The sequence below is a fragment of the Lactonifactor longoviformis DSM 17459 genome (assembly GCF_900129135.1).
GTDB classification, from domain to species: domain Bacteria; phylum Bacillota; class Clostridia; order Lachnospirales; family Lachnospiraceae; genus Lactonifactor; species Lactonifactor longoviformis.
This window is the reverse complement of the sequence record NZ_FQVI01000029.1, coordinates 1-55356: the sequence shown is the minus strand read 5'-3', so window position 1 is coordinate 55356 and position 55356 is coordinate 1. Positions and strand designations below refer to the sequence as shown.

Below are 55356 nucleotides of genomic sequence, written 5' to 3'. Positions count from 1 at the left end.
AGCAGATAAATTTTACCACAAAAAGAGGATTTTCAACCACTAAAGTGTATTGAAAATCCTCTTTTTTTATTCGGACTGTTTTTTCACAGCCTCCTTTTGCTTTTTTTGAAATAGGCGAAGTCCGACAAGAATGATGATCCCCCCTGCAATGGTACCCGCAGATGGTGATTCTCTCAAAACTACAAATCCCATTATGGTAGCCAGCAATGGAGTTACAAACATAAAATTGGTTACATCGCTTGTTTTTTTGGCAATTAATAAGGCTTTTCCCCAAGTGAACGCAGCTATGGCGTTGGGAAAGACTCCCAGGTATATGACCACCAGAATATGGGAAAGCGGAGCTCTGGACATTTCATGGATTCCGTTTGGCAAGAACGGAAGGAATAAGATTGCTCCTGCGGTGATACTGAATATGGTTATCTCTAAAGGGGTATATCCCTGGGAGAGCAGTTTTCTCTGGTATAGATTATACCCACAGAAGAGTATGGCAGTACTCAGGGTCCAGAGAATTCCGACATTTATGGAAAGTACTCCGTCCCACAAGGTGAGGACCAGAATACCGATGAATTCAATTCCAATGGAGATCCAGCCTATGGCCGGTATTTTTTCCCGGTAGATAAAGAGTGCGCCTACTGCGGTCATTACCGGTGTCATGGCCATGATGATACTTGAGGTTGCCGACGTTAAGGTTCGTATCCCTACGTTGAAGGTCAGCATATATAAGGTAAAACCAAGTGCACCTGAGAGGAAGAATTTGTAGATATCTTTTTTCCTGGGCAGATGCAGTCGGCTGAATATTCCCAGCAGAATAAGAAATATGGAAGCTGCGGTGATACGCAGACATCCTAAGGAATTAGGTGAAAAGTGCTCCATAGCAACTTTTGAAAATGGAAAAGCAGAGGCCCAGAGGATAACGGTGGCAATTGCTAATATATTGACTTTCGATTTAGCATTCATAGTAATCACTCTTTTCATATACAGAACTTTTTCTAATTAACACAATAGGAGAAATTTTTGTTACCTGTGAACTCTGCTTTTCCTGTAGTATTTAACTAATAAAAAAGAAGATAACTGGCGGGCGGCTGGTAATTATTTTGGAGAGTTTTCTGCCGGCCGCCCTGCGGCAGATATTATAACCGAATGCTTTTATGCACCGTATAATTCATCATTACAGGTTTTGTAAGCAGATTCGGTAGGAGTAATACCAAGCTCTTTGGCTTTGTTTAGGTTCTCCCAGGTATTTTTTGGAAGTACACGTTTGATATCTGCATAAGTACGCTCTAAGCTGGCATCCTTCTGATATTTGTACTCTTCATAGCCAAACATTACGCCGGCGGTATTGTGCCACCAGTCTGTCTGGAAGAGGATTCCTCTGTCAGCAATTACTTTTGCCAGACGGCATTCTTCCTCTACGCTGCTTGCCTTGATCTGGTTGTTGGCAGAACCCCAGATGATCTTGCAGTTAAGTTTAGGAATGCTCTCTTCGTTGAGCACAGCGCCCATAGCACATGGGGAAACTACGTCAACATCCAGATAGAGGATTTCATCGGTGGATGCAGGAGAAATATCGATTCCCTGTTCTTTATATTTAGCAACAATCTCATCTACACGCTGCTGGTTGATATCTGCAACGTAGATTTTAGGATTTTTCACAAACTTGGCAATGCATCCTACCATAGCTGCGCCTACTTCTCCAAGACCCTGAACGGCGAAGGACATTCCTGTCATATCTTCGCTGCCATTGAGGAAGCGTACGGCCTGCTCCAGAGAGATGAATACTCCGTAAGCTGTCGGCGGTCCTGAAGATCCCAGAGGACCCCGTGGTCCGCAGGTATACTGAACACTGAAGCCGTTTTCTTTCATAACATCAGTCATTGCAGGAGGGAATCCCATATCAGGTCCTGTGGAGCAGCGGATTTCATCCAGACAGAAGCCCAGGAAACCGCATACGTTCATATCTGTGAGATCCAGTTCATCCATAATAACGCAAGATTTGCATCCGCCTACAGGAAGCTCACCTGCAATATTTTTAAAGGACATTGCTCTTCCGAGGTTCAGGCCGTCAATGATGATATCCAGCTCGTTCTCGTCCTTTTCATGACGGCGGATACCGCCTTTCATAACACCGTGACGGGTATTATTGATCCCGCGTTTTCTGTTATGCATGTTGCCCAGATACTTAATGTCAAATCCTTTGTGATAGAAACAGTCAATACCGAAATGTTTTCCCTGTCTTAAAAGGTCGATAACCTCTTCCAGATAATCGGTTAAACCGTATTTCTCAAACATAGCTCTTGTCTCTACGTCATTTAAAAACTTTGCATTGTGTGTTTTAATGCTTTCTACGTAGAAATCGTGGTTGTACTTTGACCAGTCTAAATCAGGATCCCAGTCTTTAGATGCCTGAAGAAACACATTGCCGGTTTTCCAGTCATACTGAAGACGTAATGTTGTCAAATCTTCCTGTTCCAATGGATAGAATAAACTTCTTTTTTCCATTCAAAAATCCTCCTTTATTTGTTTTCCTACACACCCTTGTACTTTTATGGAATCATGCGCATGATTTCTCATTTTGTTAAAAAAAGGATGTATGTCCTGCTCTTTTTACGGAACAGACAACATCCTTTTCTTTAAAGTACCACAGCCCTTTTAAAATGTCAAAGAAATTTTTGCTTGCATTTTCACAAAAATATTTGACATACAATTTCAAAATAAAGGCTGTGTTATGCAAAATATTAGAAGTGATTTCCAATATTAGTGCAAAACTTATAAAATTTATCGAAGAAAAAGGATGTTTTATAATTAAAAATGGAACAATGTTCTATTTTTAATCTTCGTCATTTTTACTAATATGCCTTCTGCAGAGTTAGTTACACGGCGGCATATCCAGCCTTGAAAGCTTTCTTATTAGCTTCCTCAAATTTACTTTTTCCCTTTTTGGCAAACATTGCATTCATGGCAGCAATGGCTTCCTCTTTTGAGAAATCGCCCATAGCTTTTACAGCGGCGCCGGTCATGACAATGTTAGCACTTCTTGCATTTCCGAGTTCGTCTGCAATGGCAGAGCAGGGCACTTTTACAATGGTTACATCAGGGCGTACTGTGGTATCGCAGGTAACCATATCCCCAACCACTGCCATGCCATTTGGCGCGACAATCTTAATAAACATCTCAAAAGAAGGGTTGTTCATAACAATAAGAACGTCTGGCTCTTCCTGCTGCGGATTGTAGATTACATCTTTGCCGAATTTCACTGTACAATTGGCAGTTCCCCCCCGCATGGCAGAACCATAGGATGGACACCATGTGGCATTCTGTCCCTCTCTTACAGCAATATCTGACAGAATAAGCCCGCAGGTAAGTACGCCCTGTCCGCCGGACCCGGCACATACTACTTCTTTCATCTGGTTTCTCCTCCTTTTTCTGTAAATTCTCCCAGAGGATAGTAAGAGATCAGGTCATTATTGATCCGTTCCATAGCCTGAATAGGCTTCATTCCCCAGTTTACAGGACATGGAGACATGACTTCCACCATAGAGTATCCTTCCCTGTTTATCTGGGCCTGAAGTGCTTTCTTTATGTATCCCTTTGTCTTTTTAATATTAGCGGGGCTGCTGACAGAACCTCTGGCTACATAGGCAGGATGAAACTGGGAAGCAACCAGTTCAGGGAAACGGATAGGAAAGCCTGTGACAGAACAATCGCGTCCATGAACAGTCGTTGAAGTCTTTTGTCCCTCCATAGTAGTCAGGCTCATCTGCCCTCCGGTCATACCAAAATTGGTATTATTTACTGTTATTACTGTTATATTTTCGTTGCGGTAGGCCGCATTGGTTGTTTCTGCAATTCCTATACTGTAGGCATCCCCGTCTCCCTGATACGTGATTACAAGGTTATCGGGATTCACTCTTTTGATACCTGTGGCAACTGCTCCTGCTCTCCCGTGCAGACAGTGAAGCCGGTCTGCCACCAGTCCTCCTCCCAGATTGGAAGAACATCCTACCCCTATGGGAAAAATCACATTCTGATCCTGCCCCAGTTCTTCCAGACACTCGCAAATCAGGCGGATAATGATACCATGTCCGCAGCCTGGGCAAAAGCTCATGGGCCGGTCTATCATTTCCGGCACTTTTCTTTCTGCTGGCATATCAGTATACCTCCTTTATCTCATCGGCAAGAATCTGCCGGAATTTATTCTGGATCTCCTTCATGGGGGGCACACCATAGACAAATGGAAGTGCGTATACAGGTATATCGCTCTTTAGTATTTTTTTCGTGTAGAGAGCAACATCGTCCACCAGCTGTCCGGTTGCATTTGCCTCTACAGTGATCATTGCTTTTACCTTTGGATTCACCTCCCGGAATGCATTCTCAGGGAAGGGCCATGTGGTAATTGGCCGGATGAGACCCACTTTATACCCCTGATCTCTCAGGCTCCGGACCGCTCCCAATGTACTTCTGCCGGGAAGACCATATGCCACGAATACATAGTCGGCATCCTCCAACCCCTCGGATTCCCAACGCTGTTCTTTTTCTTTTATCTCTGCATATTTTTTGTTTAATTCTACAGCCTCTTTCATAGAGTCTCTGTCAAAGATACCTATTTTTTTATAAGAATATTTTCCGTCAAAACCCCAGTAATTCTTTTTGGGTTCCAGAAATTCGGGAAGTTCAACGGGTTCCATCATCTGTCCCAGAGCTCCTTCGGACATAAGTACCACTACCACCCGGTATTTTTCTCCCAGTTCATAGGCCGTGGGGATTAGATCCACTGCCTCCTGAATACTGGATGGGGATAGAACGATACAACGGTAATCGCCGTGTCCGCCTCCGTGAGTTTCCCGGTGATAATCGCACTGGGAGGAAAATAGGGTTCCCAGGCCGTTTCCGTAACGTACCATATTGATTACGAGTGCGGGAAGCTCCTCATCAGAGAGAGCAGAGATACCTTCCTGCTTCAGGCTGATACCCGGCCCTGATGAGGCAGTCATGGCCCTGACTCCGCAGCTGGAAGCACCAAAGACCATATTAATTCCTGCAAGCTCACTTTCCGCCTGGACAAACGATCCTCCCACTTCAGAGAGACGCCAGGATAAATACTCCATAATTTCACTGGATGGGGTAATGGGATAGCCTGCGTAGAACCGGACACCCGCACGGACAGCTGCTTCAGCGATAGCCACATTTCCCTTCATCATTTCTGCCATTTATAAAACCCCCCTTTCACTCTTTAAAACGTGAAAGACGCCATCCGGACATGTTATATAACAGGTTCCGCAGCCAATGCACTTTTCATCATCTACCATAACAGGATGGTAGCCTGAGGCATTGGTATCCTGGGAAAAGCTGATGGCTCCTTTCGGACAGAAGGAATAACAGAGTCCGCATTCCTTGCATCTGGCCGATTTCACTGTAACTTTCATTGAAATACCTCCTAAAAGTTTCCTTTGTTAGTTTCATAGCTTTGTTCCAAACACTAGAACTATGTTCCATAATCAACTGCATTATACCCACCACGACTTTATTTTGTCAATATCATTTTGTTAAAATTATGAAAAATGGATAATAATTAATTATTTTTATGTATAATGTGCACAAAAACGCAGGGATACCCATTGAAGGATAAAAACATAGATACAGAAAAAATAATTGAAATTTAAAATACTTTGTGGTAGTGTCAAAGATAAGTGACGAAAAAGCTGCAGGATGGAGGGAGGTGATTTTATGACAGATATAAATATCATAAATGCGGTGGATCGGGCGCTGGATATGCTGATTTATATGTATAATGCGGGCACTGAGGTGTCTATAACTAAAATCAGTGAAGATATGGGAGTCTATAAAAGTACTGTATTCAGAACTCTGGCAACATTAGAGGCAAAGGGCTTTGTGACAAAAAATCCAGAGACAGAAAAGTATTCTCTTGGAATCCGTCTGTACATTATGGGCACCAGCATTGGAGAAAAAATAGGAATTCAAAAGCTGGTTAAGCCGTATGCCAAAGCTCTTCATGATGAGTTTAATGAGGCGGTGAATGTCTCAATTCTTGAAAGAAACGAGAAGGACATTTATCGGAGTGTCATGATATACAAGGAGGAGAACAACCAGATTCTCAGGTTCAACTCCGAGGTAGGATCCCGCAATGACTGTCACTGTGCGGCAGTGGGCAAATGCCTTTTAGCATTCAGCGAGAACATTGATCTCTCGATCTATGATCAGCGGCCCATGATAAAGTATACAGAGCATACCATAATGACAAGGGAAGCACTGGAAAAGGAACTGGAGAAGGTGAGGCAGCAGGGGTTTGCAGTTGATGATGAAGAGCGGGAAATGGGACTTACCTGTATTGGAGCTCCGATTCTCAAAAATGGACAGTATGCAGTAGCTGCCATAAGCCTATCTGGTCCAACCAGCAGAATTAAGGATGAGACCTTTCAGAGAAAAATAGACAGGCTCTGCCAGGTTACCCGGGAGATTTCCAACAGTTTAAGGTAAAGAAGAATATAGCATGCCTTTGGTTTAATTACCAGAGAGCATGCTTTATTTTTGTGCAAAATCATGAAAGTCAGCAAAGGGGACAAAAAAGGAATTGACATCGGGAAAGAAGAGGTGCTACACTAAACAATAATAGAACTATGTTCCATTAGCTAGAACATCCATAATCAAAAGTATGTACTGAGAAGTGAGGATGGAACATGAAGATTTTAGTGATTAATCCCGGGGGTTCCTCTACTAAATTTTCTGTCTTTGAAGACAGACAGGAAATTCTGAAGAGGAACATAAAGCATACGGGAGAGGATTTACAGCCATTTCCTACAGTTTTTGATGAATATGAATACCGGACAGGTATCATTACAAAAATGCTGGAAGAAGCGGGTCATTCCTTAGATTCCTTTGCCTGTGTGGTGGGAAGAGGCGGTCTTATGCGTCCCGTTCCGGGGGGAACCTACCGGGTGAATGACCGTATGGTAGAGGACTTAAAGAACGCTGTAAACGGAGAGCACGCCTCGAATCTGGGGGCAGTAATTGCACGGAATATTGGGGATGCCATAGGCGCACCATCCTTTGTGGTAGATCCTGTAGCTGTGGATGAGATGCAGGATGTTGCAAGGATAACAGGGATATCAGATCTAGAGAAAAAAAGCTGGTTCCATGCCCTGAACCACAAAGCAGTGGCAAGAAAGACAGCAGAGAAAATGGGCGGGAGATATGAAGACTTTAACTTTATCGTGGCCCACCTGGGGTCAGGCATCTCTATTGTGGCTCATGAAAAAGGCAGGATGATAGACGGCAGCGGGGGACGCACTGACGGGCCTTTCTCACCGGAGCGCAGCGGCGGCCTTCTCACCTATCAGCTGATCGAGCTATGCTATTCCGGCAGATATTCACGGGAAGAGATGGTCCGGAAGGTTAGCTCCTGCGGAGGAATGTATGACTACCTGGGAACTAAGGATATGGTAGAGGTAGAGGAAATGGCAGAGAGCGGGGATGAAAAAGCCGGCCTTATTTTCCGGGCGTTTACCTATCAGGTGGCAAAGGAAATTGCACTCTATGGAGCAAGCCTGAGAGGAAAGGTTGACAGAATAATTTTTACAGGAGGAATTGCATATTCTCAGAAAGTCGTGTCAGAGGTTTCGGATAGAATCTCTTACCTGGCCCCCATTGAGGTGGTACCTGGGGAAATGGAGATGGAAGCGCTGGCGCTGGGAGCTCTAAGAGTACTGAATCATGAAGAAGAGGCGAAGGAGTATCTGTAGGGATGAGGAATGGAGGAGAGTATGCTTAAAAATTTTGATGACCTGCTGGATCAGGTGAAGCGGACAGAACCCAGAAAGGTATGTGTAGCAGTCGCAGAGGACCGGGCGGTTATGACAGCCGTCAGAGATGCGGCAGAGATGGGATTTATCAATCCTATTCTCGTGGGAAATGAAAAGAAAATAGCGGCAGTTGGAGAAGAAATCGGTTTTAAAAATTATGAGATTGTAGGGTGCAGCAGCGAGGAAGAATCTCTGGTGAAGGCCGTAACTATGGTACATAACCGGGAGGCGGATGTTCTTATGAAAGGGCTTGTGAATACCGCGGTTTATATGAGGGGAATTCTGAACAAGGAATATGGACTGCGGACCGGCCGGCTTTTAAGCCTTCTTGCAGTTTACCAGCTGCCACAGTATCACAAGCTTATCTATGCATCTGACAGCGGGATTAATGTGGCCCCGGATCTGGAACAAAAAAAGGTAATTATGACCAATGCGCTGGAAGCAATGAAGAAGTTTGGACTGGAGCGGCCTAAGACAGCCATCCTTACAGCCAATGAAATGCTGGATCCAAAAGTGATTTCCACAGTAGAGGCTGCAGCTTTAACAGAGATGGCTGCAAAGGGAGAGATTCCTCCCTGTATTCCGGAAGGTCCCATTTCATTTGATATTGCTTTTGATAAAGCTGCGGCAGAACACAAGGGTATTCAGAGTAAAATAGCGGGGGATGTAGATTTGCTGATCTTCCCTAATATAGAGGCGGGAAATATTATGGGGAAATCCTGGCTGCATTTTAATCAGGCAAAATGGGCGGGAATTGTATTAGGTGCTGCAGCCCCTGTGATTCTCGGATCCCGATCTGACACACCGGAAATTAAAATCAATTCTATTGCCTTGGCCTGTCTGGCAGCTGCCAAGTAGAAGAGGAGGAGCGAAAATTGGAAAAAAAGTTATCTTTTAAAGTACTTTTCACCCTGGTGGTGCTGGGGGCCTGCTGGTCAATTGTTTATATTGTGCCGTTTATACAGTATATCTGGTATAATCCATTTCAGGATTTTCTTGGGGCGACGAATGTACAGATGGGTCTGCTTCTGACCATCTATGGTTTCGGGAATATATTCGGCGCACCTATCGGCGGATGGGTAGCCGATCGATTCAATTATAAATATGTGTATGTTGCATCTGTGTTTTTAAATGGTGTGCTGTCATTAATCTTTGTAATCAGCCCGAACTATGTGATGGCAGTTATCTGCTGGATTGGATTCGCAGTATCCAGTCTGTTTATGAATTACCCCACTCACATAAAGATTGTGCGGGAGCTGGCCACGGATGAGAACCAGGGAAAGGTTTTCGGTATCAATGAATCTATGATCGGATTGTTTAATATAATCTTTAACGCTATTATGATGGCTGTATATGTTAAATTTTTGGAAGGCGTGGCAGGCATGAAGGCAGCTATTATTGGAATCGGACTTCTTTCCTTTGTCCTGACAGCTATTGTAGCCTTTGTTCTGGATAACCCGAAAAAGAAGAAAGTGTCTCAGGCAGAAGTATCCCCTGCAGAGGCTCCGAAAGGGAATCTGGGAAAAGATTTTCTTGTAATTATTAAGAATCCTGCCACATGGCTGGTTGGAATCAGTATCTTTGCAGTTTACTCATTTTTGACTACCATGTCATATTTTACCCCTTATTTTACTGATGTATTGGGGGTTACCGTAGTGTTTACCGGATGGGTAGCGATCCTGAGACAGCATGGCATGACACTTATTGGGGCGCCGGTGGGAGGATGGCTGACAGACAAAATCAAGTCCCCCTCAAAGGTACTCATAGGCGTGTATATTGTGGGAATCTTAGGGTTTGTCTATCTGCTGAATGCAAAGACGGGAGTAAATGCAGTGGTTCTTATTACCCTTACCATCGTACTTTCAGGGATTGTATATGTAGGAAGAGGTGCCTATTATGCTACGATTACGGAAGCAGGAGTTGCCAGGGAATACACTGCTTCTACCATTGGAATTGCAGCAGCGTTAGGCTTCTCCCCGGATTTGTTTCAGTTTACTTTGTTTGGGCATTGGCTGGATAACTATGGGAAGACTGCCTATACGTATATGTTTGTATTTCAGACTATAGTTCTGGTAATCGGAATTGGAGCGGCTTTTATGATTATCAGAATGTCCAAAAAGTGCAAAAAAGCAGAGGATGTAAAACTTGATATAGAAAGCGCTTAATATAGAAAGCCGGCCAGCATCTTTTAATCCGAAAAAAGGAGAAGGATCTATGAGAGAAACTAAATTGGAGAGTAATCCGGAGCATACGAAGGCTCAGTGGGGGAATAGTTTTGGCTATATTATGGTTGCGGCTGGCGCAGCCATAGGACTTGGGAATATATGGAGATTTCCTTATCTCGCCTATGCAGGAGGAGGGGGCGCCTTTCTGGTGGCGTATATTATCCTGTCGGTGGTGTTTGGATATCCTATAGTGAAGATGGAGAGTACTGTGGGCCGCTATGGAAAGTCCAACGCGGCCGCGGACTACGGAAGCGTAAATAAAAAATTCCGTTTTGTGGGTGCTGTCAATATACTCTGTGAATTTTTTGTGGGTGTATTTTATATTGTTGTCAGCGGATGGGTGCTTAAGTATCTTGTGGCATTTGCAACCGGGGTTGATTTTGGGACGGATCCCAGTACATTTTTTGACCGGCATATTGAAAAAGCCGTCTCACCTAATATTTATGCCGGGATTGTTATGGTTCTGGTTGTGTTTCTGTTATTCAGCGGAATTACAGAGCTGGTGGAAAAGGTTTCTAAAGTTATCATGCCTGCTTTGCTCTTTATTCTGCTTGCCTGTGCCGTCTGGGCATTGATTAAGATACCAGGGGCGGCTAAGGGATTGAGGTATTATCTGGTACCGGATTTTCATGACTTTACCTGGAAAGTTTTTGCTGATGTCTGCTCTCAGGTAATGTTTTCGGTGGGGATAGGGTGCGGGATCTATTCCACGCTGGGGGCCAGTATACCAGAGTCCCATAATATAAAGAAGGATTCTCTCATGGTGATTTTTTGTGATACCATGGTTGCCTTTGTGGCAGGGCTTCTGGTAATACCATCAGTGGTTGGCAGCGGTATGGAGATGACTTCAGGTAAAGCCTTGGTGTTCGAGGCAATGACTATGATATTCGGCAATCTTCCGGGGGGAAGGGCCGTGGGGACACTGTTTTTTGCAGCGCTGTTTTTTGCGGTGATTTCTACATACGTCACGGTTATAGAGATACCTACGGTATATGTACAGGAAATTTTGAAGACAACTCACAAAAAAGCGCTGGTCGTAACTTCTAGTGTAGTATATTTTTTGAGTATTTTTGTCTCTCTTGGATTCGGGGCATTAAAGAATGTAAAGCTGCCCTGGCCGTTTGCTACGGGGATTCAGATGTATGATTTTTATGACTGGCTGGACTGCTTTACCGGATACTTTTTAATGCCTTTGGGTTGTCTGCTTATCTGCTTTTTCACGGTAAAGGTTTGGGGGATGGATCGGTACGGGAAAGAGCTTCTGCAGGATGGAAGGGATGGTAAAATAACCTGGTATGATAAATTTTCTGCCTGTGTAATCTGTCCGGTGATATTAGTGATTGTGCTGCTGAATGTGTTTGGGTTTATAAAGTAGCATGTGTCAAATAGGAGAAGGTAAACTATAAAAAGGGGACAGGTCAGTCCGAAAAAGGGACACCCTGATCCTAATTTGGGACGTGTTCTTTCTAAAAGGAACACGTCCCAAATTACGTCCCAAATTATACTATAAGGCTGCAATTTCATGTCTCAGGTGCTCCAGGTAGGAGATGCCGGTCTGGCTTAAGGGATATTGCTTTTTTGTGATATATCCTGCATGAAGGAACCCAAGTGGTTCTTCCAAAGGGATTGGGATGATTTCCCCCAGACCTTTGTGAAATGCATCTGCATTGCTGTTTGTTAAATCGGATCCTATGCTGAAGCAGTCGGTATTCCGGATTAAGGCTATCTTTGTACAGCGATCGCTTACATGAATATTTCTACTGAGTATATTGTAGAATAGTATTTCTTCTGTTAAATGGGAGTGGCTGTTTTCCTGGTCATAGGTGACAAAGGGGAAGGATTCCATGTCTTTTAAGGAGAGATGTTTTTTGTGAGCCAGAGGATGTTTTGACCGAATAAATATGTAACAGGGAAGTACTGCAAGCTGGGTATAGTCCAGATCATAGGAAGAAAGATTCTTTCTCAGCGCTTCCAGGTGATCTTCTGTGGAGGAAAGAATACCAATCTCGCTTCTTGCCGATGCTACGTCGTGTATAACGGAAGCTGTATTGCATTCCCGTATGGCGAAATCAAAATTGGATAGTTCTAATTCATTCAGCATTTTATTAAAAGCTCTTACCGCAAATGGCAGGTGCTGACAGGAGACGGAAAAATGCATGAGCAGAAGATTTTTCGTCTGATATCGATTTTCCAAATACTCAGATTTTTCTACTATCTCTCGTGCATACCTGATAAAATCTTCTCCGTCAAAGGTAAGAGTTACTCCTCTGTTGCTCCGGTGAAAAAGGCGTATGCCCAGACTCTGTTCTACTTCCTGCACAGCGGTTGACAAGGTTGACTGAGATACATAAAGGTTTTTTGCCGCTCTGGAGAAGGAATTGCTGTCTGCTATTTCTATAATATATTTTAAGTTCTGCAAGGTCATTTTCATTATGATATGGTTCCCTCTTTGTTATTTTGAGTCTATACTATCAAAAAAATTGATAGCTGGCAATGAAAAATGCAGATAGGAACAATTCTTGATTCCCTATCCTTTGTGTGATACAATACAAGAAATTATAAGCAAAATATTTTATGGAAATCGGTGAAAAACCGATGCGGTGCCGCCACTGTAAGACGGAGTCGGATATAGCAGGACACTGGACATTACGTCCGGGAAGTCATATCCAGATGTTGAAGTCAAGCCAGGATACTTAAATATTTTGTTGGTAAACTCTATCCAACGGGTCATTGGATAAGGGTTTGACGATGTAGTTGTCGTTGTAACCTTTCCATGTTCCCGTGGAGAGGTTTTTTTATTGACAAAGGAAGGGAATGAAGACATGAAAAACAAGAAGTGGAAGACAAAACTGGCAGCTGCAATGATGTGCATTCTTATGGGAGCTGCCGTACTGGGCGGATGTGGTTCTGAGGGCAAGACACAGAAGGACAGTACAGAGGGGCAGGAGACACAGGGTAAGGAGAATGGGAAAGAAAAAGAAGTATCACAGGGAACGCGCACAGTAACAGATGCAGCGGGGAATGTGGTGGAGGTTCCGGAGGATCTCTCCAAGATTGCAGTGGTGCCTATTCCCTGGGCTTCGGTTATCTATGCCATAGACGGAAGTTCTGAACGGCTGACCGCCATACATCCCACCGCTATGAGCGCCTATACAGGGTGTTTTCTGGAAAAGCTGGATCCCCATTATGGTACCGCAGATACCAGCAGTATCGGCAAAGATTTTTCTATTAATATGGAAGAATGGGTAAATCTGGGGATTCAGGCTGCGGTTATCTGGGATTATGAGACCGATGAGGCCAGGCAGCTGAAGGAATTAGGCATTGCGCCCATTATGGTAAAAAACGAGACGGTTGAGGAACTGCAGGCAAGCCTTAAGGCTATGGGTCAGTTGTTGGGAAAGGAGGACCGTGCCCAGCAGTTTATGGATGCCTATACGGATACATATGAGAAAATAAAATCGTACAGCGATAAGGTAGAGCAGGCAGACAAGCCCAAGGTTCTCTATCTGCGGAATGCCCAGCTGGATCTCCAGGGGAATGACAATTTTATAAAAGAGGCTCTGGAGCTGGCAGGAGCGGATAATGTGGCCGGGGACAGCACACAGAAAACAATGGAAGAAATCCTGGAGATTAATCCGGATATTATCTTACTGAGCAACTTTGATACCTTCCTCCCTTCTGATCTGTATGAGAATAAGATAGACGGCCAGGACTGGAGCAGCGTTAATGCAGTGATAAACCGCCGGGTATACAAAGCACCTATGGGACTTTACCGCTGGGATGCTCCTGGGGTTGAAACACCTCTGATGATGGAGTGGCTTGCTGTGCTGATACAGCCGGAGATTTTCGGGGATATTCATATGGAAACAGAACTAGAGGAATACTTTAAAACCTACTTTAATTATGAACTCACAGAGGAAGATTTGGGGCAGATAATGCAGAGTGAAGCTAATGCCTCCAGTAAAAAACCATGAAAAGCAAAAAATCATTTAGGATGGTACTGACAGCAATGGCGGCAGGAACAGCACTTCTTGCAGTGACTGCCGCTGGGATGGGAAGATACCATATTGATCCGGTTACCGTTGTCAAAATACTGTTGTCAAAGGCGGTATCCCTGCCGGTATCCTGGGATGCGCAGGCTGAAAGTGTGGTGTGGACACTTCGGCTGCCCAGAATACTTACTGCCCTTATGGTGGGAGGGGCGCTCTCTCTTTCGGGAGCTGCTTATCAGGGAGTATTTAAAAATCCCCTGGTAGCTCCGGATATGCTGGGTGTCTCCTCCGGTGCGTGTGCAGGGGCCTCTTTGGCTATATTATTCGGCGGAAATTCTATAATTGTTCAAGTGGCTGCCTTTGCCGGGGGGATTCTGGCAGTAGGGATTGCTACACTGATTCCGAAGGTAGTGAAGAATTCTTCTATGATGACGCTGGTGCTGGCCGGCGTTATTATCAGTGGGTTTATGAATTCTATTCTGGGACTTTTGAAGTATCTTGCAGATCCGGAGACACAGCTGGCATCCATCACCCACTGGCAGCTGGGAAGTCTGGCTGATTCGGTGTGGAGGGATATTGTGTGGGTGGGTCCCCCGGTTGCAGCGGCAGCAGGCATACTGATTATTTTGAGATGGAGGGTAAATCTTCTATCCCTGGGCGAACAGGAAGCAAAGACGCTTGGGGTTTCTATTGGAAGAACCAGAGGGCTGATTATCATATGTGCGACGGTGCTTACTGCAAGTGCAGTATGTATCAGCGGAACTATCGGGTGGATTGGGCTTGTTATCCCCCACTTCAGCCGGATAATATCCGGAGCAGATAACTGCAGGGTAATCCCGGTATCAGGGGTGCTGGGGGCTGCTTTTTTGCTGCTGGTTGATACACTGGCCAGAATTCTGACAAGTGCGGAGCTTCCATTAAGTATATTAACCGGACTCATTGGGGCACCCTTTTATTTTTACCTGCTGATGAAACAAAGGATGGAGTTATCATGAAGTTAGAAATTAAGGACGTATCCTTTTCTTATGGAAAAGACAGAATTCTTTTTAAAAATGTATCTTTTACTCTGGACAAGGGAAGGATTTTTTCTGTCCTGGGGGCTAATGGAGCGGGAAAATCAACACTTTTAAAATGTATTGCCAATCTGCTCAGACCCTGCAGAGGAGAAATTTGTCTTGACGGTGTTTCTCTGCACAGGATGGAACAGAGAGAGGTTGCCAGAAAAATCGGATATGTACCTCAGACACACACAGCTGCATACGGTTATCTGGTCCGTGACTTTGTAGTTATGGGCCGGGCTCCTTATCTGAGAGCATTTGAAAAACCATCAGGAGAAGATTATCGCATGGCGGAGGAAGTGTTGGAGGAAATGGAGATCATCCATCTGGCAGATCGGCCTTACACGGAGCTGAGCGGCGGTGAGGCCCAGAAGGTAATGATTGCAAGAACCATCGTCCAGCAGCCGGATATTATTCTTATGGATGAACCTACCAACCATCTGGATTATGGGAACCAAATGCGTATGATGAAGATGATTATGAAGCTTGCCGGGAAAGGGTTCGGCATTTTGATGACAAGCCATATGCCTGATCATGTCCTGCTTCTTGAGGGAGAGGTTGGGATCCTTAACGATGAGGGAGAGTTTATAACAGGAAAGGCAGCCGATATAATGACAGAGGACAATCTGAGCCGGTTGTACAGGGCCAAACTGGACTTGGTCTTTATGGAAGAGTTAAACAGAAAAATTTGTATTTGTAAGGATGTCTGTGATGATTACAGGGAGATAGTATGAGTGAGAAAACAAAAAGAATTGCTTTCTATGGAAAGGGAGGCATCGGAAAATCTACAATAGCATCTAATCTTTCAGCTGTTCTGGCGTCGGAGGGCAGAAAGGTTCTTCATATTGGGTGCGACCCGAAGGCTGACTCAACACGTCTGCTGATGGGGCGGAGAATTCCAACAGTTCTGGAACAGCAGCTGGAGCATCAGGGGACTATAAGGCGGGAGGATATTTTGTTTCAATCATCATGCGGGGTATGGTGTATAGAGGCCGGGGGACCCAGAGCAGGGCGCGGATGCGCCGGTATCGGAATTACTACAATGGCGGATACCCTGGACTGTCTGGAAATTCTAAAGGAGGATTGGGATGTGATTCTGTATGATGTGCTTGGTGACGTGGTTTGCGGGGGATTCGCAATGCCTATGCGCAAGCACTTTGTGGATAAGGTATATATCGTTACTTCGCCTGACTTTATGTCACTATATGCGGCAAACAATATCATGAGAGGAGTTGCTTCCTATGCATACGGGGGTGTCAGAATGGGCGGCCTGGTTCTGAATCACTTGAAAGGTGTCTCAGAGGAAGAACCTGTAAGAAGGTTTTCAGAACTCACAGGGGCTGAAATCTGTGCCCGCCTGGAGGAATCTGTTCAGATCAAGGCGGCGGATTACCGGCAGGAGCTACTGCAGGAACGGTACCCTAAGACACCTGTGTGCCGGGTTCTGGAAGATCTGGCGGCACATATCATAGCAGGGAGAAGCATGGATGCTGTCAGGCCCCTGAGCGAGCTGGAAATGGATGAATTCCGGCAGGAAATCAGCAAAATAGGAGTAGAATTATGGGAGAGATTATAGAAATACTTAAAATGGAAGGGGAAAATGCGGAGGGCAGATGTTCTGCAGCCAGGCGTATTCTCCAGACAGACGGAGTGGCACTAGTCGCATCAGGGACTTACGGATGCATCTGGAGCCTTTATACAATTGCCAGGGAACTGAACCGGCTGGAACAGTTCTTTTTTTGTTATATCACTCCATGGGAATATGGAGGAGGGCAGCAGGACAGTAAGATTAGAGCGTGTGTCCAGAAAGCACTTCTTACGGAGGGGATTCGGGCGGTTATTCTCTATCCCTCCTGTATGGAGGTATTGACCGGGTGGACACAGGATGGGCTGGAAGGGGAACTGGAGAACCCCCAGGGGATCCCTGTGTATACTCTGTTCCGGGGACCTATGGTGAAACGGCGGATCTCCGTTATGGAGGAATTGGAGAAGATACTTAAACAGATTCCTTCCGAATGGGAAGGACAGAAATTATGCTCCGGCCGCATGGAGTTTGTGCCGCAGAGGCCAGACTACAGCGGTATTCTGGACATACTTTCTTACTACGACTGCCAGGCATATCTGCTGACCCCCGGGGGATGTGCTTCCTGTACAGACAGCGTACTTTACACCCGTATCTGCGATGTACAGCTAAATGGACATTTGGAATATGATATAAGCAGAGCCATAGGAGAGACTGCCCAAAACAATAAATTGTGCTGTATCCTGGGAACTCCCCCTTTGTATATGGCAGGTGTTGACTTTGAGGAAATAGTTTCTTTGCTGGGGGATATGGGAATACAAGGGATATATCTGGGCAATACAGGATTTGCGCCTGCTGTTGAGGGTGCGTCCAAGGCTATGCTGAAGCTGGGACAGATGTTTGCGGAAAAATATTCACGGGGTTTGGGAAACTTAAAATCCGAGAGAGTTAACCTTCTGGAGCATGATTCTGCTTTACGGGAAAGGAATTAGAGAAAAAAATCTGCCGGAGGAGGAGTATATCTGGATTGCGGGAGAAGGCGGAGGTCTGCCAGAAGGAACTTTCCGGGTACAGAGGGATTGCCGTTGCATCAGAGCATAAAAATTGCTTATAATAAGTAAAGGTACTCGGCAGATTTAAAATAAATGGAGGAACCTTTTATGTGCGGCAGATATTACATTGATGAAGATATGGTTGAAGAGATTCTGAAAGTGGTCAGGTATGCAGACCGCAAGCTTAGAGAGTGGAAGGGAGCCAGGGATGTGTATCCCAATCAGGCGGCTCCGGTAGTGACAGGGAGGGAAGAGGAACTGTGCGGGGAGATATTTGTCTGGGGATTCCCGGGATATCAGGGAAAAGGAGTGATTTTTAATGCACGTCAGGAGTCTGCGTATGAAAAGAGGATGTTCCGGGGAAGTATGGAACAGCGGCGCTGCGTAATTCCGGTCAGCAGCTTCTATGAGTGGGACAGGCACAAAAATAAATTCACTTTTACAAGGGATGGGGACAGAGTCATGTACCTGGCGGGGTGTTATAACTCGTTCCAGGGAGAGGAAAGATTTGTAATTCTGACAGATGAGGCCAATGCATGTATGAAGCCCGTACATGACAGAATGCCTCTGGTTCTGGAGCGGGAGGAAATTAGGGACTGGGTTTTTTCCAGGGAAAAGGCCGCTGTAATACAGAAGAGAAAATCACTGGATTTGCAGAGGGTGAGCGGGTATTATCAGGAGCGGCTCCCTCTGGATGTGAGATAAGATTGTAGGGAAAGGGAGATTCATATGTTACACGAACGAATGGAAATTAAAGTGCCGGATGCATCGGATACGGCTGTACTTTATACTTATCTGTGGAGCAACTCCGAAGAATTGTATAATGGGCTGACACGCCCGGTGATACTTATATGCCCCGGCGGTGCTTACGCTATGACTTCAGATCGGGAGGCAGAGGGGATCGCCCTAAAGTTTATGGCCATGGGATTCCATGCCGCTGTCCTCCGTTATTCTGTGGCACCGGCAGTATATCCCACAGCACTTCTGCAGGCCGCCGCCGCAGTACAGATCCTCAGGGAGAGGGCAAAAGAATGGTATATTGATCCGGATAAAATTATTGTTCAGGGTTCTTCGGCCGGGGGGCATCTGGCGGCCAGTCTCGGAGTATTCTGGAAAAAGAAAGAATTGTGGAAATTGCTGGGTACAGATGCCTGGCTGACAAAACCTAATGGCCTGATTCTCAGCTATCCTGTTATAACCTCCGGCGTTTACGGGCACAGGGAGAGTTTCCGCAATCTTTTGGGCGGCTCCGGTAATGAACTGGAACGGGAGATGTCACTGGAACTGCAGGTGGATCGGGATACTCCGAAAACCTTTATCTGGCACACCTTTGAAGATCAGACGGTACCCGTTGAGAATTCTCTGCTTTTTGTAGAGGCATTAAGAAGAAATGGAATACCAACAGAGTTTCACCTCTTCCCCAGGGGGATTCATGGACTGGGAACTGCAGGAAGACTGTCAATGAGCATGGATGGGAGAGGGATCCAAAAAGAATGTGAAATTTGGATGCAGCTGGCGGGAGCCTGGGTAGATACTATGATACCCTAGGCACATACAATGGCTAATGCATGATATATGTGCCCAGGGTCTGTAGTTTTTGCAGTACGCAGGTTATTATTTATATTATAGAAGAACTTCTATTCACCTTCCATTGTCTGCGTTACGATACTTTCCATAATATCTGCAGTGATGGCACCGCTCACATACCCGTATACGTTCCCCTCTTTATCTATCATAAAGGTGGTTGGGAAGGAGCTGATCCCGTAAGCACTGAAAACATCCCCCGTAGTATCCATGGCAACAGGATAGGTATATCCGTTTTCACTCAAAAACCCGGCCACCTTCTCCTGGGTTTCATCCTGGTTGTTGGGGTGATCGTCAGTCTTGGGATTAGCTACTCCAAGTACAATAAGATCTTCTTTATTTTCTCCGTATGTTTCATAGAGAGCCTGAATGTCCGGCATCTCCTGGCGGCAGGGAGGACACCAGGTCGCCCAAAAATTCAAAAATACAGTTTTTCCTTTATAATCAGAAAGCTTGTGTGTTTCTCCGTTTTGATCCACCAGTGTGAAGTCAGGTGCTGGCGTTGCAGTGTCAGAAGTATCGCTGTCAGAGGTTTCTGAGTCAGATACAGAATGGTTATCTTTTTTATCCTTGGAGGAATCTTCTTTCTCTGCAGCCGGCTGCTCTGTCTGTGTCTGAGCAGAATTTCCCTGAGAGGACAGGTAGCTGGTAATGCCATTCATCATTCCAGTGAGAGTCATAATACCCATGAATACCAAAAGAATTCCGCCTACTTTAACCGTATACTGAACTACTCTCTGATATTTGCGGAAGAATCCCAGGACTGCTCCTGTAAACAGACCCACTGCTAAGAAGGGGATAACAAACCCCAGGGTATAAACACCGATGAGAAGCATACCTGTCTGTGAAGAGCCTGAAGAGGAAGCCATTAAGAGTACACTGCCCAGAGTAGGGCCTACACATGGTGTCCACGCGAAGCTGAAGGTAAACCCCAGAATTAAAGCTGTTACAGGGTTCATGCTCCAGCGGTCCAGCTGGAAGGGAAGTCTGTGTTCGCGGTCCAGCTTTTTGGATCTTCCGAAGAGACCCAGCTGGTAAAGACCAAAAAATATCATAACAATTCCGCTGATTCTGGCAAACCAGATGCGGTTATCACTGAAGAATCTTCCCAGTGAGGTAACGCCCATACCCAGCAAAAAGAAAGTAAAGCTGATGCCAATCACAAAGAAGAGAGTGTTCAACATTACCTTTTTCCTGGGATAAAAAATGCGTCCCTGCTCATCTACTCTCTTTGCCCCGCCGGCCAGGTAGCTGATATACAGCGGAACCAGCGGGAGAACACAGGGCGAAAAAAAGCTTAAAAGACCCTGTAAAAATACGGTCAGTACAGGAATACTGGTTTCAACTGAAAAGCCCATAGTTACCTCCTAAATAATTTTGTATGCAGGAATCTCAGATGCCTGCCAATAAGTCATTGATAGCCTCACTCATGGTTGGGTGGGTATAAATACTGTCCCTCAGCACGGTATAGGGGAGATTTGCATCTATGGCCAGTTTGAAAAGCTGAATCATCTCATGTGACTCCGCACAGAATAAGTGAGCACCCAGTATAAGGCCGGATTGGGCGTCTACAATTACTTTCAAAAGCCCTGTCTGCTTATTCAGAATCTGCGCCTTCGGTACAGCGGCGGCGGGCAATTTGGCAACCAGGATTTCACGGCCCTGCTCTCTTGCTTCCTGCTCCGTAAGTCCCACTCTGGAAAAAGGAGGATCCAGGAAGACAGAATAAGGTATCTCACCCCGGTTTTCTGTGGTTCTTTCTCCATTGCCTAATAGCTGTGACTTTACGATGCGGGAATCATCTAAAGAAATATAAGTAAACTGAAGCCCTCCGGCAACATCTCCCATGGCCCAGATATTGGGATTGGTGGTTCTCAGCTTGTTATCGGTGAGAACAGCGCCTCTGGGAGTAAGTTCTACCCCTGCTTTTTCAGGCAGAAGTCCCTGAATATTGGGACGGCGTCCGGTGGCAACCAGCACGGCCTGGGCGGTGAGCTTTTGCGTGCCTTCTTTTGTCTTAACAGATACAACAGCATGATCCTTACCTGCATCCACAGAGGTTACAGAGGCATTGGGCAGCAGAAGGATTCCCCGCTCTTCAAAGCTTTTCAAAACAGCATCTGCCATTTCGGCATCTTCTCTCGGCATAAAACGATCTTTATCCTGGATCACAGTTACTTTTGTACCGAAATTAGCGTAGTAGGAAGCAAATTCCAATCCAATATACCCTGCCCCGATAATGACAAGATGACCGGGAAGGGTATCAAGCTCCATTAATGTTTCACTTGTATATACATAGGGGTTTCCTTCTATGCCGGGGAGCGGGGGAATAAACGGGCGTGCGCCGGTATTTATAAAGAACCTTCCCCCCTGGATTAATTCAGTTGTACCATCCGGTTTTGTCACAGTAATATGTTCCTTATCCTGGAAGCTGGCATTTCCCAAAATCACATCCACCCCAGCCCCCACTGCCTTCTGGTAGTTCTTTTCCCGGAGCATGGAGGTTAATTTCCGTTTTTTCTCCACGGCTATGGCATAACGCTCTGCTTTTTCCTCAAAGGTTCCTCCCTGAGCCGCTGACAACCTGGCGCTGTGCTCCAAAGACTTTGTGGGAATACATGCTACATTAATGCAGGTTCCTCCGTACATTTTATCTGACTGCTCGATGATTGCAGCGGACTGTCCGCCGGCGGCCAGCGCTCCTGCCAAGGTTTTTCCGCCTTTTCCAAAGCCTATTATAATATTGTCATATTGTTTCATAAATACACCCCTTTTCTTATTCGTTATCTGTTTGCTGAGAGTTTTTCCGGCAATTAAAGATTCTGGAATCCAGATCCTGAATGGTTATCCTGCTGAGCCTCTCCAGACAATCCTGGTTCAGATTCTGGAATATCTCATCCATAAGGTCGCCCATCCCGGAAGCTACCAGGCAGTCCATATCTATACTGCCGCTTCTCCATGAGGTTTCCACAAATTTCAGGTCAAGGGCTTCCGCGATATCTGCCAATGAGACACAGGCTGGATTCCCCTGAAAGGAATATCCGCCCACAGTTCCCTCTTTTGTCTGTACCAGATTCTTTTTCTTTAGCTTTGCCATTACCTTTCTTACCCGTGCAGGGTTCGTGCAGATATTGTCTGCCAGCTCATCGCTGGACAGCTGACACTTCTTATGGTTCAGATAGACCATCCCGTGTACGGCAACACAAAAGTCACTATTCATTTTTCGTTCTCCTAACTGTAATAATAATAATTACATTTAATACTGTAACTATATCATATACAGTTAGAGATGTCAACATAGAATTTGGCACTGATTTTGAAAGCTGGCAGCAGATGGGGGAATCCGTGGCATTTTACTATTATATAATGGAAAATAAGGGGATTTTATGCAGGCTGACGAAGAGGAAGTAAAGAAAACCTAAAAATTTTTGTATTTTATAAGAAAAAATACAAAAATATTTGTAGTATTGTATAAAATGTGATACAATGTTAATAAACGTAACTGCTAATGGGTTGTTTAGGGTAATCGAAAAATGTATTGGGGGATTTCTATCATGGAGAAAGCAAGGATAGGACAAGGAAGCATTTTTGAACTGGACGGTGTGCCCAGTTTAAAACAGGCAGTGCCGCTGGCGCTGCAGCATGTTGTAGCAATGATCGTGGGGTGTGTGACCCCGGCTCTTATTGTATCGGGAGCGGTAAGCGGGGGCGGACTGAACAGTGCGGATAAGGTAATATTGGTTCAGGCAGCTCTGTTTGTGTCAGCTATCTCTACTCTGCTGCAGCTCTTCCCTATCGGGAAACGCAAGAAGTTTGCCATTGGCGCAGGGCTGCCTGTGATTATGGGAGTGAGCTTTGCATATGTGCCGAGTATGCAGGCAATTGCCGAGGGGTTCGGGGTGGCCACCATCCTGGGTGCGCAGATTGTAGGCGGTGTAGTGGCTATTGTGGTAGGGGTTCTGGTAAAGAAAATCCGACGTTTTTTTCCTCCTCTTATCACTGGTACGGTGGTATTTACCATTGGGCTTTCTCTGTATCCCACAGCCATCAATTACATGGCCGGCGGAGCAAACAGTGAAAATTATGGTTCCTGGCAGAACTGGCTGGTTGCTATCATCACCCTTATAGTGGTAACGGTACTGAACCATTTCGGCAAGGGAATTTTTAAGCTGTCATCTATACTTATCGGCATTATTGTCGGTTATATTGTATCCGCGTTTTTCGGCATGGTAAGCTTTGCCAGTGTGGCAGAGGCGGGAATTGTCCAGATGCCCAAACTGATGCATTTCGGGATAAACTTTGAGATTTCTTCCTGTGTAGCCATCGGGCTTCTTTTTGGGATTAACTCCATTCAGGCCATCGGAGATTTTTCTGCTACCACGATTGGCGGTATGGACCGGGAGCCTCATGACAATGAACTGCAGAACGGAATTGTGGGGTATGGTGTTATGAATATTATCGGAGCGGTATTCGGAGGACTCCCCACAGCTACATACAGTCAGAACGTTGGCATCGTCACAACTACAAAGGTAATTAACCGCTGTGTGCTTGGGCTTGCAGCTGTGATCCTCGGGGTGGCAGGGCTGATACCAAAGTTTTCTGCACTTCTTACAACGATTCCGCAGTGTGTCCTCGGCGGGGCCACTGTATCTGTATTTGCTTCTATTGCCATGACGGGAATGAAGCTTGTGACCTCTGAGAAGATGACTTACCGGAATACTTCAATTGTAGGTTTGGCTGCGGCCCTTGGTATGGGGATTGCACAGGCATCTGCCGCTTTATCCTCTTTTCCGGCATGGGTGACAACGATATTTGGCAAGTCTCCGGTAGTTATTGCTACTCTGGTTGCAGTCCTTTTGAACATTATTCTGCCAAAAGATAAAGAGGAGCAGCAAGCAGCAAATTGACTTTAGCTATGTATTCTGATAAAATCGAAAGCAGTTCACGATAACAGTGTTCCATTGGGGACGGGGGAAACCGGTTTTCCCCCGTCCCCAATGGGCATTATCAGAAAATAGCAGGTAGCATATGGATTATATTGTTTTCGATTTGGAATGGAATCAGTGCCCCAATGGAAAGGATAAAGAGAATAAGCATCTTCCTTTTGAGATTATTGAGATAGGGGCTGTCAAATTAAATGAAAACCGGGAGACGTCCCAAAGATTTCACCGGGTAATCAAGCCTGTGGTATATGAACAGATGCACTTTAGAACGCAGGAGATTATCAGGATAGATAAGGAAAGTCTGAACCAGGGGGTGTCCTTTCCCTCGGCTCTCAGAGATTTTTTGGAGTGGTGCGGTCCGGATGCCTGTTTCTGTACCTGGGGGGCAATGGATCTCACGGAGCTTCAGCGGAATATGAAATTTTACGGCCAGCTGGAACTGCTGGAGGGGCCAGTGCGTTTTTTTGATGTGCAGAAGCTGTTCAGTATTTCTTACGAGGATGGGAAAAGCCGGAAATCCCTGGAGTATGCAACAGATTATCTTGAGATCCCAAAGGGAGAGGACTTTCACAGAGCTCTGGCAGATGCTTTTTATACATCGGAGATATTAAAGCGCATCTCAGTGGACTGTATGTGGGCTAATTTTTCACTGGATACGTATCAGAATCCTAAGAAGAAGTCAGAGGAGATTCATATTGTCTATGAAAAATATGAGAAGTATGTGTCCAGAGAATTCCGAACCAAAGAAGATGCCATGAAGGACCGTGAGGTAGTGAGTACCAGATGTTTTCTGTGCGGAAAATCGGCGAAGAAAAAGATCCGATGGTTTTCCATGAATACGAAGAACCATTTTTGTCTGGCGGTATGCCCTGAACATGGATATCTGAAAGGGAAGATCCGTATGAAGAAAACGGATGACGGGATGACTTATGTAGTAAAGACACTAAAGCTTACCGATGAGGATGAGGCGAAGATGATTCGGGAAAAAAGGGAGCTGCTTCGCAGGAAGAGGAAGGTAAAAAGACATCAGGGGAAATAATCCCCTGATGCAGCTGCGGCTCTTTATTTTTTTCTTTTCCTTCGTCTCTTTTTTCTTCTTTTTATTCTAAGAATCAGCAAGATAATATAAAAGACAAGTATAAAACCCAGGATCCCCAGTACCGGATATTTCCAGGAGGGGAGCGCCTTGAACTTGGTAATGATATTGCCGTCGGAATGATCTGTAAGGGTGTCTGTCAGGAGATTCACAGCATTCTCGGGGCTTCCGGACGTAAGGACTGACGACAGGGTCAGAAGGCGCCTGGTGATTAGTTTGGAATTAAAATAGTACTCTGTCTCTTCCAGATTCTCTTTTATGGAAACCTGCTTGGTGAGGTTTTCCATCTGAATATCGCTGGGAATAACAGCGTAAGCGTCATTTTGATATTCGCCAATGGTGCCGGAGGCATGTTCCGGATAAAACTGGCGGTCGAAGGGCAGGAGGGTCACAGAGATCTGCTGTTTCTTCTGACACAGGGCGATTTTCTGGAAATTGTTGAAACCATAGTCCAGGAGCAGAGCCGTGTCGGTGTAGACCGCATTGGCGTTCGTTTTTAGAGTAACGCAGATAAGCTCCATATCATTTCTGTCTGCTACGGTTACCAGAGTGTTGCCGGCATCTGTTGTATATCCTGTCTTTCCCCCGATGCATCCATCATAGTGAAACTTTGTCTCACGGAGCATTTTATGGTGATTGTTGAGCCATCTTTCCTCGTTAGTGATATTAGTTGTGGGGATAATAAAGTGATCCGTGCTCATAATCGACCGAAACGTTGGATTTTTCAGCGCGGCCTGAGTTATGAGAGCCATATCGTAGGCGGTTGTATAGTGCTCATCATTATGGAGTCCGTTGGCATTGGAAAAGTGTGTGTTTTTACACCCGATTTCCTGGGCTTTTTCATTCATCATGTCCACAAACTCTTCTATGCTTCCGCCCACATGCTCAGCGACACCGTTAGAGACTTCATTGGCCGATGCAAGGAGGACGCCATAGAGGCACTGTTCCATAGTGAGAACTTCTCCTTCTTTAATTCCTATGTGTGTGCTTCCCTGTTCTATGCTAAAGACTGCATTGTGGGAAAAGGTCACCTGTTCGTCCATCCGGCTGTGTTCCAGAGCTACAAGAGCGGTCATGATTTTTGTGATGCTGGCTGGTTCCCTCCTTTCGTCGATCCCTTTGGCATACAGTATGCAGCCCGAATCTGCTTCCATAACAATTGCAGTTTCTGCCTGCACCTGCGGACCCTGGGGCCATCCTTCCGTCTCATTGGACTGTATGGGCCAGTTATAGCTCTCCGGAAGGGCTGGCTGGGCGGTTGTATTCTCTGCGGTTCCGTCCTCTTGATTCACCGCAGCATCTGTCTGGGCATCTGTCGGTGTCGCCAGCACATGGGATGCCGGGAATCCTGCGGTCAGGACAGTAGTAATCAGGGCACAGCATAATAACGGCCATATCTTTTTCTTCATGGTATATCCTCGCTTTTGTAAAAATCTAAACCCATTATAGATGATTTTGTATTATATAGCAAATTTATTTCTATCATACCTTGACAACTCATTCCTCAAGTAAGTATAATATATCGGAGAATATAGAAAAAACAATGACGGAGACAGTAGGTGGTTGCAAAAAGCCAAAGCGAGTCAGGGACGGTGAGAGCCTGATGCATAGTAACAGTCACTGAATATCACTCCAGAGTTTCCAGCGGAAATGGCAGAAGTAAGAACTGGCAGAGTATGCGAAGACGGCTTTCCCCCGTTATCCGGAACGCGTATGTTAGTATGTGTAACAGGTGGTTAACGAAACCAATGGCTTTCGTCCTATTACGGGACGGGAGCTTTTTTTGTTAATTAGGGACAGGGCAGAGTGAAATGGGGACACCCCAATCTGATTTTGGGACGTGTTCTTTCTAGAAAGAACACGTCCCCTTTTAAGAAAAGGAGGAATATGTATCATGTATCAAAAGGTTTCTACGGATTTGAATTTTGTAGACAGAGAGAAGCAGACGGAAAAGTTTTGGGAAGAGAACCATATTTTTGAAAAGAGTATGAATACTAAGAAGGACGGCCCTACGTATACCTTTTACGACGGCCCTCCTACAGCCAATGGCAAGCCGCACATTGGTCATGTGCTGACACGTGTGATTAAGGATATGATACCAAGATACCGTACCATGAAGGGATATATGGTTCCCAGAAAGGCAGGGTGGGATACTCACGGTCTTCCGGTGGAGCTGGAAGTGGAGAAGATGCTGGGCCTGGATGGCAAGGAACAGATTGAGGAGTACGGTCTGGAGCCGTTTATCAAGCACTGCAAGGAGAGTGTGTGGAAATACAAAGGAATGTGGGAGGACTTTTCTTCTACGGTGGGTTTCTGGGCTGATATGGACGATCCGTATGTGACCTATCACGACTCTTTTATTGAATCTGAGTGGTGGGCTCTGAAGCAGATCTGGGAAAAGGGGCTGTTATACAAAGGCTATAAGATTGTGCCTTATTGTCCGCGCTGCGGTACGCCTCTCTCCAGCCATGAGGTGGCGCAGGGGTATAAGGATGTAAAAGAGCGTTCGGCTATTGTACGTTTTCAGGTGAAGGGTGAGGATGCCTACTTCTTGGCATGGACCACGACTCCGTGGACGCTCCCCTCTAATGTGGCTCTCTGTGTGAACCCTGAAGAGACCTATGTGAAGGTTGAAGCGGATAACCGTACGTATTATATGGCAGAAGCCCTGGTGGGAAAGGTACTGGGGGAAGATGCAAAAATCATAGAGACATATAAAGGCAGGGAGCTGGAATATAAAGAGTATGAGCCTTTATTCCCGTTTGTTAATCTGGAGAAAAAGGCATATTATATTACTTGCGATACGTATGTAACCCTTACTGATGGTACGGGCGTGGTACACATTGCCCCTGCATTTGGTGAGGATGACGCCAATGTGGGCAGGAAATATGATCTTCCTTTTGTACAGCTGGTGGACGAGAAGGGGGAGATGACGAAAGAGACCCCCTGGGAAGGAACTTTCTGCAAACAGGCAGATCCTATGGTGTTGCAAGATCTGGAAGATAGAGGACTCCTTTTTGAAGCCCCTCTTTTTGAACACAGTTACCCCCACTGCTGGCGCTGTGACACTCCGCTGATCTATTATGCCAGAGAGTCCTGGTTCATCAAGATGACAGCAGTAAAGGAGGACTTGATCCGCAACAATAATACAATTAATTGGATTCCCGAGAGCATAGGAAAGGGGCGTTTTGGGGACTGGCTGGAGAATGTGCAGGATTGGGGCATCAGCCGTAACCGTTATTGGGGCACACCGCTGAATATCTGGGAGTGTGAGTGCGGCCATATGCATTCCATCGGCAGTGTGGAAGAGTTAAAATCCATGTCAGACAACTGTCCGGACGAGATTGAACTGCACCGTCCGTATATTGACGCTGTGACGATCCGCTGCCCGAAGTGCGGCAAAGAGATGCACAGGGTTCCGGAAGTTATTGACTGCTGGTTTGACTCAGGGGCAATGCCATTTGCACAGCACCACTATCCATTTGAAAATAAAGAGCTTTTTGAGGCTCAGTTCCCTGCGGATTTCATCTCAGAGGCTGTGGATCAGACAAGAGGATGGTTCTACTCACTGCTTGCTATCTCCACACTGATCTTTAATAAGGCACCATATAAAAATGTAATCGTACTGGGGCATGTCCAGGACGAAAAAGGACAGAAAATGAGCAAATCCAAGGGGAATGCAGTCGATCCCTTTAAGGCCCTGGAGCTGTATGGGGCAGATGCTATCCGCTGGTATTTTTATGTTAACAGCGCTCCCTGGCTGCCGAACCGTTTCCACGGAAAAGCCGTGCAGGAGGGACAGCGTAAATTTATGGGTACTCTCTGGAACACCTATGCATTCTTTGTCCTGTATGCAAATATTGATGAATTTGATGCTACAAAATACAGCCTGGAATACGATAAGCTCTCAGTAATGGATAAATGGCTTCTCTCCAAGCTGAATACACTGATCCAGACAGTAGATGACAATCTTGCAAACTACAGAATCCCGGAAAGTGCCAGGGCTCTGCAGGATTTTGTGGATGATATGAGTAACTGGTATGTTCGCCGCAGCAGAGAGCGCTTCTGGGCAAAGGGAATGGAGCAGGATAAAATCAATGCGTATATGACACTGTATACAGCCCTTGTAACGGTCTCCAAAGTGGCGGCCCCCATGATTCCATTTATGACAGAAGAGATTTATAGGAATCTGGTCTGCAGCATTGACAGCACAGCTCCTGAGAGCATCCACCTGTGCGACTTCCCTGTGGCTAACGGAGACTGGATTGACAAAGAATTAGAAAATAATATGGAAAATCTTCTGGACGTTGTAGTGCTGGGAAGAGCATGCCGCAATACAGCCAATATCAAGAACCGGCAGCCAATTGGAAAGATGTTTGTAAAAGCAGGATTTGCCCTGCCGGAATTTTATCAGAATATTATAACCGATGAGCTGAATGTAAAGGAGATTGTGTTTACGCAGGATGTAAGAGACTTTACCTCTTATACCTTTAAGCCCCAGCTGAAAACAGTGGGACCAAAATACGGTAAATTGCTGAACGGAATCCGCAAAGCCCTCACAGAGCTGGACGGAAATAAGGCAATGGATGAACTAAAAGCCGAAGGTGTCCTGAGACTGGATATTGATGGTAATAAGGCAGAGCTTTCTGAGGAAGATCTGTTAATCGACACAGCCCAGACAGAAGGCTATGTATCAGAGTCTGATAATGAGGTAACAGTAGTTCTGGATACAAACCTGACGCCGGAACTCATTGAGGAAGGCTTTGTACGGGAGATTATCAGCAAAATCCAGACCATGAGAAAAGAAGCAGGATTCGAAGTAATGGATCGAATTAACGTTTATATTTCCGACAATCTTGTGTTAGAAGGAATCATCCGCTGCCATGAGAGTGAGATTAAAGATGAGGTTCTGGCTGATCGGATTGTGTTAAATGAAATCAAAGGTTACGAAAAAGAGTGGAAAATCAATTCAGAAGATGTTAGAATGGGCGTTGAAAGAGTGTAATGGATGAAATGACCCCGGAGGGTTTCCCTTCGGGGAATAGATTACCGAAGATGACATGGGTATCATACTCATGTCATTCTTGATAATGGAACCACACAGGACAGAGTATCACCTGTCCCGTATCAGAAGCATCTGATAGAAAGAGGAGGCGAAATAATGATTAGCAAACAGTTTGACAAAGAAACTTTTAAAGAAAGCGTAAAGAGCAATGTGAGATCTCTGTATAGAAAGACCATCGATGAGGCAACGCCCCAGCAGATTTTCCAGGCAGTATCCTATGCAGTGAAAGATGTAATTATTGACAACTGGCTGAAATCCCAGAAACAGTTTGACAAAGAGGATCCCAAGATTGTATATTACCTGTCCATGGAATTTTTGATGGGAAGGGCATTGGGCAATAATCTGTTAAACCTTACCGCGTATGGCGAGGTGAAGGAAGCTTTAGAGGAGCTGGGATTTGATCTGAATGCCATAGAGGATGAGGAACCGGATCCTGCATTGGGAAATGGAGGACTGGGCCGTCTGGCGGCCTGTTTCCTGGACTCTCTGGCTACCCTGGGATATTGTGCTTACGGATGCGGGATCCGCTACCACTACGGCATGTTCAAACAGGAAATTAAAGATGGATATCAGATAGAGGTACCGGATGCCTGGCTCAAAGACGGCTATCCCTTTGAACTGCGCCGGCCCGAATATGCAAAGGAAGTAAAGTTTGGCGGTCATGTGAGAGTTGTTTATGATCCTTCAACCGGACGCAATGAGTTTGTACAGGAGGATTACCAGTCTGTGCGGGCGATTCCTTACGATCTTCCAATTGTAGGTTATAATAATCAGATTGTAAATACCCTGCGCATCTGGGATTCAGAGGCGATCAATGATTTCCAGCTGGATTCCTTTGATAAGGGGGACTACAGGAAAGCAGTAGAGCAGGAGAATCTGGCGCGCAATATAGTGGAGGTTCTCTATCCCAACGATAACCATTACGCAGGAAAAGAACTGAGACTGAAACAGCAGTACTTCTTTATCTCAGCAAGCATTCAGGCGGCAGTAGAAAAATTCAAGAAAAAACACGGAGATATTCACGAGCTTCCCAGCAAGGTAACCTTCCAGTTAAACGACACACATCCCACAGTAACCGTAGCGGAACTGATGCGCATTCTTGTGGATGAGGAAAAATTGTCCTGGGAGGATGCCTGGGATATCACCACTAGGACCTGTGCCTACACAAACCATACAATTATGGCGGAAGCCCTGGAAAAATGGCCCATTGAACTCTTCTCAAGGCTTCTCCCCAGAATCTACCAGATTGTGGAAGAAATCAACCGCCGTTTTCTCATCCAGATTCAGCAGATGTATCCGGGCAACCAGGAAAAGATAAAGAAAATGGCTATCATTTACGACGGCCAGGTAAAAATGGCTCATCTTGCCATAGCTGGAAGTTATTCCGTAAACGGTGTGGCAAGACTGCATACAGAAATCTTAAAGAACAAGGAATTAAAGGATTTCTATGAAATGATGCCCCAGAAATTCAACAATAAGACAAACGGGATTACCCAGAGGCGTTTTCTGCTTCACGGCAATCCTCTGCTGGCGGACTGGGTGACAAAGCATATCGGGAGGGACTGGATTACAGATCTCAGCCAGATCTCCAAGCTAAAGATTTATGCAGACGATGAAAAAGCACAGCAGGAATTTATGAATATTAAGTACCAGAATAAGCTGCGCCTCGCGAAATACATTCAGGAGCACAACGGCATTGAAGTGGATCCCAGGTCAATCTTTGACGTTCAGGTCAAGAGGCTGCACGAATACAAACGTCAGCTGCTGAATATCCTGCACGTGATGTATCTGTATAATAAGATGAAAGAGCATCCGGAGCTGGATTTCTACCCGAGGACATTTATATTTGGGGCCAAGGCAAGCGCCGGGTATCACCGTGCAAAGCTAATCATCAAACTCATTAATTCTGTAGCGGATGTGGTAAATAACGATGCTTCCATCAAAGGGAAACTAAAGGTAGTATTCATAGAAAACTATCGGGTATCCAACGCGGAAATCATTTTTGCAGCTGCTGATGTCTCCGAACAGATATCCACGGCCAGCAAAGAGGCTTCCGGAACCGGCAATATGAAGTTCATGCTTAACGGTGCGCTGACCATCGGCACTATGGATGGGGCGAACGTAGAGATCGTGGAGGAAGTAGGGGCGGATAATGCATTTATCTTCGGTCTGAGCTCTGATGAGGTAATCAACTTCGAACAAAACGGAGGCTATGACCCTAATTTTTACTTTAATACAGATCCCGATATCCGTAATGTACTCATGCAGCTCATCAATGGAACCTTCTCCCCGAAGGATCCTGAGCGTTTCCGTGATCTATATAATTCACTGCTCAATACTAAAAGCAGCGATAAACCGGATACGTATTTTACTCTGGCTGACTTCAAATCTTATGCCAAAGCCCAGGAACAGGTGGAGGCTGCTTACAGAGACCAGAGGGGCTGGGCTAAAAGTGCAATTCTGAATACAGCCTCAAGCGGAAAGTTCTCTTCAGACCGGACCATCCAGGAATATGTGGATGAAATTTGGCATCTGGATAAAGTAGTGGTAGAGGACTAAAAGGGAACGGTATGAACTGAACCTGTATATTTAAATAGAAGAAACTCGAATGCAAAGAATAAAAATGAGAAGCCCCCGGTGCAAGGCTTCTCATTTTGTGTAAAAGAATATAAAATCCAATTTATAGAAATTTAATATTCTATTAGAGCCTTTTGAAAGCCCTTAGTTCCGCCATGGAAACACAATTTTCCACCCATTTACTTTGACAACATATTTCCATTATGATAAACTTGAGACAACTATGGGATATCAGGTACTTTTACAATAAGTGACGGTAAATACGAGTTAGAGGTGAATACATTGGATAAATATGAATATCGGGTTAAATTAGATCAAATCAATGACCTGGTTGATAATCAGGATTATGAGGGGGCACTGAAAATCTGCGAGACGATAGACTGGCGGCGGGTGAAAAGTGCTCGTACTTTGTGTATGGTAGGGGAGATTTATGAAGCCAATCACAAGTATGATGACAGCAGGGAGATTTTACTTCTGGCATATGAACGGGCACCTATTGGAAAATCTGTACTGTATCGTTTGGTAGAACTGGCTCTGAAGCTGAAGGATTTTGACGAGGCCGCGGGCTATTATGATGAGTTTGTAAAGCGGGCGCCCAATGATAATACAAAGTATATATTAAAATATAAGATTTACAAGGCAAGACGCGCTCCGATTGAAGATCAGATAGCGATTTTGGAAGAATATAAAAGCCGTGAATATACCGAGAGATGGGCGTATGAGCTTGCAAGGCTGTATGCAAAGGCTGGTATGCGGGAAAAATGTATTGAGGAATGTGATGACCTGATCCTGTGGTTCAGCGAAGGCCGCTTCGTAACGAAGGCCATGGAGCTGAAGATGAATTACGCACCTCTTACAAGGGACCAGCAGCAAAAGTATGATAACCGTTTCAAGACAAGAACGTACCTGGAAGAAAAGGCGGCGATGGAGGCTAAGGCTCAGAAAAGAAAAGAGCCTGAGAAGAAAGAGCCTGCAGTGGAAGCAGCAGAGGCAGTGAAACCAGAGAAGAAAGAAACTTCCGTGGAGGAACCCTCCCTATTTGCCCCAGTCCGTGAGAATGCTGGGATTTTTCAGGAAAAGATTGCACAGGGGATCAGAGATGTGTTCGGGGGCGGACAAAAAGAGGAACCCCAGATTCAGGAAACTTCTGAAGAGGTTAAGCCGGAAGAAGAAGAGACAGAGCCCGACATTGCGCAATACACTCCCTTTGAAGATACCAGAGATTATGTGGTAAAAGAACTGGAGCCGGAAGACTTCAGCGGATCACAGCCTGTGAGCGCAATTAACCTTTCTAATGCCATTAAGAAAGCGGCAGTAGCAGCCGAGACAGTTTCCCATGTAAAACCTGCAGTGTCAAAGCCTTTTGATGTGCCGGAATCCTTATCCGAGGAAGAAAAGACCAGGGGAGAGCTGGATTACAAAAACTATGACGTGGATATTGATGCCATACTCGCTGAGACGGCCAATAATCTGGCTCAGGAGATATCCTCCGGGGCTCTGGAGGAAGAGAGTCCGAAAGAGGAAAAGGAACAGATTGATTTTGGGGAAACCAGGGCAGTTGTGATTCCTGCAGTAGAAGAAACACCTGATACGATTCCGGTATCGGATGAGAGCATAGAGGAACCTGAGAGTATAGAAGAACCTGAGGAAGCAGAAGCCCGGGATTCTGCGGCGGAGGATATCCCCGAGGAAGAAGCTTCCGGGGAAGAATCGGCAGAAATAATCGACGAGGTTGAAGAGGCTGCGGAACCGCCGGAGGAGCCTGGCAGCCCAGGGGAAACCGTGGAGAGTACTGCGGAGGAGATACAGGAGCAGGAAGAGCCGGAGGAAAAAATCCGGAAAGTACCTGCAGAGCAGCCGGGTACCTGGGCGGAAATAGATACTCCAAAGTCTGAGGTGATAGTTCCCCTTGAGGTATCTGCCGGGGACAGCGATGAGGAGGAGCTTTTCCGGCTGCCCGAAGACTTGCTGTCAGATACGGTCCCCGTATTCTCAGGACCTGAAGAGGATAATGGGGAGGATCTTGGGATTACCATTAATCTTGAGGAAGAGCTTCAGAAAGAGCCTGAGGAAAGCGAACAGGAAGAGCAGGAATCCTTTGATTTTACAGATGTAGATAAAGAAGACTTTGTATTTCCTGAGGATATTGAGAAGGATAGGGACGAAGAGGGAGATCTGCTTCGCCACCATCTTACGAAGGAAGAAGAAAAACGGATTTTCACATATTTTCAGCAGATTCCCGGAATTAAGGAACAGATAAAAGAGGCTCTGGACGCGGCTCAGGAGGCAGCGTGGGACAAAACCTCCAAGACAGGAAATCTTATTATTGTGGGAAGACCGGGTGCTGGAAAGACCAGATTATGCCAGAGTATTGTAAAAGCTATCTGTAAAGAGCGCAGGATGGAGGCAGCGAAAACTGCCAACATAGAAGGTGCCAAATTAAATGAAAAAGATCCGGTAAGCATTGTATCTAAGCTGTCCGGAGGGTTCTTGATTATAGAAAACGCCAGTGAGATGAATCAGGATACAGTAACTAAGCTGTCCAAGGCAATGGACTTCCGGACAGACGGACTTACTGTGATTCTGGAGGGGCAGAAAAAACCTATGAAAGAATTTCTGGAACAGTATCCTGCATTTGCTGAGAAATTCGGAGCCACTGTTACAATTCCTGTCTTTACAAACGATGAGCTTGTCTCTTTTGCCAGAACCTATGCAAAGGAATTGGGATATAAGATGGATGAAATGGGTGTTTTGGCACTCTATACCATGATTGGAGACAATCAGGATGAAGACGAGCCGATCACTGTATCTCAGGTAAAAGATATGGTTGACGGAGCAATCTACCATGCGGAGCGGGGAACGAGAAGACTGGGACGAAAGATTTCCAAACGCCATGTAGATGAGGACAACAGAATTATTCTCTATGAAAAAGATTTTGATATTTAAGGAGCATGCCATATGATTGAACCCTATCTGGGAGAGCCAAAACGGACCATAGAAGTCCTGCAGAAATATGATTTTGTCTTTCAGAAAAAGTTTGGACAAAATTTCCTTATTGACACACATGTGCTGGACAAGATAGTTAAGGCCTCCCAGGTTTCGAAGGATGATTTTGTCCTTGAGATTGGGCCGGGAATCGGTACCATGACTCAGTACCTTGCCGCTGCGGCCAGGGAAGTGGTCGCGGTGGAGATAGACAAGGCACTCATCCCTATCTTGGAAGACACGTTACAGGATTTTGAGAACGTATCCGTAATCCATGATGATATATTAAAGGTAGATATCCAGAGACTTGCCGAGGAGCGAAATGGAGGAAGGCCCATTAAAGTAGTGGCCAATCTGCCTTACTACATTACAACACCAATTATTATGGGACTTTTTGAGAACCATGTCCCAATAGATTCCATTACAGTTATGGTGCAGAAAGAAGTGGCAGACAGGATGCAGGTGGGTCCCGGGTCTAAAGATTACGGGGCCCTGTCTCTGGCAGTACAGTATTACGCAGAGCCGTATATTGTAGCCAATGTTCCCGCAAACTGTTTTATGCCCAGGCCTAAGGTGGGAAGCGCGGTCATACGCCTCACCCGCCATAAAGTTCCTCCTATAGAGGTGAAGGATGAGAAACTGCTGTTCCGTCTGATACGCGCTTCTTTTAATCAAAGGCGGAAAACACTGGCCAATGGTCTTAATAATGATTCCGGGCTGTCCTTTACCAAGGAAGAGATACAGCAGGCCATTGCCAACTGCGGCTATCCTGCGGGAATCCGGGGAGAGGCTCTGTCTCTGGAGGAATTCGGAAGGTTGAGCAATGAATTAAGTAAATAAAGGAAACAAAAAATGGAACGCTATCGCTAGCGTTCCATTTATATTAAAGGAAGGAGAGTCGACATTTGTCGACATATGAAAAAGAAAATTATAAAAATAATCTTGTTCCTGTATTATTTTTATGTTTATAGTATATCGGCTAAATATGATGAATTCATGTTAAACTTGTGAAGAAATCATGAATAAAGATCGAAAGATTTATGAATGTTAAAAAAATATCTATCTGGTGCCGAGCGTTGCCGCATCTATCTTCAGATGTTCAATTTCCAGGAAATTTTCCACACTGATTCGAACCCCTCCTATCAGCCCTGAGATATCCTGGAGCTGGGATAAGATAACCCGGCAGTCCCGGTTCTGCATGGTTCCTAAGGAATTCTGTATTCTCTGGAGCAGATCCGGAATATAATTGGTAAAGGCGCTGTTGAGCACAATTAGGTCTGCATTAAAGGTATTCTGTACATTGTTGATAGCAATGGACATATACTGAACAAAGAGGTCCATCATATCCATGGCTACCGGTTCATTGGAGCGATAGGCATAGAGAAAATCGTCCAGTGTAATAGACGGCAGATATCTCCTGCGGGCATATTCCTTCAAAATGGCTGTCTCGGAGGCATATTGTTCAATGCACCCCCTGTTTCCGCAGGGACAGAGCTTTCCGTTAGGATAAAGGATAGTGTGTCCAAATTCTCCGGCATAACCGTTGTGACCGGTATAGAGATGTCCTTCGATTAAGATCCCCATACCAATACCGTCGTGGACATTAATCATTATCATATCCTGATAATTAAAGTGGAAGGCGGATTCACCCAGAACAGAAAGGTTAGCTTCGTTCTCGGCTTTTACAGGTATACGGAATTCTTCTTCCAGCAGGCTGCAAAGGTCGGGCTGGGGCATCTTATAGTAAGGCGTAAAAAGTAACGTATTCTCGTACACGACTCCGTAAATTGCAATACTGATTCCCACTACCCCATGAGTTGTGGCCGGCAGACTGTCGATGGTACTGTGAAGAATCCTGATTAGGTATTTCAGGAGCGGTTCTCTTTGAGGGAAGGGATATTCCCTGACCGCACAATTCTGTCCCTTAAGATCAGAAGTGAGCAGGGTAATCTGCTCTACACCGATATTTACAGCCAGGGCATGTCCGCTGTCCTGTGGAAAGGCCAGCATGATTGGTTTCCTTCCCATAGCAGTATCTCCGCTTCCGATCTCGGTGACCAGTTTTTGATCTAAAAGTTCCTGCACAATATTTGATATTGTGGCCTTGGTTAAGTGCAGGACCTTTGCAAGGGCGGCCCTGGAGATGGGCCCGTTATTCACTATATTTTCTAAAACAAGTCGTCTGTTAATGTCTCGGATCATTTCCTGGCTGCCGGATATCATGGTTATCACCTCTGTAAAATATTACTTTTATTTTAGCATAATTGTATGGAAAAGCCAAAATAAATTAGAAAATCTTAATTCTTATTTAAGTGTAATGAAAAATGTTCTGTGATATAATGGGTGGGAAGTAATGGCAGTGCCATTGGGGAGTAAATAAGGAAATAAGAGAGGAGCAAGTAAAATGAAGAAAAGAGGATTGGCGGTTCTCCTGGCAGCTATCATGACAGTTATGACACCTATGGCTGTTATGGCAGACAGAGAGGATGCGAAGCTTGAAACACCATATATTTCCCTGGGAGCAGATCTAAAGCAGGACGAGCGTGCAAAGGTCCTGGAGTTACTGGGGGTTACGGAAGATGAATTAAAAAACTATACGGTCGCGGAAGTGACCAATAAGGATGAACATAAATATCTGGATGGTTATCTGGATGCCAGCGTGATTGGTTCAAGAGCGCTTTCCTCTGTTCTTGTAGTGGGAAAAGAAAGCGGTTATGGCATCAAGGTGAAGACCCAGAATATTTCTTACTGCACTGTGGGGATGTACCAGAATGCACTGGCAACGGCTGGTATCCAGGACGCGGATATTAAAGTGGCGGGTCCCTTCAAGATTTCCGGTACGGCAGCTCTGGTTGGAGCGATTAAATCTTATGAGAACATGACAGGAGAAACCGTCTCTGCTGAAAGCGTGGATACGGCAACGAATGAGCTGGTGGTTACCAGCCAGCTGGGGGAGGATATTGGCGATTCAGAAAAAGCGGAGCAGTTAATCGGTGCTGTGAAGGAAAAAGTGGTAGAGGCAGAGAATGCGGATCCCAAGGAGGTAGAAAAGATTGTCACCCAGGCTGCCGAAGAGCTGGAGATCAATCTCTCAGAGGCGGACAGGCAGAAAATTGTTGACTTAATGTCCAAGATTGACGGATTGAATCTGAATATTGACGATCTGAAATCCCAGGCAAAGGATCTGTACGATAAGCTCAGTAAGATGGATTTGAACTTAAGTGATGCGGATAAAGAGAAGGTGGGTAACTTTTTCCAGAGACTTTGGGACGGAATTGTGAACTTTTTCGACAATTTTTTCAATTAAAGCGGTAAAATGATGCGTACTGTACATAGTAAGCACATGTGGAATTTAATGGATTGTGCAAATAGAACATTTTTCTTTTTGTACATGGGAAAAATATGGGCAGATTTATTATATTTTACAATTTGTTCATGAATTATTCATATTATGTTCAAATGACGTTGGTATTATATAGAAAGTTCAAAGAACTACTTTGACAAGTATATTGGTAATGTTTTCATTACACATATAAAATTTTTTCATAATAATTGCCCAGGTACCCGGTACCTGGGCACTCCTCATTTTATCAGAAAATATGCGGTTTTGGAGCATTTTTTGTCTCTCTGATATGCCGTGCTCAGTTTGTCCTGAAGTGAGTACTACACAACTTCTACACAAGCTCATTATTATTCTATCTAAATCAAGGATTGTTGAGAATAAAAAGGCCCCCTCTACTGGTAGGTAATGGGGGCCTTGTCTATGTTGTTCACTATCTATTGCCTAAGTATTCTTTAAATTCTTTGATAATATCTTCTGAGGGGGAAGCAGCATATCGTGCAGCAGTTTCTTCACGCTTTTTAGACGCTTCCTCAGTCCAGAGTCGAAAATCTTCGTTTGATAATTTTTTATTAGTAACCCTAGCATAATAACGTTTGTACGCTTTTTCATATTCTCTAATAACAGGGTTACTCTTAACTTTCTTTTTACGAGCCTGAATGGCAGCAAATTTTTTACAGGTATATTTCTGTCCGTCAATAATTCTGTCGCAATAGTCTGTTGCATAATCACCTTTAAGTATGAAATATTTACCACAATTACTGCATTTTTTTATACGTATATTTAGCTTGATTAGCAAAAATAGTCCTTCCATAAGGTATCTTTCTATTGCGCTATATTCATAACGAAATATAGGTGTAACTCTTGTATTATGGAACATACTCAAAAACTTAGAAGGAATTTCTGGAAGTTCCGTGACAGGTTCAAATTCATCTTGTATAAGTCCAAATTTATCAGTTTTCTTCTCCATGTTTGGTAACATATTCAATAAATCAGTTTGTGACGCTTCCATAAATAGGTATCTATGCTGTTGATAATGCCTATCAATAGTATTGATGTTATCTATATAAATTTTACTATATAAGTAATATCTCTCCATTGATGATAAGTGATTGAATTGAGGAACAAAGTTGTCATTACAACAGAAATTAAGCGCAAAGTCAAATTCTTTTACAAGACGGTCTAAACGGCTTGTGTATTGATTGCCTAAATGCTCTCTATTAAATGAATAAAATAATAGATACAAATAAACGCAATCAAGTTCGGCTAAAAAAGCTTCCGTATCATCCTGCTCGTGGTGTTCATCCCATCTTGGATTAGATATAACAATTTTTTGAATGCGGTTGATATTAGTGATACTCAGATTTAAAAAGCTGAATAGATTCTCCCCCAAAGTAAAATGTTCGATATCTTTTGGAACATAAGTTCTCATATCACCAGTAAAGTTTCCATCTTCAATACATAATGAAACTCTCATTAAATCTTCATTAAACATAATATAGGCAGTTTACAAGTCTGCAGCAGGACAATATCTATATTCAAAGGTAAGATTTGAAGGCAAAGAAATACGATATATAACTGTAGATAAGAAGGGTGACACCTATAAGTATTGCAAAAAAAGCAATCTGGCCACTCTGTATCATTTACCGGAACTGATACGCGCTGTCCAGTGTGGATATCCCGTTTATATAGTAGAAGGAGAAAAGGATGCCGATACTCTTAAAAAGCTGGGGTATACTGCAACAACGGCAGGCGGGGCGAATGACTGGAATAAGAAATTTGCCTCTTATTTTACCGGGGCCAAAGTAGTGATATTGTCGGACAATGACGAGTCAGGCTTGAAATTGAAAGACCAGATTATGAAAGACTTAAAGCATTATGCACATTCTATACGTTGGACAATCACATCAGAAGCAAACAAAGGAGATGTGACCGACTACCTGGAAAAAGAAGGGCATACAAAAGAGGATTTGCAGCAGTTAATTTCAGAAGCGGAGAATGTCGGTGCTCCGTGGCTGATGGTGGAAGGGGATGGGAAGAAAGCAAAGATTAAAATTAATGGAGATATTTTAGCAGATAGCATCAGTCGTGGGCTTTCTTACCTTATAGTGAGGAGACCAGACGAGGAAAAGGACGATTTTTATATTTATGAACACGGCGTATATGTAAAAAGTAATCGTAACAAGGTGAAATCCATCATTAGAAAATATGTTCCTGTAGGGTTTGCCAGTGATTACATGATTAATAATGTGTACAACCTTCTTCTCTGTAAAGAAAACAATATCTGTACCTTTCGTGAGTTAGATATAAATGAGCAGTATATAAACTTGCGGAATGGGTTATATAATCTTAAAACAAGGGAGCTGGAGCCACATAGCCCAAAGGTATACAGCACAGTCCAGCTTGATTGCGAATATCATCCAGAGGACAATAGCCGACCCGTATTTGAGCGCTATATTAACGATTTATGTAGTGATCATGATGGTAACGTGGATGGGGAAAAGAAAGCAGTCATTCAAGAATATCTTGGTTTAATCCTTTCCAATGTAAAGGTATTTCGTGCAAAGCTGTGTTTAGTCCTGTGGTCTGCACTGGGAAACTCAGGTAAGACACAGATTCTCAATCTTGTAGGGGAACTACTGGGATCAGATAAGATAGCAAATATTCCTATCCAACACATGAATGAAAATTCGAAGTTTGCTTTAGGGAGCATTGTAGGAAAGAGGCTAATCAGCATTGGGGATCAAACAGGAAGCGAAATCAAGGACAGTGCCATTTTCAAACAGTTGACAGGCGGCGATCCGGTGAAGGTAGAGCCAAAGAATAAGCAGCCATTTTATTATATCTTTCCCGGTGGTATTGCAATAGCCTGTAATAACCTTCCGAGCTTTCAAGACGATAAAGGAGGTCATGTATTCGAGAGACTTTGTATTATACCATGCATAAACACAATTGAACAAGAGCGCCGGGACGGGGCCATTTTAGACAAAATGCTTACGGAGCGTAATGCAATTATGAATTGGTTTTTGGAAGGGCTACATAGGCTGATAGATAATAAGTTTAAGGTAACGAAGTCTGTTGCTTGCGAAATAGCCGTGAAGGATTACAGGGAGAAAATGGACACGGTATTCCGTTACCTTTCGGAATTCTATACAGTTACGGGAGACAGAGCAGACATGGTATTAAAAGCTGATTTTGATGGGGCTTATATTACATGGTGCATAATGAATGAATATACACATGTAAATAAACAAAACATCAAGGACAGGATGGAGGCCAACGGATGTCCGGCAGATAAAGGCAATATTGATGGGAAAAGGGGTGTGATGGTATACCGGAATCTCAAATTGAAAAACAGTGGTTTCCAGAATGTTACACAGGAAGAGTATGAGCAGGAACAGTTTCCATTCAAAAGCGGAGGGGTGGCGGAGGAAAAGCGGAGGTTTTAAAGACCAAAGCGGAGCAGAAAACCCTTTAAAATCAATAGAAGCGGAAAAGCGGAGATTATTTTAACGGTAAAAATGAAAAATAATGATATTCAAGTGATTTTGGCTATATACGATAAGAAGTTGAAAAAAAACTCCGCCGGGGGTATTAGGACGCCTAAACCCGCATAAATACAGGCTTTTTCAGTGTAACGTTGCCTCCGCTTTTCCTCCGCCGGAATCTCCGCACGTAAAGAAAATGAGGTGAACCAGAATGAACAAAAGAAAAACAGGCACTGAGAATCAGTTCAGAGTGATTCAGGAGCCAGGGGAGGTGGAGATTCCCAGGCAGAAGGCAAAGATGTATCAATTCATGAAATCCAAAAAGAAAGGCAGGAGAAAATAATGTATCAGATATCGCAGAAGCACAAGGATCAGATCTTCCGAAACTGGATAGCAGAGCAGAACCACAAAATCGAAATTCTGGCTGAATACGGATTTACAAAAGAACAAGCCATTGAGATGCTGAAAGTTCAGGGGCTGCAGATGATTGCGGACAGAGACTAAAAATCAGCCCTATAGGAAGCACCACCTTCCCACAGGGCTACAGTACAGGGCCGAGGCCATGCACCACACACTTAAATAATAGCATGATTCGGTCCGGAAAGGAACGGATATTTATATGATTGTAGAATTATTACCCACAGGCAAAGAGAACGCTATTCCATCAGAGGAGCTAGTAAACCTGGCAAAATGTAACAGTACAAGGGAGCTGCAGCAGGTGATAGCTTCTGAACGGGCAGCAGGAGCCGTAATACTAAGCAGTACTACGGGAGGCTATTATTTACCAGCGAATAAGCAGGAAATAAAGGAGTTTTGCGTTACCCTAAAGAATCGTGCCAGCAACACGTTAGCAGCCCTGGAAAGTGCTAAGAGAGCCTTAGAAGAGGAATAAAAAACAGGCCTGTGTATTTAGACAAGCCCTCTCTCCTGAACCCTTTAAATATATCTTACAGGAGGGCAGGGCTTATGCCAAATGATATCAAGGCTGTGAGGATTCGAAAGGAAATTTACGAAGCAAGAGCGAAGCATGAGAAATTAAGTAATGAACAACTTGTGATCCATATACAGGCCGGAATTGATACCACAGAAAATAGGTACAGCTCTGGCAGCAGAACCAGGGCATAATCTGAAAACTGGCCGGGAAGAGGATTTACGGTAGGAAGTATACAAAGAGTATTAATAGAGAACTGCAAAAAAGAATATCAAAATAGAAAAGCTATTAAAAGTCTTGAATGTGCCTATTGATAGATTCAAACAAAGTGTAATGTGCTAAGCTATGGGGTGCTTTTCTGTCATATCTGACTCCTAAAAAGTAATGTCTTCTTAAAGGGGATGTTAATACGTCTGCAGTTATAACGTTTACAAAACGAAACGAATAAATGACGGGTCTAAATGCTAAGAAACACTAAGGTTCATTTTCTAATTCCCGATGTTTACATAGAGGCTGTAGCTGCCAGGATGTTATGAAATGTTAAGGTTTAAACTGGGGAAAATACAATCGAACAACGAAGGAACTACGGGAAAACGATATCAGAGGCCCCCCCGGTGCCTGTGTAGTGGTTTTAAGAGATACCGTACACCGACGTACTACCTTAAAACACACAAAACCCTAGAAATGAGAATTTCGCTCTAGACAAGAATGGAACCCTCTCGTGAAAGTCGCCATTCCTCCAGAGTCGAGGCTACATCCCCGTTCTTCCTCATAGATAAAAGCGCAGAGAAGAGGATGGGGGCAAAAGAAAACCGCCCATGCTTTAAAACATCGGGCGGAAATCCGTTAAATATTGAGTTGTGAGAAGTCTATGGAAAAGTCATTGTAAATACCGGCTTTAATGGAATCAGAAAAGGTATATTCCCCGGTATCCTCAGACTCAAAGTTCCATATCATAATTCTGTTTTTATCCGGGTCCACAATCCAGTATTCCCGCACCCCGGCAGTACGATATTTGAACAATTTAGTATAATAGTCCATTCTCCTGCTGCCAGGGGAAGCAATTTCTATAATCCAGTCGGGAGCACCTTTACATCCTTTATCATCTAATTTCTTTTTATCACAGATAACGGAGATATCCGGCTCTACGTAGGTATTAGTGTTTTCATCCAGATAAACAGCAAAAGGAGCGGGATATACTTCACAAGCTCCATGATTAATATCAATGTAGTTGGCAATGACTTGATTTAATTTGCTGATGATCTTCTGGTGCGTTCTGCTGGGAGGTGACATATAGAAAATCTCACCGTCAATCAGCTCTGCCCTGGTGCCCTCCGGCAGTGCATAGATATCCTCAATAGTATACATCTTTTCTTGTGGCAATGGCATAGTAACACGTCCTTTCCTAGTTAGAGTGTTGACAGATAGTAATCGGTTATTCTATAAAAGCTATTCAGAATCTTCTTGTGAGTGATCAGGGACGTATTCTATCAGGTCCCCCGGCTGGCAGTTTAACTCCTCACATAGTACAGCTATGGAATCCGTTGTAATGCTCTTTTCCTTATTCTATCACAATTATATACGGTTTAAAATGCTAATCCATATATTATTGGAGATGCCTATCTCGATTGATATCCCGGTAAGATGTAAGGTCAGAGACCAAATACAGCGACTTATATTAGAATTGTCTACTGTTCTTAGATATTTAGAATTTAGCCGCGGTAACACCAGCTATATAATAAGACAAGACAAAGGAATCACAGGGATTTATCTTTCGCGCTGCCCCGGGCAGCGGGGAGGAGGCCCTTTTTGAGGCTGTCCGGTATAGACCGCAGATTGTAATAATAGATGTATATCTGCCGTTTATTGACGGACTGGTACTATGCCAGAGAGGCATTATCTATCGGCCTATCCGATTATCTGGAAAAACCAATTAATACGAATGGGATTTTAGAAGCTGTACTGCGTGTGTCCGGACAGATAGAACTGATAAAACAAAGCGGATCCCATAGGCTGCACGTATGCAGAAAGGACAGGGGAAATGGTTAGACGAAACCTGTCCGGCATACTTAATATTTTACTAGATCTATGGTATGATAGCTGTGGCTCTAAAATTTCCCAAAAGGGAGAGCGTTATGAAGACAATAAAAAAAATATATAAAAACAGCAAATTCCAGTCAAAGCTTATGATGATATTCGTTCTCACAGCTTTGCTGCCCATTGCCCTTATTCTGACGGTGTCTTTTGTTCTGAATGCGAAAAATATGACAGATAAAGTTGACCAGCTGATGATAAATAATCTTATCAGGATAGCAGACAGGACAAATCTCAATTTGCAGATTTATACCAATTCTCTCTATCAGATGTATCAGGATGAGATCATTACTGAAAATATTAAGATACTGATGGATGACAGCAGTTCTGAGGCTGTGGCATACAATAAAATTAATAATCGTCTGAAGCAGTATAATACAGCCGAGTCTGGGATCCGGTGCATCAGTGTGATCTGCAGCGACGGAAATGCTGTGGTATATGATTTTGAGACGGATTCCTATATGAACAATCTGTGGAAGGATTATAAAGACCTGCGGAAGATACCGCCTTATAAGGACGCCATCCACGGCACGGGCTCCACGATTACCCCGACTATGACCTTTCAGGAGAGAGGGGAGAAGAAGCATTATTTTCACATTTCCAAAAAGGTATTTGATGCTGACAGGCTGGAACAGGGAAGTATAGCAACCATTGTTATGACCATAGAAGAGCAGGTGCTCAACAGCATCTGCAATACCCCTGAGCAGGAGGAGGGGATGGGGATCAATTTTACTATGACAGAAGAGGATGTCATAGTTACATATCCGGATGCGGCATTTTCAGGTATTATAAAAGATCCAAAGATGCCTATAGAAGACTTTGTAGAGGACACCGGGGTTATGAAAAACAGGAATTTGGCTGTGAATTCCTATGAAGATCCGGTAACCGGATGGACCTTTTACAATGCATATAACAAGGATTTTATGCTGAAGGATGTTGTGAGGGCACAGCTGCTTTATATTATGATAGGGGTGGCTGCAATTGTCGGGTCCTCTGCTGCTATCTTCTGTCTGGTGAAGGATATTAACAGATCGGTACATCAGGTGGTTGATGGGATCAAGGAAGTACAGAAAGGGAATCTTGATGTGACGATTCCCATTACTCAGCACGACGAAATCGGGGATATCGCAGAAAATTTTAATGAGATGACAGCAAAGGTAAAACAGCTGATCCGGGAGGTGAAGGAAGCGGTGGACAGGCAAAAAAATGCCGAGCTGCGGGCCTTAGAAGCACAGATTAACCCTCACTTTCTGTATAATACCCTGGACTCTATCAACTGGATGGCCATTGAACAGGGGGATTATGAGATCAGCAGGATGCTCCGAAATTTGGGGGTGATACTCCGGTACAGTATAGATAAAAGCAATGGAATGGTAACCATCAAGGACCTGGAGGACTGGATTGATAAATATATAAGCCTTCAGCAGATGCGCTTTGAGGGGGTGTTTACCTGTGAGGTGCACGTGGAGGATGCGGCAAGAAAAAAATGGATTTATAAATTGCTGCTGCAGCCTTTTATTGAGAATGCCATTCTTCACGGTTTAAAAGACATGGATGGAGACGGGCTTCTCCGTGTGGACATCGGCTTGTCCCCGGGGGAGGACAGGATACTTCTCATTATTGAGGATAACGGCAAAGGAATGCCTGCAGACCTGGTAGAGCTTTACAATGATCCCGTTAGAGCTGTTGAGGACGAGTCGGACAGAATTGGCCTGCAAAATGCATTCTCCAGGCTGAGAATGTATTACGGAGACCAGGCGGAGTGGCATGTAAACAGCATATCCGGTATGGGAACCGTAATAACCTTGCGGGTGCCAATTATAGATGGGGGTAAGTGATGAGAATATTAGTGGTGGAAGATGAAGTTAAAATCCGCAGGGGGATGGCGAATTTAATAGAAAATCATACGGAACATACCGTGGTCGGTGAGGCAAAAAACGGAAGGGAAGGACTGGAGCTGACAGAATTATATGAACCGGATCTAGTTATTACAGACATCAGGATGCCTGAAATGAATGGACTGGAAATGATCCGCAGGCTTTACGAGCAGGGTTCGGACCGGCATTTTGTAATTTTAAGCGGATACTCAGAGTTTGAATATGCAAAGCAGGCCATACGATACGGGGTGGATGACTATCTGATTAAACCCCTGGCCCCGGAGGACGTTATTTGTCTGCTGGACTCTATCCAGAAAAAAATCCTTCGGGAAAGGTCTGCCAGGTTACAGAATTCACCGGAGAGAGAGCTGAGAGATCTTTTGATCCAGAACGAATACGATTCATGTAAGATCCGTGAGATTGGAGAAGCCTTATGTCTCCCGGTCTCAGGCACGTTCCGGCTTTTATGTGCTTACACTGGCTGTGCCTCCCAGGAGGAACGGAAACAGTGTGTGCAGAGATTCGGAAAGCTCCGGGGAAAGTTTCCTGAACAAAGGTTTTATTACTTTTACATAGAGAATACCCGGGAATTTATCTGCCTGACAGAGAATACAAACTGGGAAAGCGTAAAAGGAGAGCTGGAACGCAAATTACTGCAGAACGTACTGTACAGCCATGGATGGGTGTGGACAGAGAATGCTTTTGAAGGATTGGAAAATATAGGAATTACCTACCAGAAGGTAAGGGAACAGTACTCATATGGCATGATACTGGGAGATACTGGTTTTATAAGTAAAGAGAGAATCCGGGAATATCGGCCCGGGACGTATGTTTACCCGGCCAATCTGGAGCATCAGCTGCAGACTGCATTTTACGGAGAAAAGAAAGAAGAGGTATATGAGGCGGGACAGAGATTTATTCACTATATGGGAGAACTGAGAGTGAAACCCGATCAGATAAGGGAAGGATACATGAGAATGGCACACTTTATGTTAAGCCTCAGCCAGGAGGGGAACAGGAGGCTTTATGAACAGCTGCTTAACCTGAATCTTATGAAAAGTATGGGAACCGCGGTTACCCGAAAGGAGCTGGAGGATATTCTCAACAGAGAGATATGTATCCTTGCATCTGGTTTAAGCCAGAGAGAAAATATCAGCAACTATACGATTAAAAGGGCCTTAGATTACATCAGAAACCATTATCAGGAAAGCATTTCCCTGGAGAAGGTGGCTGCCAGTCTGGATATTACCCCGGAATATCTCAGTACCCTGTTTAACCGGGAGATGGAGCAGAACTTTTCCGTTTTTCTAAAAAGGTTCCGCATCAGCCACGCGAAACGCCTGCTTAAGGATACCGATAAAAAAATCTATGAGATTGCGAAAGAGGTTGGATATACGGATGCTAAGTATTTTAACCGTGTCTTTAAGGATGTAGAGGGAGTCTCACCGGGTGACTACAGAGCGCTGCAGTGAGGAAAGAGGAATTATGAAAAGATTACATATGTGTATAGGACTGGCAGCTACTCTTTTCGCGGGTATGCTGACGGGGTGCCGGGGAGGGGATGACTCGCCGGAGAAAGAAAGGGAACGGGAAAAGATTGAAATATGGACCTATTTTGAAACAGATGCCCAGTGCAGCGCCCTGGAAAAGGTAATCAGTGGGTTTAACCAATCCCAGAACAGCTACGAAGCATCCTGGAAGTATGTACCTATGACGGAGTTCACCAAAAAACTATCTATGGCATATACGGAGAAGGCGCTGCCTGATGTGGCAATTATTGACAACCCGGATATGTCAGCCTTTATTAAAATGGGGCTGTTTGAGGATATCACGGGTTTTCTGAAAAAACTTGGGGTTAAAAAGGACTACTATCCGTCTTTGGTAGAGACGGTTTCCTACGGGAGCCATATGTACGGTCTTCCCATGAACTGCAGCAACGCCGCTTTGATCTATAATAAAGCGATGCTGGAAGAAAAGAATATAGACCCTCCGGAGACCTGGGAGGAACTGGAACAGGCGGCTGGGGCTCTGTCAACAGAGTCCTGCAGCGGATTTCTTATGTCTGCGGTGGAAGGGGAGCAGGGGGCGTTTCAGATTCTCCCCTGGATATTATCGACCGGTGAGAACACTTCAGAGATAGGCGGCGAGGGGACCGAAAAAGCGTTGGCGTTCCTGAAACGTATGATTGACAATAATTATATGGCGGGAGACTGTATCAATATGTCTCAGAATGATGTGGGCAGGGTATTCGCGGAGGGGGGCGCTGCGATGATGGAGAATGGCCCGTGGGTATTGCCTATGCTGGAGGAAAAAGGGATTGCCTATGGGGTCAGTCCCCTGCCGGTGGATAAGAACAGCAGTGTGATAGTAGGCGGTGAAAATATGGGGATTCTAAAGGGAAAAAATGTAGAAGGAGCTAAGAAATTCCTGGAGTATTATAACCAGGATCAGGTGATGCGGGCATTCTGTCTGGAAGCGCAGATTCTCCCCGCAAAAATAAATATAGAGATACCGGAGGATACAAATCTTCAGGTATTTAAAGAGCAGATGGCAGGGGCAGTCGTACGGTCTTCCATTCCTTCCTGGAATGTTTTATCGAAACAGCTTTCCCAATCTGTGTATCAGATGGTAGCTGAACAGAAATCGCCAAAAGAGGCAGCAGGCATGTTAGATGTACGGAAATAATTGGATTTAAGTTGAAGATAGTCCACTATTCTTAAATAATTAGAGTTACCAAAAGAGACAACCTCTCTTATAATAAAGCGGCAAAAACAGGCAGTAACTTGTACGCTTTTTATAAGGGGGGTTTTGTTTATGAAAAGGAATTTTTCTACTTTACACAATGAAGGAGCTGTATATGCTCTTACATCCCTGTTCCCGGGATGTGGAAAAAGGGCTTATATGGGAAAAAATATAGCTGAAAGGAGAAGTTTAGATGCGTAAAAACAAAATGCAGATGCTGTCACTGCTTCTGGCAGGGACAATGGTTTCTACTACTGTACTTCCTCCGGCCTCCGTACTGGCTGCTGAGGAAAATGGCATTGTTGCAGAAGAGGGCTTCGAGGATCCGGAAAGCGAACCTGCACCGGAAGAGCAGGGGGATACTGCGGCTTACGGAATGGAGCTTCAGGAAGAAGAAGGCATCAGTGCACAGGCGGAAACAACAAAAAAACAGATCGTACATTATGATTTCCAGGAAGTAAACTCTACCATAGTCAAGGATGAGTCTGAGGACGGGACAAGAGCCGGTGTAATCCGTAATATGGATAAGGGAGGAACGGAAATTGTTGATGCCAATATTTATGGGAATGATGTGAGAGCATTATCACTCCCAGGGGGAGAAGACGGGGGGTACCTTGAACTTCCCACAGGTATTTTTAATAATATGGAGAGCGCAACCATTAATTGCTGGGTAAATCTACCTACGGATACCGCCTATCAGAGGATTTGGGACTTTGGTTCTGATACAAGCAAATATTTGTATCTGCTGTCTGACGGTGCCAATGATGGAGCAAAGGGCTATGCCGCAGCTATCACTGTGAACGGATGGGGTGAGGAACAGGCAGCCCAGAAAGAAGAGGGCATTGAAAAAAATAAATGGGTGCTCACCACAGTAGTTCTGGACGGAGCCAATCATACTCTGACACTCTATGAAAACGGACAGATGGCAGCCCAGAAGGAGGGGCTTACGGCTGGGTTAGAGGATCTGGCAGAATCTACCCGGAATTATATCGGCCGGGGACAGTTTTCAGATCCTGCAACCAAAGGACTTTTTGCGGATTTCTCTATTTATAACTATGCAATGGATGAGGATGAGGTCAACAGCTTATTTGACGTGACCGATGAGGGAATTGTCTCAGCAGATCTGGCAGCAATTGACCTTGGGGATCTGTCCCAGATAACTGAAGATCTGACGCTCCCTGAGACAGGAGCTAACGGATCACAGTTTGTATGGAGCTGTGACAAAGAAGACGTTATTAATCCGGCAACAGGTGAGGTTACCAGACCTGAAGCAGGCCAGCCGGATGCTGCTGTAAAATTAACAGTGCAGGGATCTTACGGGACTGCCCAGAATGTAGAAAGAGTCTTTGATATCATCGTGCCCGCAGTGCCTGACGGAGATAAAATTGTAGCCCATGATCTGGAGGCCCTTGATTTGGGGGATCTGAGCGCACTGACCAGCAGCCTGAAACTCCCGTCAGAGGGAGAATGGGGATCTGCTATTACCTGGGACACATCAGATCCTGAAGTAATCACCAAAGAAGGTGTTATTACAAGACCGGAGATAGGAGAGGAAGCCAGGAGTGCGGTACTTACAGCTACGGCAAAAAAAGATGGTGCGGAGAATTCCAGAGACTTTGAGGTGACAGTTCTTCCTAAGGTTGAGACTGCATCCATTGAATCCTACTCTCCCATTACGATTAAGACCAGAGTCGGTGTCTCTCCTTCTCTGCCTGCCTATGTGACGGTTCAGTATTCTGATAAAACATCCAAAGAGCTGAAAACCATATGGCCGGCAAAGATTGATAAAGAAGACTACAGCAAAGAGGGAACATTTAAGGTATCCGGAAAGATTGTAGATGAGGCTATGCCCATTGAGGCAACGGTAAATGTTGTAGATGAGGCCCAGACACCTCTGGAAATCCAGGCAGAAACCATGGATCTCAGTGAAATTACTCTGGACGGGGATTCTATTCTGACACAAAACAGGGAAAGAACTGTAGAGTACCTGAAACTTTTGGATAACGACAGAATGCTTTACAACTTCCGCGCGACTTTCGGACAGGATACAAAAGGTGCCAAGCCTTTAGGCGGATGGGATGAACCTAAGGGACTCCTCCGCGGACATTCTACCGGACACTATATGTCCGCGCTGGCTCTTGCATACGCATCCACAAAGGATGAGGAGCTGAAGGCCAAGTCCGAAGAGATGATTCATGAACTGCGTACCCTGCAGCTGTTGTCAAAGGGAAATGCTGCAGATTTTAAAACAAAGGGAACTCCTCAGAATGCAGACCAGAGCATCTGGAGCACAAACCCTGAGGAATGGGGGGAAGGCTTTATCAGTGCGTACTCTCCTGATCAGTTCGCGCTTTTGGAGCAGTATACACCGTATGCAACTATATGGGCACCCTATTATACCTTACATAAGATAATGGCCGGTTTCCTGGATACCTACCAGTACACAGGAAATGAAGAGGCGCTTGAGGCGGCCATGGATCTGGGAAGCTGGGTATACGAACGTCTGAATGCGTGTACCCCGGAGCAGAGAGAGCAGATGTGGGGTATGTACATTGCCGGCGAGTTCGGCGGATTTAATGAGTCCATGGCAAAACTCTATAACATTACAGGAGATGAAAAATATCTGGAGGGTGCAAAATTCTTTGACAACAAGAAGTTCTTTGACAATCTGGCGGCAAATGTTGATGATATTCAGGGACGTCATGCAAACCAGCACATACCACAGATTGTTGGGGCTATGGAAGAATATAAAGCAACCAAGGATCCCTACTATTACAATATCGGCAAGAATTTCTGGGATATGGTTACCAGCAGATATGCGTACTCCATCGGAGGTGTGGGCAGAGGGGAGAACTTTAAAACTCCTTATAACCAGGCCAATGATATAGAGTCTGACAGAAACTGTGAGACCTGTGCCGCATACAACATGCTGAAGCTTACAAAGCAGCTGTATCAGTACAGCCCGGATGATGCCTCCTATATGGATTACTATGAGAGGACCCTGTACAACCAGATAATTGCATCTCAGAATCAGGAGACGACCTCCAGCATGCATAACGGAACCACCTATATGCTTCCCATTGGCCCGGGCGTCAGAAAATCATACGGCGGTGACTATGACTCCTTTACCTGCTGTCACGGTACAGGTATGGAAAATCATGTGAAATACCAGGAGGCAGCATACTATAAGGGCAATGATACACTTTATGTAAACTTATATATGCCATCCACCGTACAATGGGAGGAAAAGGGAGTATCTGTTAAGCAGGAAAACCAATTCCCCTCGGAGAGCACAAAACTTACCATTAACGGTGACGGAACATTTAAGATGAAGCTTCGTGTGCCATATTGGGCAACCAAAGGATTTACTGTGAAAGTAAATGGGGAGGAAGTGAAGGAGACAGCCGCTCTGTCCTCATACCTGGAACTAGACAGAACCTGGAAAAACGGTGATGTGGTAGAGATTACGATGCCTTTTGACTATCATCTGGACAAAACTCCCGACAAGCTGGAGGGCAGTACAGTATCCAGCCTTATGTATGGACCGCTGGTGATGGTAGCAAAAAATAATAAGACACAGTGGCTTTCCCTGATTCTTTCTCCGGATCTGTCTCAGTCGATCAAAAAAGCAGACACAGAAGACGGGCTTCCTACATTAAAAACAAATGGTATGACCTTCGTACCAATGTATTCCGCATATAATTTCGCCTACCATACGTACTTTAAGACGGTAATGTCTGACGAGGGCGGAGATGCGGAGAACTGGTATACACTGACGCTGAACAACAGAACGCCTAAGTTCGGAGGTGTTACTGCAGATAAGGTTAACATTCCGGAAGGCGGCAATGTGGTGCTCACTATGACCCCAAATGAGGGCTATATGGTAAAACAGCTGCTGATTGACGGCGAAGCAGTGGAGGTAGGGGAAAATAACACCTATACCTTAGAAAATGTAACAAAGGATATAACGGTTGAGGTCAGCTTCCGTCTGATTAACCCGCCGGATAATGATCCTGACAAATTAGAGGCTACTGCAAACGCAGAGGCAAGCTATTGTTCTTCCTGGGAGACACTGGATGCCGTAAATGACGGAGTTGTCTCAGAAACTTCTCTGGGGAATGGAGTAAAACACTTTGGAACCTGGGGAAATCACGATGCAGAAACAGAATGGGTAAGCTATACCTGGGATAAGCCTGTGAATATTCATACCGCAGAAATGTACTTCTTTGACAACAGTGTGGGGGGAGACGGCGGTGTCCAGGTACCATCTTCTTATAAATATGAATATCTGAATGACAACAACGAGTGGACAGAGGTATCCAACCCTGACGGTATGAAAACAGAGATGGATAAGTTTAATGTAACAACCTTTGATCCGGTGGTGACCACTTCTTTCCGGGTAACTATGGTGAAAAAAGCAGCGGGCGTAGGCATCATTGAGTGGAAGGTAAAGGGCGACAGGATGGAGCCGGAAGTAAAGGAATACACAGTTACCTTCGTAGACAAAGACGGAAAAACAATATCCACAGCTAAAGTAAAGGAAGGAGATGCAGCCACAGCACCGGAAGCACCGGAAGTACCGGGATGGGAATTCACTGGCTGGGACAAAGATTTCTCCAATGTAACTGGGGATATGACAGTCAAAGCCCTTTATAGGGAAATCGTTAAGCCCGGATGGAATCAGGATGCGCAGGGCCGCTGGCAGTATGTTAACAGTGACGGAACACTCACCAAGCACACCTGGCAGCAGATTGGAGGAAAGTGGTACTATTTTGACAAGGATGGCTATATGCAGACCGGCTGGCTGCAGTTGGGAAATACTTGGTATTATCTGAACAACAGCGGAGCGATGGCAACGGGCTGGCTGCAGTTGGGAAATACCTGGTACTACCTGAAGAGCAGCGGAGCAATGGCAACGGGCTGGCTGCAGGACGGAAAGACCTGGTATTACCTGAAGAGCAGCGGAGC

Annotated in this window: 45 protein-coding genes and 1 riboswitch; of the genes, 30 read left to right on the top strand and 15 right to left on the bottom strand. The window is 44.8% G+C overall.

From position 1 onward, the window contains the following. Window positions 1-66: 66 nt before the first annotated feature. The 6 genes from BUA56_RS18960 to BUA56_RS18935 form a co-directional block, all read right to left on the bottom strand. Window positions 67-975, bottom strand: a complete 909-nt coding sequence (locus BUA56_RS18960; RefSeq protein ID WP_242946810.1) for a DMT family transporter — start codon at window positions 973-975, stop codon at window positions 67-69. A 171-nt stretch (window positions 976-1146) separates the two neighbouring features. Then, a complete protein-coding gene (locus tag BUA56_RS18955) occupies window positions 1147-2499 on the bottom strand; it encodes a Glu/Leu/Phe/Val dehydrogenase family protein (RefSeq protein ID WP_072854347.1) in 1353 nt (450 codons plus the stop codon). 371 nt (window positions 2500-2870) lie between these two features. After that, window positions 2871-3404, bottom strand: a complete 534-nt coding sequence (locus BUA56_RS18950) for a 2-oxoacid:acceptor oxidoreductase family protein (protein ID WP_072854346.1) — start codon at window positions 3402-3404, stop codon at window positions 2871-2873. Beyond that, window positions 3401-4147 carry a thiamine pyrophosphate-dependent enzyme gene (locus BUA56_RS18945; protein ID WP_072854345.1) on the bottom strand — a complete coding sequence of 249 codons (747 nt, stop codon included), beginning with the start codon at window positions 4145-4147 and terminating at the stop codon, window positions 3401-3403. The genes BUA56_RS18950 and BUA56_RS18945 overlap by 4 nt, the downstream gene beginning before the upstream one ends. Before the next feature lies 1 nt (window position 4148). Then, window positions 4149-5207: a 3-methyl-2-oxobutanoate dehydrogenase subunit VorB gene (locus BUA56_RS18940; protein ID WP_072854344.1), complete on the bottom strand. Its 1059-nt coding sequence runs from the start codon at window positions 5205-5207 to the stop codon at window positions 4149-4151. Further along, on the bottom strand, window positions 5208-5423 hold the full coding sequence (locus BUA56_RS18935; protein WP_072854343.1) for a 4Fe-4S dicluster domain-containing protein: 216 nt from the start codon (window positions 5421-5423) through the stop codon (window positions 5208-5210). A 301-nt stretch (window positions 5424-5724) separates the two neighbouring features. Between BUA56_RS18935 and BUA56_RS18930 the strand changes: the two genes are divergently transcribed. The 5 genes from BUA56_RS18930 (at window position 5725) to BUA56_RS18910 (ending at window position 11417) form a co-directional block, all read left to right on the top strand. Continuing rightward, window positions 5725-6495, top strand: a complete 771-nt coding sequence (locus BUA56_RS18930; protein ID WP_072854342.1) for an IclR family transcriptional regulator — start codon at window positions 5725-5727, stop codon at window positions 6493-6495. 200 nt (window positions 6496-6695) lie between these two features. After that, window positions 6696-7757, top strand: coding sequence for a butyrate kinase (buk, locus tag BUA56_RS18925; RefSeq protein WP_072854341.1), 1062 nt, complete (start codon window positions 6696-6698; stop codon window positions 7755-7757). Between the two features lie 21 nt (window positions 7758-7778). Continuing rightward, window positions 7779-8675 (top strand): phosphate acyltransferase, encoded by an 897-nt coding sequence (locus BUA56_RS18920; protein ID WP_072854340.1) that lies wholly within the window; start codon window positions 7779-7781, stop codon window positions 8673-8675. Between the two features lie 17 nt (window positions 8676-8692). Next, the gene (locus BUA56_RS18915; protein WP_103710853.1) at window positions 8693-9982 is read left to right on the top strand and encodes an MFS transporter; all 1290 of its coding nucleotides are present in this window, start codon (window positions 8693-8695) and stop codon (window positions 9980-9982) included. A gap of 49 nt (window positions 9983-10031) precedes the next feature. Next, complete coding sequence (locus tag BUA56_RS18910; protein WP_072854338.1) at window positions 10032-11417, top strand: sodium-dependent transporter; 1386 nt, start codon at window positions 10032-10034, stop codon at window positions 11415-11417. A gap of 129 nt (window positions 11418-11546) precedes the next feature. Here BUA56_RS18910 and BUA56_RS18905 read toward each other — a convergent pair whose 3' ends face one another. Next, window positions 11547-12473: a LysR family transcriptional regulator gene (locus tag BUA56_RS18905; RefSeq protein ID WP_242946808.1), complete on the bottom strand. Its 927-nt coding sequence runs from the start codon at window positions 12471-12473 to the stop codon at window positions 11547-11549. A 121-nt stretch (window positions 12474-12594) separates the two neighbouring features. Then, window positions 12595-12757, top strand: a riboswitch (cobalamin riboswitch). Window positions 12758-12864: 107 nt separating this feature from the next. On the opposite strand from BUA56_RS18905, the gene BUA56_RS18900 reads away from it, so the two are divergent. The 7 genes from BUA56_RS18900 to BUA56_RS18870 all read left to right on the top strand — a co-directional run bounded on the left by BUA56_RS18900 (window position 12865) and on the right by BUA56_RS18870 (window position 19214). Next, a complete protein-coding gene (locus tag BUA56_RS18900) occupies window positions 12865-14016 on the top strand; it encodes an ABC transporter substrate-binding protein (RefSeq protein WP_242946806.1) in 1152 nt (383 codons plus the stop codon). 20 nt (window positions 14017-14036) lie between these two features. Then, the gene (locus BUA56_RS18895; protein WP_242946804.1) at window positions 14037-15029 is read left to right on the top strand and encodes a FecCD family ABC transporter permease; all 993 of its coding nucleotides are present in this window, start codon (window positions 14037-14039) and stop codon (window positions 15027-15029) included. Continuing rightward, window positions 15026-15826, top strand: coding sequence for an ABC transporter ATP-binding protein (locus tag BUA56_RS18890; RefSeq protein ID WP_072854336.1), 801 nt, complete (start codon window positions 15026-15028; stop codon window positions 15824-15826). Before BUA56_RS18895 ends, BUA56_RS18890 begins: the two co-directional genes overlap by 4 nt. Further along, complete coding sequence (locus BUA56_RS18885; RefSeq protein WP_072854335.1) at window positions 15823-16668, top strand: nitrogenase iron protein NifH; 846 nt, start codon at window positions 15823-15825, stop codon at window positions 16666-16668. Before BUA56_RS18890 ends, BUA56_RS18885 begins: the two co-directional genes overlap by 4 nt. Further along, window positions 16653-17606, top strand: a complete 954-nt coding sequence (locus BUA56_RS18880; RefSeq protein WP_072854334.1) for a hypothetical protein — start codon at window positions 16653-16655, stop codon at window positions 17604-17606. Before BUA56_RS18885 ends, BUA56_RS18880 begins: the two co-directional genes overlap by 16 nt. Window positions 17607-17774: 168 nt before the next feature. Further along, window positions 17775-18371, top strand: coding sequence for an SOS response-associated peptidase (locus BUA56_RS18875; protein ID WP_072854333.1), 597 nt, complete (start codon window positions 17775-17777; stop codon window positions 18369-18371). A gap of 24 nt (window positions 18372-18395) precedes the next feature. Further along, window positions 18396-19214, top strand: a complete 819-nt coding sequence (locus BUA56_RS18870) for an alpha/beta hydrolase (protein WP_072854332.1) — start codon at window positions 18396-18398, stop codon at window positions 19212-19214. An 89-nt stretch (window positions 19215-19303) separates the two neighbouring features. Here BUA56_RS18870 and BUA56_RS18865 read toward each other — a convergent pair whose 3' ends face one another. Genes BUA56_RS18865 through BUA56_RS18855 form a run of 3 tightly spaced genes read right to left on the bottom strand, consistent with a single transcriptional unit; the run spans window position 19304 to window position 22470 of the window. After that, window positions 19304-20608, bottom strand: a complete 1305-nt coding sequence (locus BUA56_RS18865; RefSeq protein ID WP_072854331.1) for a cytochrome c biogenesis protein/redoxin — start codon at window positions 20606-20608, stop codon at window positions 19304-19306. A gap of 34 nt (window positions 20609-20642) precedes the next feature. After that, a complete protein-coding gene (locus BUA56_RS18860) occupies window positions 20643-22010 on the bottom strand; it encodes an FAD-dependent oxidoreductase (RefSeq protein ID WP_072854330.1) in 1368 nt (455 codons plus the stop codon). Window positions 22011-22026: 16 nt separating this feature from the next. After that, a complete protein-coding gene (locus BUA56_RS18855) occupies window positions 22027-22470 on the bottom strand; it encodes an RrF2 family transcriptional regulator (protein WP_072854329.1) in 444 nt (147 codons plus the stop codon). A 334-nt stretch (window positions 22471-22804) separates the two neighbouring features. Between BUA56_RS18855 and BUA56_RS18850 the strand changes: the two genes are divergently transcribed. After that, on the top strand, window positions 22805-24157 hold the full coding sequence (locus tag BUA56_RS18850; protein WP_103711325.1) for a uracil-xanthine permease family protein: 1353 nt from the start codon (window positions 22805-22807) through the stop codon (window positions 24155-24157). 121 nt (window positions 24158-24278) lie between these two features. Then, window positions 24279-25232, top strand: a complete 954-nt coding sequence (locus tag BUA56_RS18845; RefSeq protein WP_072854327.1) for a 3'-5' exonuclease — start codon at window positions 24279-24281, stop codon at window positions 25230-25232. 23 nt (window positions 25233-25255) lie between these two features. On the opposite strand, the gene BUA56_RS18840 is transcribed toward BUA56_RS18845, so the two are convergent. After that, entirely contained in the window at window positions 25256-26698 is a 1443-nt protein-coding gene (locus tag BUA56_RS18840; protein WP_072854326.1) for a D-alanyl-D-alanine carboxypeptidase family protein, read from the bottom strand. A 485-nt stretch (window positions 26699-27183) separates the two neighbouring features. On the opposite strand from BUA56_RS18840, the gene ileS reads away from it, so the two are divergent. The 4 genes from ileS to rsmA all read left to right on the top strand — a co-directional run bounded on the left by ileS (window position 27184) and on the right by rsmA (window position 36756). Further along, window positions 27184-30294: an isoleucine--tRNA ligase gene (gene ileS, locus BUA56_RS18835; protein WP_072854325.1), complete on the top strand. Its 3111-nt coding sequence runs from the start codon at window positions 27184-27186 to the stop codon at window positions 30292-30294. Between the two features lie 159 nt (window positions 30295-30453). Next, entirely contained in the window at window positions 30454-32913 is a 2460-nt protein-coding gene (locus BUA56_RS18830; RefSeq protein WP_341443521.1) for a glycogen/starch/alpha-glucan phosphorylase, read from the top strand. Window positions 32914-33213: 300 nt separating this feature from the next. Beyond that, a complete protein-coding gene (locus tag BUA56_RS18825; protein WP_341443520.1) occupies window positions 33214-35877 on the top strand; it encodes a hypothetical protein in 2664 nt (887 codons plus the stop codon). A 12-nt stretch (window positions 35878-35889) separates the two neighbouring features. Beyond that, window positions 35890-36756, top strand: a complete 867-nt coding sequence (gene rsmA / locus BUA56_RS18820; protein ID WP_072854322.1) for a 16S rRNA (adenine(1518)-N(6)/adenine(1519)-N(6))-dimethyltransferase RsmA — start codon at window positions 35890-35892, stop codon at window positions 36754-36756. A 219-nt stretch (window positions 36757-36975) separates the two neighbouring features. Here the strand turns inward: rsmA and BUA56_RS18815 are convergent, their stop codons facing one another. Next, window positions 36976-38118: an ROK family transcriptional regulator gene (locus BUA56_RS18815; RefSeq protein WP_242946802.1), complete on the bottom strand. Its 1143-nt coding sequence runs from the start codon at window positions 38116-38118 to the stop codon at window positions 36976-36978. A gap of 202 nt (window positions 38119-38320) precedes the next feature. On the opposite strand from BUA56_RS18815, the gene BUA56_RS18810 reads away from it, so the two are divergent. Continuing rightward, on the top strand, window positions 38321-39223 hold the full coding sequence (locus tag BUA56_RS18810; RefSeq protein ID WP_072854320.1) for a DUF1002 domain-containing protein: 903 nt from the start codon (window positions 38321-38323) through the stop codon (window positions 39221-39223). Between the two features lie 466 nt (window positions 39224-39689). Here BUA56_RS18810 and BUA56_RS18805 read toward each other — a convergent pair whose 3' ends face one another. After that, window positions 39690-40751 carry a DUF6076 domain-containing protein gene (locus BUA56_RS18805; protein ID WP_207650953.1) on the bottom strand — a complete coding sequence of 354 codons (1062 nt, stop codon included), beginning with the start codon at window positions 40749-40751 and terminating at the stop codon, window positions 39690-39692. A gap of 364 nt (window positions 40752-41115) precedes the next feature. Between BUA56_RS18805 and BUA56_RS23775 the strand changes: the two genes are divergently transcribed. The 5 genes from BUA56_RS23775 to BUA56_RS23050 all read left to right on the top strand — a co-directional run bounded on the left by BUA56_RS23775 (window position 41116) and on the right by BUA56_RS23050 (window position 43869). Next, on the top strand, window positions 41116-42705 hold the full coding sequence (locus tag BUA56_RS23775) for a DNA primase family protein (RefSeq protein ID WP_139249509.1): 1590 nt from the start codon (window positions 41116-41118) through the stop codon (window positions 42703-42705). Window positions 42706-42955: 250 nt separating this feature from the next. Next, window positions 42956-43087, top strand: a complete 132-nt coding sequence (locus BUA56_RS23925) for a hypothetical protein (protein WP_278320874.1) — start codon at window positions 42956-42958, stop codon at window positions 43085-43087. Then, a complete protein-coding gene (locus BUA56_RS23055) occupies window positions 43087-43248 on the top strand; it encodes a hypothetical protein (protein ID WP_158641022.1) in 162 nt (53 codons plus the stop codon). The genes BUA56_RS23925 and BUA56_RS23055 overlap by 1 nt, the downstream gene beginning before the upstream one ends. Before the next feature lie 115 nt (window positions 43249-43363). Next, window positions 43364-43636 carry a hypothetical protein gene (locus BUA56_RS18790; RefSeq protein ID WP_072854318.1) on the top strand — a complete coding sequence of 91 codons (273 nt, stop codon included), beginning with the start codon at window positions 43364-43366 and terminating at the stop codon, window positions 43634-43636. A gap of 74 nt (window positions 43637-43710) precedes the next feature. Next, on the top strand, window positions 43711-43869 hold the full coding sequence (locus BUA56_RS23050; protein ID WP_158641021.1) for a hypothetical protein: 159 nt from the start codon (window positions 43711-43713) through the stop codon (window positions 43867-43869). 652 nt (window positions 43870-44521) lie between these two features. Here BUA56_RS23050 and BUA56_RS18785 read toward each other — a convergent pair. Beyond that, complete coding sequence (locus BUA56_RS18785) at window positions 44522-45064, bottom strand: Uma2 family endonuclease (protein ID WP_072854317.1); 543 nt, start codon at window positions 45062-45064, stop codon at window positions 44522-44524. 60 nt (window positions 45065-45124) lie between these two features. Next, complete coding sequence (locus tag BUA56_RS24090; protein WP_084068116.1) at window positions 45125-45226, bottom strand: helix-turn-helix domain-containing protein; 102 nt, start codon at window positions 45224-45226, stop codon at window positions 45125-45127. Window positions 45227-45523: 297 nt separating this feature from the next. On the opposite strand from BUA56_RS24090, the gene BUA56_RS18775 reads away from it, so the two are divergent. The 6 genes from BUA56_RS18775 to BUA56_RS18755 all read left to right on the top strand — a co-directional run. After that, entirely contained in the window at window positions 45524-45724 is a 201-nt protein-coding gene (locus tag BUA56_RS18775) for a response regulator (protein WP_072854316.1), read from the top strand. Window positions 45725-45810: 86 nt separating this feature from the next. Continuing rightward, the gene (locus tag BUA56_RS18770; protein WP_072854315.1) at window positions 45811-47607 is read left to right on the top strand and encodes a sensor histidine kinase; all 1797 of its coding nucleotides are present in this window, start codon (window positions 45811-45813) and stop codon (window positions 47605-47607) included. Further along, window positions 47607-49118: a response regulator transcription factor gene (locus BUA56_RS18765; protein ID WP_072854314.1), complete on the top strand. Its 1512-nt coding sequence runs from the start codon at window positions 47607-47609 to the stop codon at window positions 49116-49118. The genes BUA56_RS18770 and BUA56_RS18765 overlap by 1 nt, the downstream gene beginning before the upstream one ends. Before the next feature lie 13 nt (window positions 49119-49131). After that, window positions 49132-50331 carry a sugar ABC transporter substrate-binding protein gene (locus BUA56_RS18760; protein WP_072854349.1) on the top strand — a complete coding sequence of 400 codons (1200 nt, stop codon included), beginning with the start codon at window positions 49132-49134 and terminating at the stop codon, window positions 50329-50331. A gap of 129 nt (window positions 50332-50460) precedes the next feature. Beyond that, the gene (locus BUA56_RS23920) at window positions 50461-50589 is read left to right on the top strand and encodes a hypothetical protein (RefSeq protein WP_278320873.1); all 129 of its coding nucleotides are present in this window, start codon (window positions 50461-50463) and stop codon (window positions 50587-50589) included. Beyond that, the coding region (locus BUA56_RS18755; protein WP_072854313.1) for a beta-L-arabinofuranosidase domain-containing protein at window positions 50582-55356 on the top strand (4775 nt) is incomplete at its 3' end. The genes BUA56_RS23920 and BUA56_RS18755, both read left to right, overlap by 8 nt.

Bases quoted from the DNA above. Each gene is read 5' to 3' on its own strand.
- BUA56_RS18960 (WP_242946810.1), bottom strand. From the start codon at position 975: ATGAAAAGAGTGATTACTATGAATGCTAAATCGAAAGTCAATATATTA.
- BUA56_RS18955 (WP_072854347.1), bottom strand. From the start codon at position 2,499: ATGGAAAAAAGAAGTTTATTCTATCCATTGGAACAGGAAGATTTGACA.
- BUA56_RS18950 (WP_072854346.1), bottom strand. From the start codon at position 3,404: ATGAAAGAAGTAGTATGTGCCGGGTCCGGCGGACAGGGCGTACTTACC.
- BUA56_RS18945 (WP_072854345.1), bottom strand. From the start codon at position 4,147: ATGCCAGCAGAAAGAAAAGTGCCGGAAATGATAGACCGGCCCATGAGC.
- BUA56_RS18940 (WP_072854344.1), bottom strand. From the start codon at position 5,207: ATGGCAGAAATGATGAAGGGAAATGTGGCTATCGCTGAAGCAGCTGTC.
- BUA56_RS18935 (WP_072854343.1), bottom strand. From the start codon at position 5,423: ATGAAAGTTACAGTGAAATCGGCCAGATGCAAGGAATGCGGACTCTGT.
- BUA56_RS18930 (WP_072854342.1), top strand. From the start codon at position 5,725: ATGACAGATATAAATATCATAAATGCGGTGGATCGGGCGCTGGATATG.
- buk (WP_072854341.1), top strand. From the start codon at position 6,696: ATGAAGATTTTAGTGATTAATCCCGGGGGTTCCTCTACTAAATTTTCT.
- BUA56_RS18920 (WP_072854340.1), top strand. From the start codon at position 7,779: ATGCTTAAAAATTTTGATGACCTGCTGGATCAGGTGAAGCGGACAGAA.
- BUA56_RS18910 (WP_072854338.1), top strand. From the start codon at position 10,032: ATGAGAGAAACTAAATTGGAGAGTAATCCGGAGCATACGAAGGCTCAG.
- BUA56_RS18905 (WP_242946808.1), bottom strand. From the start codon at position 12,473: ATGAAAATGACCTTGCAGAACTTAAAATATATTATAGAAATAGCAGAC.
- BUA56_RS18900 (WP_242946806.1), top strand. From the start codon at position 12,865: ATGAAAAACAAGAAGTGGAAGACAAAACTGGCAGCTGCAATGATGTGC.
- BUA56_RS18895 (WP_242946804.1), top strand. From the start codon at position 14,037: ATGGTACTGACAGCAATGGCGGCAGGAACAGCACTTCTTGCAGTGACT.
- BUA56_RS18890 (WP_072854336.1), top strand. From the start codon at position 15,026: ATGAAGTTAGAAATTAAGGACGTATCCTTTTCTTATGGAAAAGACAGA.
- BUA56_RS18885 (WP_072854335.1), top strand. From the start codon at position 15,823: ATGAGTGAGAAAACAAAAAGAATTGCTTTCTATGGAAAGGGAGGCATC.
- BUA56_RS18880 (WP_072854334.1), top strand. From the start codon at position 16,653: ATGGGAGAGATTATAGAAATACTTAAAATGGAAGGGGAAAATGCGGAG.
- BUA56_RS18875 (WP_072854333.1), top strand. From the start codon at position 17,775: ATGTGCGGCAGATATTACATTGATGAAGATATGGTTGAAGAGATTCTG.
- BUA56_RS18870 (WP_072854332.1), top strand. From the start codon at position 18,396: ATGTTACACGAACGAATGGAAATTAAAGTGCCGGATGCATCGGATACG.
- BUA56_RS18865 (WP_072854331.1), bottom strand. From the start codon at position 20,608: ATGGGCTTTTCAGTTGAAACCAGTATTCCTGTACTGACCGTATTTTTA.
- BUA56_RS18860 (WP_072854330.1), bottom strand. From the start codon at position 22,010: ATGAAACAATATGACAATATTATAATAGGCTTTGGAAAAGGCGGAAAA.
- BUA56_RS18855 (WP_072854329.1), bottom strand. From the start codon at position 22,470: ATGAATAGTGACTTTTGTGTTGCCGTACACGGGATGGTCTATCTGAAC.
- BUA56_RS18850 (WP_103711325.1), top strand. From the start codon at position 22,805: ATGGAGAAAGCAAGGATAGGACAAGGAAGCATTTTTGAACTGGACGGT.
- BUA56_RS18845 (WP_072854327.1), top strand. From the start codon at position 24,279: ATGGATTATATTGTTTTCGATTTGGAATGGAATCAGTGCCCCAATGGA.
- BUA56_RS18840 (WP_072854326.1), bottom strand. From the start codon at position 26,698: ATGAAGAAAAAGATATGGCCGTTATTATGCTGTGCCCTGATTACTACT.
- ileS (WP_072854325.1), top strand. From the start codon at position 27,184: ATGTATCAAAAGGTTTCTACGGATTTGAATTTTGTAGACAGAGAGAAG.
- rsmA (WP_072854322.1), top strand. From the start codon at position 35,890: ATGATTGAACCCTATCTGGGAGAGCCAAAACGGACCATAGAAGTCCTG.
- BUA56_RS18815 (WP_242946802.1), bottom strand. From the start codon at position 38,118: ATGATCCGAGACATTAACAGACGACTTGTTTTAGAAAATATAGTGAAT.
- BUA56_RS18810 (WP_072854320.1), top strand. From the start codon at position 38,321: ATGAAGAAAAGAGGATTGGCGGTTCTCCTGGCAGCTATCATGACAGTT.
- BUA56_RS18805 (WP_207650953.1), bottom strand. From the start codon at position 40,751: ATGTTTAATGAAGATTTAATGAGAGTTTCATTATGTATTGAAGATGGA.
- BUA56_RS23775 (WP_139249509.1), top strand. From the start codon at position 41,116: ATGAAAGACTTAAAGCATTATGCACATTCTATACGTTGGACAATCACA.
- BUA56_RS23925 (WP_278320874.1), top strand. From the start codon at position 42,956: ATGAACAAAAGAAAAACAGGCACTGAGAATCAGTTCAGAGTGATTCAG.
- BUA56_RS23055 (WP_158641022.1), top strand. From the start codon at position 43,087: ATGTATCAGATATCGCAGAAGCACAAGGATCAGATCTTCCGAAACTGG.
- BUA56_RS18790 (WP_072854318.1), top strand. From the start codon at position 43,364: ATGATTGTAGAATTATTACCCACAGGCAAAGAGAACGCTATTCCATCA.
- BUA56_RS23050 (WP_158641021.1), top strand. From the start codon at position 43,711: ATGCCAAATGATATCAAGGCTGTGAGGATTCGAAAGGAAATTTACGAA.
- BUA56_RS18785 (WP_072854317.1), bottom strand. From the start codon at position 45,064: ATGCCATTGCCACAAGAAAAGATGTATACTATTGAGGATATCTATGCA.
- BUA56_RS18775 (WP_072854316.1), top strand. From the start codon at position 45,524: ATGTATATCTGCCGTTTATTGACGGACTGGTACTATGCCAGAGAGGCA.
- BUA56_RS18770 (WP_072854315.1), top strand. From the start codon at position 45,811: ATGAAGACAATAAAAAAAATATATAAAAACAGCAAATTCCAGTCAAAG.
- BUA56_RS18765 (WP_072854314.1), top strand. From the start codon at position 47,607: ATGAGAATATTAGTGGTGGAAGATGAAGTTAAAATCCGCAGGGGGATG.
- BUA56_RS18760 (WP_072854349.1), top strand. From the start codon at position 49,132: ATGAAAAGATTACATATGTGTATAGGACTGGCAGCTACTCTTTTCGCG.
- BUA56_RS23920 (WP_278320873.1), top strand. From the start codon at position 50,461: ATGAAAAGGAATTTTTCTACTTTACACAATGAAGGAGCTGTATATGCT.